At 51.9% G+C, this 57,671-nt stretch carries 60 protein-coding genes (2 of these 60 only partly in view); 7 read left to right on the top strand and 53 right to left on the bottom strand.

The genetic code is table 11. The features are described from left to right. The 8 genes from LA360_RS21445 to LA360_RS21410 all read right to left on the bottom strand — a co-directional run. Nucleotides 1–1,421 carry the 5' portion of a hypothetical protein gene (locus tag LA360_RS21445; protein WP_022201499.1) on the bottom strand. Its footprint begins 919 nt before the window's first position, so the window shows 1,421 of its 2,340 coding nt (coding positions 1–1,421); the start codon lies at nt 1,419–1,421; the stop codon falls past the left edge of the window. Nucleotides 1,422–1,490: 69 nt separating this feature from the next. Next, nucleotides 1,491–2,276, bottom strand: a complete 786-nt coding sequence (locus LA360_RS21440) for a glycosyltransferase family A protein (protein WP_022201498.1) — start codon at nt 2,274–2,276, stop codon at nt 1,491–1,493. Beyond that, nucleotides 2,266–2,907, bottom strand: a complete 642-nt coding sequence (locus LA360_RS21435) for a D-sedoheptulose-7-phosphate isomerase (protein WP_089776575.1) — start codon at nt 2,905–2,907, stop codon at nt 2,266–2,268. Before LA360_RS21435 ends, LA360_RS21440 begins: the two co-directional genes overlap by 11 nt. Nucleotides 2,908–2,909: 2 nt before the next feature. Beyond that, entirely contained in the window at nt 2,910–3,491 is a 582-nt protein-coding gene (gene gmhB / locus LA360_RS21430; RefSeq protein ID WP_057571526.1) for a D-glycero-beta-D-manno-heptose 1,7-bisphosphate 7-phosphatase, read from the bottom strand. A gap of 58 nt (nt 3,492–3,549) precedes the next feature. Beyond that, entirely contained in the window at nt 3,550–4,620 is a 1,071-nt protein-coding gene (locus LA360_RS21425; RefSeq protein WP_022201495.1) for a GHMP family kinase ATP-binding protein, read from the bottom strand. 34 nt (nt 4,621–4,654) lie between these two features. Then, nucleotides 4,655–5,362: a nucleotidyltransferase family protein gene (locus LA360_RS21420; protein ID WP_022201494.1), complete on the bottom strand. Its 708-nt coding sequence runs from the start codon at nt 5,360–5,362 to the stop codon at nt 4,655–4,657. 136 nt (nt 5,363–5,498) lie between these two features. After that, a complete protein-coding gene (locus tag LA360_RS21415; RefSeq protein ID WP_022201493.1) occupies nt 5,499–9,446 on the bottom strand; it encodes a glycosyltransferase in 3,948 nt (1,315 codons plus the stop codon). Nucleotides 9,447–9,452: 6 nt separating this feature from the next. Then, nucleotides 9,453–10,991, bottom strand: a complete 1,539-nt coding sequence (locus tag LA360_RS21410; RefSeq protein ID WP_022201492.1) for an ABC transporter ATP-binding protein — start codon at nt 10,989–10,991, stop codon at nt 9,453–9,455. Nucleotides 10,992–11,470: 479 nt separating this feature from the next. Between LA360_RS21410 and trxA the strand changes: the two genes are divergently transcribed. Next, entirely contained in the window at nt 11,471–11,803 is a 333-nt protein-coding gene (gene trxA / locus LA360_RS21405) for a thioredoxin (RefSeq protein ID WP_270269637.1), read from the top strand. Between the two features lie 67 nt (nt 11,804–11,870). On the opposite strand, the gene LA360_RS21400 is transcribed toward trxA, so the two are convergent. From LA360_RS21400 to LA360_RS21330, 15 genes are all read right to left on the bottom strand, one after another. Then, nucleotides 11,871–12,086 carry a hypothetical protein gene (locus tag LA360_RS21400; RefSeq protein ID WP_003524187.1) on the bottom strand — a complete coding sequence of 72 codons (216 nt, stop codon included), beginning with the start codon at nt 12,084–12,086 and terminating at the stop codon, nt 11,871–11,873. A gap of 38 nt (nt 12,087–12,124) precedes the next feature. Next, entirely contained in the window at nt 12,125–12,445 is a 321-nt protein-coding gene (locus LA360_RS21395) for a TIM barrel protein (RefSeq protein ID WP_225537643.1), read from the bottom strand. Continuing rightward, nucleotides 12,436–12,630 (bottom strand): apurinic/apyrimidinic endonuclease family protein, encoded by a 195-nt coding sequence (locus LA360_RS21390; RefSeq protein WP_038259221.1) that lies wholly within the window; start codon nt 12,628–12,630, stop codon nt 12,436–12,438. The genes LA360_RS21395 and LA360_RS21390 overlap by 10 nt, the downstream gene beginning before the upstream one ends. Nucleotides 12,631–12,862: 232 nt before the next feature. Next, entirely contained in the window at nt 12,863–13,450 is a 588-nt protein-coding gene (locus tag LA360_RS21385) for a hypothetical protein (RefSeq protein ID WP_002585788.1), read from the bottom strand. A gap of 62 nt (nt 13,451–13,512) precedes the next feature. Next, complete coding sequence (locus LA360_RS21380; RefSeq protein WP_038259223.1) at nt 13,513–14,655, bottom strand: mandelate racemase/muconate lactonizing enzyme family protein; 1,143 nt, start codon at nt 14,653–14,655, stop codon at nt 13,513–13,515. Nucleotides 14,656–14,675: 20 nt separating this feature from the next. Continuing rightward, on the bottom strand, nt 14,676–15,950 hold the full coding sequence (locus LA360_RS21375) for an SLC13 family permease (protein WP_002585786.1): 1,275 nt from the start codon (nt 15,948–15,950) through the stop codon (nt 14,676–14,678). 200 nt (nt 15,951–16,150) lie between these two features. Further along, nucleotides 16,151–17,059 (bottom strand): LysR family transcriptional regulator, encoded by a 909-nt coding sequence (locus LA360_RS21370; protein WP_002585785.1) that lies wholly within the window; start codon nt 17,057–17,059, stop codon nt 16,151–16,153. 29 nt (nt 17,060–17,088) lie between these two features. Beyond that, nucleotides 17,089–17,952 (bottom strand): NAD(P)-dependent oxidoreductase, encoded by an 864-nt coding sequence (locus tag LA360_RS21365; protein ID WP_112481551.1) that lies wholly within the window; start codon nt 17,950–17,952, stop codon nt 17,089–17,091. A gap of 238 nt (nt 17,953–18,190) precedes the next feature. Next, nucleotides 18,191–18,361, bottom strand: coding sequence for a hypothetical protein (locus LA360_RS21360; protein WP_160116312.1), 171 nt, complete (start codon nt 18,359–18,361; stop codon nt 18,191–18,193). Beyond that, on the bottom strand, nt 18,345–18,812 hold the full coding sequence (locus LA360_RS21355) for a carbohydrate ABC transporter permease (protein ID WP_225537642.1): 468 nt from the start codon (nt 18,810–18,812) through the stop codon (nt 18,345–18,347). The genes LA360_RS21360 and LA360_RS21355 overlap by 17 nt, the downstream gene beginning before the upstream one ends. Nucleotides 18,813–18,896: 84 nt before the next feature. Next, nucleotides 18,897–19,064, bottom strand: coding sequence for a hypothetical protein (locus tag LA360_RS21350; RefSeq protein WP_002585782.1), 168 nt, complete (start codon nt 19,062–19,064; stop codon nt 18,897–18,899). A 14-nt stretch (nt 19,065–19,078) separates the two neighbouring features. Further along, nucleotides 19,079–19,483, bottom strand: coding sequence for a PTS sugar transporter subunit IIA (locus LA360_RS21345; RefSeq protein WP_112481591.1), 405 nt, complete (start codon nt 19,481–19,483; stop codon nt 19,079–19,081). Nucleotides 19,484–19,494: 11 nt separating this feature from the next. After that, entirely contained in the window at nt 19,495–19,899 is a 405-nt protein-coding gene (locus LA360_RS21340; RefSeq protein WP_022201487.1) for a hypothetical protein, read from the bottom strand. Between the two features lie 42 nt (nt 19,900–19,941). Then, nucleotides 19,942–20,250 carry a PTS fructose transporter subunit IIB gene (locus LA360_RS21335; protein WP_002585778.1) on the bottom strand — a complete coding sequence of 103 codons (309 nt, stop codon included), beginning with the start codon at nt 20,248–20,250 and terminating at the stop codon, nt 19,942–19,944. A 331-nt stretch (nt 20,251–20,581) separates the two neighbouring features. Then, on the bottom strand, nt 20,582–21,475 hold the full coding sequence (locus LA360_RS21330) for a LysR family transcriptional regulator (protein WP_022201486.1): 894 nt from the start codon (nt 21,473–21,475) through the stop codon (nt 20,582–20,584). Between the two features lie 203 nt (nt 21,476–21,678). Here LA360_RS21330 and LA360_RS21325 point away from each other — a divergent pair, with 203 nt between their 5' ends. The 3 genes from LA360_RS21325 to LA360_RS21315 all read left to right on the top strand — a co-directional run bounded on the left by LA360_RS21325 (nt 21,679) and on the right by LA360_RS21315 (nt 23,482). Beyond that, a complete protein-coding gene (locus LA360_RS21325) occupies nt 21,679–22,317 on the top strand; it encodes a chromate transporter (protein WP_112481590.1) in 639 nt (212 codons plus the stop codon). Next, nucleotides 22,314–22,886 (top strand): chromate transporter, encoded by a 573-nt coding sequence (locus LA360_RS21320; protein WP_027641900.1) that lies wholly within the window; start codon nt 22,314–22,316, stop codon nt 22,884–22,886. The genes LA360_RS21325 and LA360_RS21320 overlap by 4 nt, the downstream gene beginning before the upstream one ends. A 146-nt stretch (nt 22,887–23,032) precedes the next feature. Further along, on the top strand, nt 23,033–23,482 hold the full coding sequence (locus LA360_RS21315) for a GNAT family N-acetyltransferase (RefSeq protein WP_027641901.1): 450 nt from the start codon (nt 23,033–23,035) through the stop codon (nt 23,480–23,482). A gap of 76 nt (nt 23,483–23,558) precedes the next feature. On the opposite strand, the gene LA360_RS21310 is transcribed toward LA360_RS21315, so the two are convergent. The 11 genes from LA360_RS21310 to LA360_RS21260 all read right to left on the bottom strand — a co-directional run bounded on the left by LA360_RS21310 (nt 23,559) and on the right by LA360_RS21260 (nt 34,141). Beyond that, nucleotides 23,559–24,158, bottom strand: coding sequence for a M48 family metallopeptidase (locus LA360_RS21310; RefSeq protein ID WP_112481550.1), 600 nt, complete (start codon nt 24,156–24,158; stop codon nt 23,559–23,561). A gap of 18 nt (nt 24,159–24,176) precedes the next feature. After that, nucleotides 24,177–24,989, bottom strand: a complete 813-nt coding sequence (locus LA360_RS21305; protein WP_002585772.1) for an ABC transporter permease — start codon at nt 24,987–24,989, stop codon at nt 24,177–24,179. A gap of 19 nt (nt 24,990–25,008) precedes the next feature. After that, complete coding sequence (gene rfbC / locus LA360_RS21300; RefSeq protein ID WP_022201481.1) at nt 25,009–25,563, bottom strand: dTDP-4-dehydrorhamnose 3,5-epimerase; 555 nt, start codon at nt 25,561–25,563, stop codon at nt 25,009–25,011. Between the two features lie 286 nt (nt 25,564–25,849). After that, the gene (locus LA360_RS21295) at nt 25,850–27,532 is read right to left on the bottom strand and encodes a DUF2142 domain-containing protein (protein WP_112481549.1); all 1,683 of its coding nucleotides are present in this window, start codon (nt 27,530–27,532) and stop codon (nt 25,850–25,852) included. Continuing rightward, nucleotides 27,522–27,971 (bottom strand): DUF2304 domain-containing protein, encoded by a 450-nt coding sequence (locus LA360_RS21290; protein ID WP_022201479.1) that lies wholly within the window; start codon nt 27,969–27,971, stop codon nt 27,522–27,524. Before LA360_RS21290 ends, LA360_RS21295 begins: the two co-directional genes overlap by 11 nt. Before the next feature lie 24 nt (nt 27,972–27,995). Next, the gene (locus LA360_RS21285; protein ID WP_022201478.1) at nt 27,996–28,979 is read right to left on the bottom strand and encodes a glycosyltransferase family 2 protein; all 984 of its coding nucleotides are present in this window, start codon (nt 28,977–28,979) and stop codon (nt 27,996–27,998) included. Beyond that, the gene (locus LA360_RS21280; RefSeq protein ID WP_022201477.1) at nt 28,960–30,282 is read right to left on the bottom strand and encodes a lipopolysaccharide biosynthesis protein; all 1,323 of its coding nucleotides are present in this window, start codon (nt 30,280–30,282) and stop codon (nt 28,960–28,962) included. The genes LA360_RS21285 and LA360_RS21280 overlap by 20 nt, the downstream gene beginning before the upstream one ends. Before the next feature lie 36 nt (nt 30,283–30,318). After that, a complete protein-coding gene (locus LA360_RS21275; protein WP_022201476.1) occupies nt 30,319–31,005 on the bottom strand; it encodes a glycosyltransferase family 2 protein in 687 nt (228 codons plus the stop codon). Between the two features lie 9 nt (nt 31,006–31,014). After that, nucleotides 31,015–32,130: a DegT/DnrJ/EryC1/StrS family aminotransferase gene (locus LA360_RS21270; protein WP_057571518.1), complete on the bottom strand. Its 1,116-nt coding sequence runs from the start codon at nt 32,128–32,130 to the stop codon at nt 31,015–31,017. Nucleotides 32,131–32,223: 93 nt separating this feature from the next. Further along, entirely contained in the window at nt 32,224–33,120 is an 897-nt protein-coding gene (locus LA360_RS21265) for a glycosyltransferase family 2 protein (RefSeq protein WP_022201473.1), read from the bottom strand. 1 nt (nt 33,121) lies between these two features. Beyond that, nucleotides 33,122–34,141 (bottom strand): glycosyltransferase family 8 protein, encoded by a 1,020-nt coding sequence (locus LA360_RS21260; RefSeq protein WP_057571517.1) that lies wholly within the window; start codon nt 34,139–34,141, stop codon nt 33,122–33,124. Between the two features lie 165 nt (nt 34,142–34,306). Between LA360_RS21260 and LA360_RS21255 the strand changes: the two genes are divergently transcribed. Further along, nucleotides 34,307–35,863 (top strand): L,D-transpeptidase, encoded by a 1,557-nt coding sequence (locus LA360_RS21255; RefSeq protein WP_057571516.1) that lies wholly within the window; start codon nt 34,307–34,309, stop codon nt 35,861–35,863. A gap of 44 nt (nt 35,864–35,907) precedes the next feature. On the opposite strand, the gene LA360_RS21250 is transcribed toward LA360_RS21255, so the two are convergent. The 11 genes from LA360_RS21250 to LA360_RS21200 form a co-directional block, all read right to left on the bottom strand. Further along, a complete protein-coding gene (locus LA360_RS21250; protein WP_057571515.1) occupies nt 35,908–36,915 on the bottom strand; it encodes a glycosyltransferase family 2 protein in 1,008 nt (335 codons plus the stop codon). 16 nt (nt 36,916–36,931) lie between these two features. Next, the gene (locus LA360_RS21245; RefSeq protein WP_057571514.1) at nt 36,932–37,900 is read right to left on the bottom strand and encodes an ATP-grasp domain-containing protein; all 969 of its coding nucleotides are present in this window, start codon (nt 37,898–37,900) and stop codon (nt 36,932–36,934) included. Between the two features lie 16 nt (nt 37,901–37,916). Next, entirely contained in the window at nt 37,917–39,368 is a 1,452-nt protein-coding gene (locus tag LA360_RS21240) for a lipopolysaccharide biosynthesis protein (protein WP_022201561.1), read from the bottom strand. 77 nt (nt 39,369–39,445) lie between these two features. Further along, nucleotides 39,446–40,519 (bottom strand): glycosyltransferase family 2 protein, encoded by a 1,074-nt coding sequence (locus LA360_RS21235; RefSeq protein ID WP_022201560.1) that lies wholly within the window; start codon nt 40,517–40,519, stop codon nt 39,446–39,448. After that, nucleotides 40,516–41,613, bottom strand: a complete 1,098-nt coding sequence (locus LA360_RS21230; protein ID WP_022201559.1) for an acyltransferase family protein — start codon at nt 41,611–41,613, stop codon at nt 40,516–40,518. The genes LA360_RS21235 and LA360_RS21230 overlap by 4 nt, the downstream gene beginning before the upstream one ends. A 33-nt stretch (nt 41,614–41,646) precedes the next feature. After that, nucleotides 41,647–42,747 (bottom strand): UDP-galactopyranose mutase, encoded by a 1,101-nt coding sequence (gene glf / locus LA360_RS21225; protein ID WP_022201558.1) that lies wholly within the window; start codon nt 42,745–42,747, stop codon nt 41,647–41,649. Between the two features lie 180 nt (nt 42,748–42,927). After that, nucleotides 42,928–43,119 carry a hypothetical protein gene (locus tag LA360_RS21220; protein ID WP_022201557.1) on the bottom strand — a complete coding sequence of 64 codons (192 nt, stop codon included), beginning with the start codon at nt 43,117–43,119 and terminating at the stop codon, nt 42,928–42,930. A 166-nt stretch (nt 43,120–43,285) separates the two neighbouring features. Continuing rightward, complete coding sequence (gene treC, locus LA360_RS21215) at nt 43,286–44,932, bottom strand: alpha,alpha-phosphotrehalase (protein WP_057571536.1); 1,647 nt, start codon at nt 44,930–44,932, stop codon at nt 43,286–43,288. A gap of 194 nt (nt 44,933–45,126) precedes the next feature. Beyond that, nucleotides 45,127–46,176: a PTS transporter subunit EIIC gene (locus tag LA360_RS21210; protein ID WP_022201555.1), complete on the bottom strand. Its 1,050-nt coding sequence runs from the start codon at nt 46,174–46,176 to the stop codon at nt 45,127–45,129. A gap of 195 nt (nt 46,177–46,371) precedes the next feature. After that, entirely contained in the window at nt 46,372–47,097 is a 726-nt protein-coding gene (gene treR / locus LA360_RS21205; RefSeq protein WP_002585752.1) for a trehalose operon repressor, read from the bottom strand. 98 nt (nt 47,098–47,195) lie between these two features. Further along, a complete protein-coding gene (locus tag LA360_RS21200) occupies nt 47,196–47,984 on the bottom strand; it encodes a TraX family protein (protein ID WP_022201554.1) in 789 nt (262 codons plus the stop codon). Nucleotides 47,985–48,169: 185 nt separating this feature from the next. On the opposite strand from LA360_RS21200, the gene LA360_RS21195 reads away from it, so the two are divergent. Next, nucleotides 48,170–49,822, top strand: coding sequence for a hypothetical protein (locus tag LA360_RS21195; protein ID WP_022201553.1), 1,653 nt, complete (start codon nt 48,170–48,172; stop codon nt 49,820–49,822). A gap of 312 nt (nt 49,823–50,134) precedes the next feature. Here LA360_RS21195 and leuA read toward each other — a convergent pair whose 3' ends face one another. Continuing rightward, nucleotides 50,135–51,802: a 2-isopropylmalate synthase gene (gene leuA, locus LA360_RS21190; protein ID WP_022201552.1), complete on the bottom strand. Its 1,668-nt coding sequence runs from the start codon at nt 51,800–51,802 to the stop codon at nt 50,135–50,137. Between the two features lie 164 nt (nt 51,803–51,966). Here leuA and LA360_RS21185 point away from each other — a divergent pair, with 164 nt between their 5' ends. Next, nucleotides 51,967–52,203 (top strand): hypothetical protein, encoded by a 237-nt coding sequence (locus tag LA360_RS21185; protein ID WP_146774922.1) that lies wholly within the window; start codon nt 51,967–51,969, stop codon nt 52,201–52,203. Nucleotides 52,204–52,294: 91 nt separating this feature from the next. Here LA360_RS21185 and glmM read toward each other — a convergent pair whose 3' ends face one another. The 7 genes from glmM to LA360_RS21150 all read right to left on the bottom strand — a co-directional run. Then, nucleotides 52,295–53,647, bottom strand: coding sequence for a phosphoglucosamine mutase (gene glmM / locus LA360_RS21180; protein WP_022201551.1), 1,353 nt, complete (start codon nt 53,645–53,647; stop codon nt 52,295–52,297). Nucleotides 53,648–53,815: 168 nt separating this feature from the next. Next, nucleotides 53,816–54,676, bottom strand: a complete 861-nt coding sequence (gene rfbD / locus LA360_RS21175; protein ID WP_057571535.1) for a dTDP-4-dehydrorhamnose reductase — start codon at nt 54,674–54,676, stop codon at nt 53,816–53,818. A gap of 115 nt (nt 54,677–54,791) precedes the next feature. Further along, nucleotides 54,792–55,814: a dTDP-glucose 4,6-dehydratase gene (gene rfbB / locus LA360_RS21170; protein ID WP_002585746.1), complete on the bottom strand. Its 1,023-nt coding sequence runs from the start codon at nt 55,812–55,814 to the stop codon at nt 54,792–54,794. A 15-nt stretch (nt 55,815–55,829) separates the two neighbouring features. Further along, nucleotides 55,830–56,729 (bottom strand): glucose-1-phosphate thymidylyltransferase RfbA, encoded by a 900-nt coding sequence (gene rfbA, locus LA360_RS21165; RefSeq protein WP_002585745.1) that lies wholly within the window; start codon nt 56,727–56,729, stop codon nt 55,830–55,832. A 151-nt stretch (nt 56,730–56,880) separates the two neighbouring features. Next, nucleotides 56,881–57,117, bottom strand: a complete 237-nt coding sequence (locus tag LA360_RS21160) for a leucine-rich repeat domain-containing protein (RefSeq protein ID WP_022201549.1) — start codon at nt 57,115–57,117, stop codon at nt 56,881–56,883. A 70-nt stretch (nt 57,118–57,187) separates the two neighbouring features. Continuing rightward, complete coding sequence (locus LA360_RS21155; protein ID WP_089776562.1) at nt 57,188–57,475, bottom strand: hypothetical protein; 288 nt, start codon at nt 57,473–57,475, stop codon at nt 57,188–57,190. A gap of 159 nt (nt 57,476–57,634) precedes the next feature. Next, a protein-coding gene (locus LA360_RS21150) for an N-acetylmannosamine-6-phosphate 2-epimerase (protein ID WP_022201548.1) crosses the window boundary here: on the bottom strand, nt 57,635–57,671 show its end. Its footprint extends 668 nt past the window's final position; the window shows 37 of its 705 coding nt (coding positions 669–705); the start codon falls outside the window, past its right edge; it ends in the stop codon at nt 57,635–57,637.

The raw sequence follows: 57,671 nt of genomic DNA, 5'->3' as shown, positions 1-57,671 counted from the left end.
CCAATCACATGGTTAAAGTTATAGGGGTATTTCACCCGGCATCCTGCCTTCTCAAAAAATCCGGCAAATATGGATGTCATGGGCACGCCGGTGAGAAGCCATGTGCGGTACCACAATCCGGCCACGGCTGCCCCCGGTATCAGGAGGATCCGCCGTCCTCCTCGGCAGCCAAGGCTTAAGCGTCGGGTAAGAATCAGACACAGAAGCGCCACTGTGCCCAGAGCCGTTGAGAACACCAGGGCCGTGGGCTTATACACCAGGGTCAGCAGATAGGTGCCGACCGCCATGAGAAGCCATGGCGTGTTTCCGGCGGGACCGCACCCTTTTCCCTGTCTCCCTTCACACAGCGCGAAGCAGATAAAGTCATATATGATAAGCTGGTGCAGCAGCGTGATGTTATCGCTTTTGGCCGTTGCGGCCATGTTCATAATTCCCGGAATGGCCGCAAGGACGGCGGCTGCCCAGATTCCCTTTTCCCGGCCGCAGTATCTTCCCACTATATTGGCTGCCAGAAGCAGGATTCCCATGGTGCACCACAGAGAAAACGCCAGGACAAATCCGTAAGTAGGAGTCCCGCTCAGAGGGAGCACCAGGACTTCCAGGCCTTTGCTGTAAGTATAAACCAGGTTAATCATGCCCAGATTCTCGTAAATTCCCTTTCCGTTATCCAGAACATAGGCGGAACGCAGGCCATAGTGGAGCGAATCGTAGTCCAGTTCAATGTTCATGCGGCCTGCCTGAATCAGAACCATGGTGATGATAAAGGCAATTAAGGCGGCCTGCGCTTTGCTGCGCCTTCCGCCCCCATCCGCGCTTTCCTTTACACCATTCAGCCACGCTCCGGGCGAAACCTGATTATTTCCGTGTCCCCAAAGGATTTCCAGGACCACAGCCGCCAGGGCCATGACTGCCGCCAATCCTCTCCACAGCATCAGCCCTCCGTGTCCCGTAAGGGATACAAGACACACCAGAACCATCCACAATGCGCTTCCCAGCACAAGGGACACGGACGTCCTCTGCCAAAAAGGGATTGGCGCGGACAGCCGGCTTTCTTTTAAGAACAGCCGGAGAAGCTGTCTCCCCGCCAGTACCAGAACCGCCATATATATGCCGGATACCGCCAGGGGCAGGAAAATACGGTGGCACCATGTAAACAGAATGACGCCCGCTGCCAGCCCCAGGGCTCTGAACCTCATGCCGGCCCCCTGTCCTGACTTCCCGCCCCGCCCCGCCGCCAGACAGAACAGGCTCCATAAAAACACAAGGACCACCTCTGCCATCATAAGAAGGGTCCGCGTATTTTGAAGCACCGGCCCCAGCGGCTCCCGGAGCAGCACCCCGAACACCGTCACGGCCAGGACAGCCATCCCTGCCGCCCCCGCGATGATTGCAAGTATCGTATCGTTTTTACCAGTTTCCATGCAACAAATCCTTATCCCTGCATTTTTCAGTCTTATTCGTAACAGTCCTGACATCCGGTGCGGACACTGCTACTCATATTCTCCATAAGCCTTTTTATAAAACCCCATGATAATGTCCGCCACCGGCTCCGGCCAGAAACGGCAGAACATTTCCCGTTCCTCCTCAAACCGGCGGTTATCCCTGATACATGCCTTTGTGGTGGCATCCTCATGGACCCGGTAATAGAGAAGAGGCCGCTCATCGCAGATAAAACGTCCCGGTTCCTCTGCCAGCCTCACAAGGTTGTCCCAGTCCAGGGCAAAGCTGTATTCCGAGCGCACAAAGGGTTCACCCAGCGCCGCCTTGTGATAGGTGGTGGCGGGGCAGCATATGGGATTGCCCAGGACAAAGGCCAGCTTCTTTAACCAGGCCCTGTCGTTCATCTGCGGGAACCGGAGGGGCATCCTCAGAATCCTCTTAATCCAGAGCATGGCATCCCCGGATATGAGCTTTCCCTGTTTCACAATCACATAATCCGTTGTAAAAACCGTCATGTCCGGATATCTCTTATGAGCAGCCAGGAGCCCTGCGCTGTAATCACGGTGGTACATGTCATCCTGGTGCGCAATGGTAACCAGCTCGCCTTCCGCCATGGAATATGCAAAATTCCAGTCATCCTTTATATTGCTCTCCCCCTGACGCACGTATACCTGCAGACCGTATTTCCAGGCCAGCCGGTCAATATAGCTGCTGGGAGTGGACGTACAGATGATGATATGGGACGGGACTGTCTGGGCCTTAAGAGAGCGGATGCACTGCTCCAGATAAGGCGAGTCCTTATAGGCGCATATGGCAAATACATGCTTATACCTCATAAAAATGTTCCTCCAGCATCAGGCACAGGGCATGATAAATGGGAAGGTGCAGCTCCTGGATTTTAAATGTCTCATCAGAAGGCACCACAATGGAGCAGTCGCAGGCTCCCGCCATCTTCCCGCCGTTCTTGCCGGTAAGTCCAATGGTTTTAATGCCGGACGCCTTTGCCACGGCCACGGCATACATCACATTCTCAGCATTGCCCGAGGTGGAAATGCCCATAAATACATCACCCTTTTTTCCATAGCCGTACAGCTGCTGCGCATAAATCATTTCCCCGTTTACATCATTAAGGAACGCGGTGGACAATCCCGCGTGACCGGTAAGGGCAATTGCGGGAAGGCCTCCCTGTAAGCAGGATGCCAGCTCTTCCCCCCGCTTTTCGTCTGCTTTCTTAAGCGCAGCCGCAAAATCGCCGGACACCGGGCGGCGTTTTACAAATCCCTTCATCAGTTCTCCCACAATGTGTTCGCTGTCCGCACAGCTTCCGCCGTTTCCCGCTATCATTACCTTGCCTCCGCCTGCGTAACAATCCCGCAGTATTTCATACGCGGCCAGCACATCGCCCTTCACTGCCTCCAGAACCGGATACCGGCTGGTCAGTTCCTCCAGATATTCCATCTCTCTCATCCTTAGTCTGCCTGTCCTTTCTCAATAATCCACTGAGCTGCTTTTACAAGGTCCTCCGCGTAGTAATCATATACCGGAGAGGTCCCTTCCTTCTCCTCCTGGCCGCGTATCCCGCTACCATAACCGGTTCCCACCAAAATGGTGGTGAGACCGTAGTTATTGCCGGCTTCCACATCCAGCAGTTTATCTCCTATCATAAAGGAATGGGGCTTATCTACCTCAAACCGCTGTGCGGCCGCCTCAAACATGCCGGTACCCGGCTTGCGGCATCTGCACTCCTTCTTATATGGGCCGGTTCCGTGCTCCGGATGATGGGGACAGTAGTAAAATGCGTCAATGGACGCCCCCTGGCCCTCCAGGATATGGTTCATATAAACATGAAGGTTCCTCACGTCCTCCTCGCCATAATACCCTCTGGCCACTCCCGCCTGATTGGTAACCACCACCAGACGGTACCCGGCCTCCCTAAGCATCCGCAGCGCCTCCGGCACTCCCGGAAGGATCTTCAGATCCGAAGTCCTGTGCAGATAGTGTACTTCCTCATTCAGAGTCCCATCCCGGTCCAAAAAAACAACTCGCTCCATTGCACATCCATCCTGTATGTTATATTCCTTGTTTCAATCCGTGCCCGGTCATTTAACATTAAATGTTAAACCTGTACTCGCCATTGGGCATATGGACCTTCACCTGGTCATACTTCCATCTCGATTCATCCGCCACCCAGCTCTGGGCGCCGCGCAGTTCAAAATTCCAGTCCGCCAGCTGTCCTCCTGCCTGCTCCATGCGGGCAGCCACCTTGTGGAGCACATTGTAAGGGCAGTACATGAGAAGGTAACCGCCTCCGCCTGCTCCCAGAAGTTTGCCTCCCAGGGCGCCTGCCTTCAGAGCCTCTTCATACAGCTGGTCAATCTGCGGATTTGTTATCTTGCTGCTCATGCGCTTCTTGCTCTGCCAGCCATAGTCCAGAAGCTTGCCGAAGCTGTGGAGATTTCCCTTTAGCAGCTCATCCTTCAGGGCATAGGCCAGGGCCTTTACCTCACACATGGCCTCAAAGGCATCCTTTTTCTCATAGTTTTGCACCTGGTCCTTGATGATATTGGCAGAGACATGGATTTTTCCGGTATAGCAGAGAAGGAGATTATACTGGAGCTCGTGTATGATGTCCTTTTTAATGCGCAGAGGATTTACCACCACATTGTTGCGTCCGTGGAATTCAATAAAATTGAAACCTCCAAAGGCAGCCGCATACTGGTCCTGGTATCCTCCGTCAATCTTTAAATCCAGGCGTTCCACCTGATAAGCAAGGTCCGCCAGGGCATATGCATCCATCATCACACCCTTCCAGCGGGCCATGGCAGTGAGCATGGCCACCATGACGGTGGACGAGGTTCCAAGGCCGGAGCCGGGAGGCGCGTCGCACTGAAGGTACACTTCGCAGCCCTGGTCAATGCCCATGGCATTAAGGGCCGCCGTCACCAAATCCAGTTTTCCGTCATACACATAATTTTCGCTTGTATTATATTTCACTGTCATGTCAAAGTCCAGGGAATGAACCACAATCTGGTCGTCCTCCCTGGGCACAATGGAACAGTAGGCATATTTATTGATGGTGCTGCCGATGATGGCCCCTCCCTGCTCCTCGCAGAATGGTGCCACATCCGTACCGCCGCCTCCAAAGCTGACCCTTAAAGGCGCCCTTCCTCTGATAACCATATGTGTCTCCTCTCTCTGTCTTTCGTTTAGGCTGTCAAATGACCGCCTTATTCTTTACATCCTTCTGAAACTGGAAATACGCCTCCGGAATGCCAATGTCAATAAAATACCCGTCATTGACAAAGCCTCCCAGACGCCTTCCCTCTGACAGCCACCTGGGTATCATGTCATTTTCCAGCGACACCTTTCCCTCCGGTATTTCATCCAGCAGCCGCTGTTTCATAAGGTAAATGCCTCCGTTGATCGTCCCTTCCCTGGCATCCTCTGTCTTTTCATTAAACCCGGTCAGGAATCCATCCCGGTCCAAAACCGCCTGGCCGTACCGCGAAACGTCGGGCACCCTGCGCAGTACCAGAGCCATATCCAAATTCTGGCTGTCCTGCTGTCTCAGGAGCCGTGTATAGTCAATCTGGTAAAATGTATCCCCATTCAGCACATAAAAACAATCCTCTGTGATAAACCTGCCCGCATTCTTTATGGCCCCTGCCGTACCCAGAAGCGTCTCCTCATAGGCATAATCAGCATGAAACCCAAAAGCAGCCCCATCACCGAAATGCTCCTCCACCATAGTCCCCTTATATCCCACGGCAAAAACAATATCCGTAACCCCATGGCGGACCAGCTCACGGGTCACATATTCCATAAAAGGCTTCCCTTCAATCAACGCCATTGGCTTGGGCCGGTCGCTCACCACACTGCGAAGCCTGGTCCCCAGACCGCCTGCCAACAAAATAGCCTGCATTCAACATTTCCTCCTATACTATTTCTCCCCCGGCGGACATCGTTATACCTTAATTTTGCCAGCACAGACTGAGCGGGAGCGCGGTTGCATTGTCCGGGCATGCTGGCTTTGCGGCGCCCCACGCGCCTCTGAGGAATCAACGAAAGTCCCCCTCCACCGCCTTCCAGGCTCCATCCAGGCTATAGTGCTTCTTTATATAATCCTGGGTCCTGTGGCAAAGCTGGTTTAAACGTTCCTTGTCCTGATATAATTCCACGGTCTTTCTGGCAAAGGATTCTGCCTGGTCCTCTATCTCCAGCACTGTGTCCGCAAAGGGAATTCCCTCTGCCCCTGTGGATGTGGTCACAATGGGGGCTCCGTTGTAAATGGCTTCCACTACCTTTCCCTTCACGCCGGCCCCGTATCTCAGCGGCACCACCACCACTCTGCACTGGCCGTAGAGCTGCGCCAGCTCCTCCTCGCTCACAAAACCTTTGATGATGATTCCGCTTTCCGTCTCCTCCAAGGCCTTGATTTCATCTGTCACCTTGGAGCCTGCCACATAGAATTTCACATCCGGCAGTTCCCTGCGTATAAGAGGGAATATTTCTCTGGCAAACCACAGCACCGCATCCGCATTGGGCGGATGGGCGAACCCGCCTACAAACAGCAGTCCTTCTCTCTCCCCAAAGTCATCCTGTATGTTATCCAGGAAGGTGTCATAGACATACGCCGTAATGGCCTTTGCGGGAATGCTTCCGTCGATGGCGTGAATGGCGTTGATCTCCACATAAGAAGGATAATAAGAAACAGCCGCCTTGTGCATCATGGTCAGCTCCACGGATTTCCAGTAATCCGCCTCCCTCTTAATGTTGATATCGCCGGTAAGCTCATATTCCCTTCCCAGACGAAGGAAGTGCAGGTCGTGTCCATAATAAATCACCTTCATATTGGTGTAATCTTTTATAAAATCCACATACTTGGCGGCAATATGGGGACGGTTCAGGTATGCAAATGATATCTCGTCTCCATTTGTCTTTAACCAGTCCCAGATACCTGCCGCGTATGTGTCTCCGTAGAGAACCTCGATTCCCATTTGCAGAAGGGTAGTGGTATAGGGCTCCTCATGAAGGAAATTATCTCCCAGGAACTTCACCACATAACCCTTTTTCAGAAACATTTTCAAGTACTGGTAGGTTGTCTTGGAGCCCGCGTCCCTGTCAAAGGTGGGTACATAGTGGTCCACCACCAGGATGATTTTCTTTCCCTGGCTGCGCTCCCTGGCCCTGAATGGATTGGGATTTCCGGTGTTGACACACTGCTTTTTAAATTCCTCCGCCCATTTTTCCTTCAGCTTTTTACTGTTCTCCACTTGGTAGCGTTTCAGACCTGTTCCGTTTACATCCGTACCGTTGGAAACACCCTCAAAGTGGATCACCTTGGAGAGAGGCTGGTAGACAACCCTGTATCCGGCCTTTCTCACCTCAAAAGCCAGATCCGAATCCTCGCAGTAAGCCGGGGCAAACCGCTCGTCAAATCCGCCAATCCGCTTCCACAGAGCCGTGCTCAGCAGGATGGCAGCCCCCGATATATAGTCCACATCCTTTACATAATTGTATTCTGCCTTGTCCGGATCATCCAGACGGCCGTAGTTCCAGCCGGAACCGTCACTCCAGATAATGCCTCCTGCTTCCTGGAGGCGTCCGTCCGGGTACACCAGCTTGGATCCGACCATGCCGATGGAAGTATCGGACTCAATCAGGTTCACCAGGGAGGAAAGCCAGCCTTCTGTCACCTTGGTGTCATTATTGAGGAACATGATGTATTTTCCCCTGGCAGCCTTTGCCGCCTGGTTGCAGTTGCGCAGGAAACCCTGGTTTGTCTCATTTCTGCGGATTACAAGTCCATCCACATACCGGTTCAGCTCTGCCGTCGCATCGGCTGACACGTCGTCGGCAATGATGACCTCATAGGTGACATCCTTTGTAAACTCTAGGATGGACTGGAGGCACGCATAGGTATAGTGGACCTGGTTATAACAGGGAATCACGATAGAAACCATCGGACCGTCCCATGTTTCCGCGCCGCTGCCCGCGTCTGTATATCCACCCCTGCCCGGCACTTGGGGAAATACCAGTCTGCCGTATTTGAGATATTCCTCACCAATCTTAAAATCGCCGTCTATCTGGTTGCGTCCCTCTTTGGTGGCGTACAGCCTGCCGTAACGCACCGGATGCTTCACTGTATTAAAACAATAGTTGAGTATCTTGCGTTTGCGCGTGCCCCTTGGAAATGCCTTGTTGACCTGGGCTCCCAGCCTGCGCCGGGCTTTGAACACAAGGGCTTCATGCCCGTTGAGATAGGTTGCCAGCTTGCCCAGCTCGTCGATTTCATGGCGCAGGTCCTTAATCATCACTTCCAAATTTGCCACATGGTTATTGGTAAGGCGCTGTACCTCCTGCTCTTTACGGATTTGAAGGTTCTTTTCCTCCACCTCTGCCTGAAGCTGGCTGATACGGTCCTTTGCCTGCGACAGGGCCCGGTCTGTCTCCTTAAGTTCAGCCAGGGTCGTGACTTTCTGCCGGTAATTCACCAGGTATCCCTGGACAGCGTCCCCATGGACATAGGACTGGAAGGAATCCTCCATGGACGCGTACACAGATGCCATCTCACTTCCTATGCCAAACTCCTGTAAAAATTCCTCCAGGTCAGTATATGACATCAAGCCCCGGTATTTATAATAGAAATAAGCCAGATTGCGGTACTGTACAAAACGGGCAGGAACCGGGAAATCAAAGACCCACTCGTAATCCAGACAGTACAGCTGCTCATCCCCGTCCGTTTCTGTAATCATCAGATTCTCAAAGAGCCCGTCAATGTTGCTTACTTTATAAGAAAAATCATCAAAATCCGGAACCGGCCCAAAGGTCCGGGTAAACTCCGGCGTCACGGAAAACGGAACAATCTGGTCCTCCGTCACATCATAGAGAAACTGAAGCGCTGCCTTAATGTCCTCCACAGGCGCCCTGCCGTCTCTGATGCCCTGGCCCAGACGTTCTGCCAGGGTGATACCTTTCAGGAAACAGAACTCCACCTTGCTGCCGTCCCCGGATATCTCCGGCTCCAGGATTCTGACCCTGGGATTCAGCTGCCTTAACTGCCGGCATTTTTTTCTCAGGGAAAGGATGTGGAAGCTTCCCGCCCCGTCCAGAGCAGCCTTCTCCACCCGGCGCTCTCCGTTCAGTTCCCGTATGCTGGTACGAATCCGGAATTCCTCTTTTCTGGTACGGTTATACTTCGCGAAAATGGTTTTCTCCTGTCCGCCGCCCTTAGAGGCAATAATCAGGAAGGAATTGGCAAACCGGCCAAAGTCATTTTCCTCAATCAGACGGTCATACACTTCCCCTTCATTGAGGCAGGCATACCGCGGACTTTCATAGGACACAGACGGGCTGGTGATTTCTCCCTTTCCCGGCAGATACCGGTCTGAGTAAAGTGATATGGGCATTCTGTGGTCGGGCACCGGATAATAGAAATCCGCCCGGGTGAGTCCTGCCCCCTGGCAGGCTTCCTCCGCCTGTTTTCTGGTACAAAAGCCTTCCTCATGGTTTCCCCCTGCCAGGTACCTGAGTCCCAATGCATTTTCACACGCAATTACCAGACGGCCTTCCTGTTTCAGAAAGGAGGCGCCGAAGGTAACTGCATCCCGTATTTCCTGCCCTTCCCTGAGTCCGCCGATAACCACAAGGTCAAATGACGGCTCCGGCTGTCCTGCCTGCGTCCCCGTCTTAAAGCCATATGTGATATTGCTGTAAGCCTTGTTGCGCTCCTGATTTACGGCCAGGTTTTCATCCGCTTCGTCCATGACCGTCACATGAGCGCACCTGGAGGCCAGCAGTCCTGTCAGAACGCCATAGCCTGAGCCAATCTGAAGCACTTCCCCGCAGCCCGTATAATCAAGCCACTCCAGAAGATTTTCCCTTATGTCAGACAGCGCGTGGAGCACCTCCGGCCTGGACTGATTGTCCAGGGCCTTCCTGATACCCTCAGGACCGCTTCCATATTGTCTGAATAAATCTAATATTTCATAACTGATATCCTTCATGGAAAGTTATAATCCTCCGTTCACAGTTGGGCGCGCATTACCGACCTGGGTATTCCCGGCCTCCACCTTCTCGGCCTTTACCTGGGACTCCATATCATACACCCCAACCGTATTTTTATTGGAAATAACCGTAATATTGGTCACGTTGTACAGGCGGTGGTACACCACATGCTCACCCTGCTCAAATCCGGTACAGCTCATGCTCAGCAGATACTCCCCGCCCTGGAGTGTCATTTTCTGGGTGAATTCCACCACATACTCATCCCCGCGCTTCACAGGCTGGATGTCGGCGCCTTCAAACATGGTGTTGGTGCCAGTAAGCTCCGTACCCTTTTTATCCTTTATAGTATAGGTAAAAATAGGGGACTGTATCTCTGTATTGAAATGAATCCGTTCTTTTATGGTAAACATCTCACCTTTTAACAAAAGGTTGGTGATATTTCCCCTCTCGTCAAAAAGACCCAGGTCCACAATCTCAGCCCGGCCGTCCCCGTATTCTGTACGGTCATAATTAATGGTCAGCTGGTCCTTCATGAGACGGCTTCTCTCTAATCCCATACCACCGGAAAAATCAGACATCTCCACATCGCCGGATTTTGTTCCTGCTCCTGCCTGGCTCCGGGCAGTTTCCTTTCCTTCCGCTCCTGCTCCGGTATGTTGCCCATTACCGGTATATTCCGGAGCATTACCGGTATGTTCCGGACCATTACCGGTATCTTCCTGCCCGCTTCCCCCTGACAAGCTCTCCTTCTGCTGTCTTTCCCGCTCTAATTCCGCCTTTAAGGAGTCCAGCTGTCCGGCCAGAATCTTCTTATACATATCCACCACGCGGCCGGCAGGGCCTTCTGCGATGAATTCTCCCTTGTTCAGCAGCACCACCCGGTCACAGTATTTAATAATGCTTCCCATATCATGGGTCACCATGAGGATGGTGGTCCCCTTCTGGCGGATTTCCTCCATCCTGCGGTAACATTTTGACTGGAAAAACACATCGCCAACGGAAAGAGCCTCGTCTACAATGAGGATTTCCGGGTCTACATTGATGGCCAACGCAAAAGCCAGCCGTACAAACATACCGCTGGAATAAGTCTTTACCGGCTGATACACGAAATCCCCGATTTCCGCAAATTCCAGAATGTCCTGAAGCTTGGCGTCCATCTCCTTTTTCGTGTAGCCCATCATGGTGCCGTTCATATATATATTTTCAATACCTGTATAATCCATATTGAATCCGGCCCCCAGCTCTAAAAGAGCCGATATCTTGCCGTCCACCTTTACCTCCCCGGTGGTGGGGGTAAGGACCCCGGTAATGATTTTTAATATGGTGGATTTGCCGGAACCGTTGGTGCCGATGATTCCCACCGTCTCCCCCTTCCTTACCCTGAAGGAAAGCTGGTTCAGCGCGTAAAAATCCCGGTGGTAATTCTTATGGGAAATACTCATGGATTCCTTCAGACGGTCAATGGGTTTCTCATATAATCTATATACCTTGGTCACGTCCGCAACGTCTATGGCATATTTATTGTCCTGTTCTTTCACTGACATAGCATTCTCCATCTCTATGCATACTTCTCCACTTTAGGCATAAGTATAGCATAGAATGCAGGATTTTTATACCTTAAACCAAATTTTTCAAAAAAAGTTAAGAATCCCCTTGACATATATAACTGTATATACTATAGTTACAGTATTAACTGTTCAATCTTTGGTTACAGAAAAGGAAGCCCGAGGAACTTCCTGACACAGAAGCAGTCCTTTTGGTCCACTGCCGCACCGGCATCCGCAACAAGCGTGCTTCAGACCAGCTGGTGGAATTGGGAATACAAACATTTCTATGATTTTGGCAAAATTGTGGACTGGCCCTATGAAACAGTAAAGGAAAATTAATTTATATTAGAGCAGCTTAACATTACAAGCTTATATATAAGATTAAAGAATGAATGTTCGGTGATTTTTATCACATAACACAAGTACAAAATGTGGTATCCTATAATCAATAGAGCAAATCACAAAAAAGAGAAAACCTGGAGGTAATAACTATGGAATTGAAACATTTGAACAAGGATGAATTTGAGCAGGCTGTAAACGCTGATGACGAGCTGGTGGTTGTGGATTTCTTTGCAACCTGGTGCGGCCCCTGTAAGATGCTGGGTCCTGTCATAGAACGGGCGGCGGACAAATTTTCAGACGTACATTTTTATAAAGTAGATATTGATGAGGAGATGGACCTGGCAGCCCGCTTCCAGGTAATGAGTGTTCCCACCCTTATCTACTTCAAGCGCGGCGAGGTATTATCCAAATCAATCGGTCTGGTTTCACCATCAGATATTGATAAGGAAATCAGCAAGTTAAAATAATAAGCCACCGCACATTTTTGCATTCCTTTTTGGCAGGCCGGTTCCTCAATTGGATCCGGCCTGTGTTTTATCCCTGTTCCTTTAACTTCCCATTGAGCTTGGCATAAATCCGTTGGCGTATCCACGGCTCGGAGGATGCCCTAAGCGAGTCCTCCAGGCCGAACCAGGCTGCCCCGCTGTTACTTTTTCCGTAGCTTTTCACCGGTTTAGGTCTGTATTCCTTATTCTGCAAATCCTCTTGAATATCCAACAAGTATTCTTCTACTCCGTATTCCTCAATCATCTCAAAGGTAATGCCATCTATTCCAGCACTTCCCTTGTTTACTCGTACTTCTTTCCATGCCCGCCACAAAATATCCAGGCGAAAGATACGGTCATCGAATCCCACATGTGGCAGGCATCCATGCAAACCCCGATTTGATCCTTTTGGACCACCCGGTCCAATATCTCCTTCAGTTCTTCAAACCTTCTCCCCACCTCGCTTCCCTTCCCGGACATGGTTTCTAACAGCACCGTTGTCTTCATGTCCGGGAACATCACATGGTTCAGCCCCTGGGTGATCTGTTCAATGGCGCTGTCCAGAGGCTGGTCCAGACGGCTGCCCGGATGAAGATTGTACAGGTTTCCCGGCATCAGCTCCATCCGTGCTTTTGCAAAATGTCCAGGAATGTCTCGATCTCCCCCGGTTTTAACTCCTTTGCCCTGGCTCTCCGGGGATTGCGGATGAACAGCTGGAATGTATTGGCACCGATTTGGACCGCGTCCTTTGCCAGAGCGGCGTATCCTTTGGCAACTGAAAGATGGGTTCCGATTGATAATTCTTTCATGTTTCGTTGGCCGGCGTTTCTTTGGTCAATGTTTCATGTCCCTTACAATGTTTTTTGCAAATATTATATTTCTTCATAATGATATTATCTGTCTTAGCAGCTCAATTATGTATGGCTGGAAACAGCACGAGAGCGGTTCAAAAACCGCTCCCACAGATAATCATTTGCCAAGAAAAGAAAAACATTCCCGGCCAGAAGGAATCCTTACCGGGAATGAATATTTAAACCACTTTTAAATCAGTTGAATCCTATACGCGGTCGTCTGCGGGGGAATACTTGCCGTCATAAAGTTGGCATGGGTGATCCTGACCATCTGGCCGGGACGGAGAGAATGGATACTGATAGGTCTCCCTGCGCGGTCTGTGATCGGCGTGGTGTTGGGAACACTGAATCTGATCTGGCTGTTTATATCACCGCGGTTTCCGGTGTAAATAAAGCCATTGCATGCATCCACATCCGCAATACGGTCTGTTGTCACAGAAGTCTCCTGGATCCTGCTCCGCACAACAATCATAAACGCATTGGATTGAGGCGGGATACTTCTTGTCATGCGGGAAGAAAAAATGGCATTGATCCACATTCCTGGCTGGATCCGGCACAGACCCACACTCTGTCCAAAAGAATTTATAATAACTGTATTTCTGTTTATATTCAGCTGTAAGGTCTGGATGGAAACCATCTGTCCGGCTTCCGGCATGGAGTAAGAGATCAATATGGTTCCGTTCGAATTGTTGATACAGGAGCTGTCCTCCACAAATGCATTATCAATACGCAGGGCATTTCCCTGCCGGACGATGGTTCCTCTGGGGTCGTTGTTCATAGCTATCCTTAACTAATATGTTGTTTGATATTATAGTATGAGGATTTTGGGAACCTGTTCCATTATACGTCATACACCCCGCCATCATAGGCAGTTTGTGCGGAAATGCTTCTCTGTCTGGGCGGGAACTTCTCCGTAAGGTTCTCCGCCAGTTCAATTCCGATTCCCGGTGCATCCGGGATCACAATGTATCCATCTTCCTCCCGGAAAGGTTCGGTGGTCATCTCCGCCTCATTTCCCTGGTGATAGAAGGATGGGAACTCCTGGATGGCAAAATTGGGGATGGCCGCGTCCAGCTGCAGGCAGGCCGCAGTGGAAACCGGACCCAATGGATTGTGAGGCACGATTTTGGCATAGTTCGCCTCCGCCATGGCCGCCACCTTTTTGGAGGGAGTCAGGCCGCCCAGGGCGCAGACATCCGGCCGGAGGTATCTGGCAGCCCGCTTCTGGAGAATTGTTTCAAACTCCTGGATATTGATAAAGCGCTCTCCTGTTGCCACCGGAATACTTGTGCCCTTGGCAACATCCGCCATGGCCTCCGGGCTGTCCGGGGGGATCGGGTCCTCCAGAAACAGGGGCCTGTAAACCTCCACCCCTTTTGCAAATGCAATGGCCTCACAGGGATCCATACTGCGGTGGCATTCCAGGATCAGGTCAAAATCCCTCCCCACCGCTTCCCGGCAGGCCCTCACCCGCTCTATGTAACCTTCCACCTTGCTGTTATAAATACTGGATGACCGGTCCGCCTGGGTTCTGGTGATATCACCTGTGATCATCAGACGGGCCGCGTCATATCCCTTCTGTTTTAAGTTCACGCAAAATTCAGCCATCTCCTCCGGCGTATAGCAGAAAACCGCCTCGTAGCTTCTGACTTTATCCCGGCATTTTCCTCCCAGCAGTTCGTAAACCGGCACGCCCAACGCCTTACCCTTGATATCCCAGAACGCAATATCAATGGCGGACAGGGCGCTCATGATCACCGATCCCCTGAAATACATGCTGCGGTACAGATAATTCCAGTGGTGCTCGATCTGAAATGGATTTTTGCCCAGAAGATAGCTCTCAAAACGTCTCAGCACTCCCTCCACTCCGTCTAAAAAGCCCCAGGCCCCGGCCTCGCCCGTACCGTGGATCCCCTCATCCGTGTTGATCCTGATAAATAAATATTTGCTTGCCGGAATGATCTCCAAACCAGTAATCTTCATAATGGTCACCTCATTCTTCATTAATAAAACGGAAACATGATAGGCAGTGTAAAAATGCAGACAATGGTGATCATAACCGCCAAAGGTGTTCCGCATTTCAGATAATCCTTTAGTGAATACCCGCCCGGCCCCATGATCATGATCTGGCAGGGAGCCGCCATGGGGGTCAGGATAGAGGTAGAGCTGGCAATGAGCACGCCCATCACAGCCGCCCTTGGGTCCACCCCAATCTTTACACAGGCAGCTGCTACCAATGGAATGAAAATAGTCACGGTTGCCAGATTGGACATCACCTGAGTCAGAATGAATGGAATAATGAAGAACACTGCCATGATGACATAGGGGTTAGTGGTATTGCCCAGCAGGGAGATCATCCAGTCCGCCACCACATCCCCGGCCCCTGTTATCTTGATGGCGTCCGAGAGGGCCAGAACACCGGCAAACAGGAACACGGTGGGCTGATGAATAGAACCCAGGGCCTCGCGCTCCGACAGCACACCGCACAGGACCAGGAGGCATGCCCCAATGGAGGCGGTAAGGTACATCTTAATGCCGATCACAGATTCCAACAGCATACAGGCAATGGTGCCCAGGATAAGGATGACAGCCACCTTTTCCTTGGAAGGTGTCAGCTGGCTAACCGTGTCCTTCTTCTGAATGTTATCCGAAAATTGGGAATTATCGATGTCGGGCATGAGACGGTAACCGATAAATACCATGTAGGCCAGTGAAATCAGCAGAATGGGGATCCTGGCAATGGTAAAATCCCAGATTGAAAACGGGGTGGAAGCGCCCGCCTTGATCATAACATCGCTCCAGGTCATATTGCTGGCGCCCTGTCCCAGGAATGTCATGGCGGTAGCTATGTTGGCAATGGCCATGGCGGGAAACAGCATCTTACTGCGGCTGGTGCCGATCTCATTGGCAATCCCCACCAGAAGGGGAATCATGATGGCAGCTGTGGCTGTGGCGCTGGTCAGACAGGCCAGGAATCCAGCCACTAAGGATGAGATCAAAATTAGCATTTTGGGATTATTTTTGTAGCGGACCACCAGTTTTTGGGCCCTGTCCAGCAGACTGGTCTTGGTCAGTGCAGCGCCGATCACAAACATGGCAACAAACATGACCACATTGGTGTTGATGAAACCGCTTAAGGCTTCGGCCGGCTTCATCACACCGGTAAGAATAAGGGCGAGAATGATTCCCGCTGAAATGATGGAAAATGGGATTTTTCCCGATAAAAACGCTATGATAGTACACAGCAATATAATGAGCGTAATCTGTAAAGGTGTCATGGTATCCTCCGTATGGTTAGAGTGTCCCGGATCCTTTTGGTGTCCGGGAGTACTCGTTCTTCAATGACCGCGCCGTCCTTTGATATACTTATCATAATGCAGTCAAATGTAGATGTACAGCTCAATATTTTCAATATTTATCAACTTTAACTCAACATTTTACGTAATAGTTCAGACGGAGGAACTGAACGGTTACTATTTTACCGGATATGCTTTTTGCAGATCCGGTGAAACACATTGCTCTCCTCAGTCAGCATGGATTCCTCCAGATGTGCGGTGACCAGATTCCTGGATAAGGGTTTCTCACCCACGGACAGAGGGACAATCTCCTCATGGAACAGATTATTAAATATCATGTGGTCCAGCGTGATCATCAGGGCATGGGTGTACGCCACACAGGCCAGACCGCTGCGGGAGGAGCCAAGCTCATAGGCGATATCCGGCTTCAGCTGGTAATAACCGTACAGATTATCAGCATAGGTACGGTACGGGGAACCGGGCATCAGCATCACATTGGGTTGATCACAGCAGTACGAAAGGTCAATCCAGGGATATCGAAATCCCGGTTTTGGAACAGCCTTCTGTACCACCGGGTGCGTACCGACCGCTGCCATCACCAGCTCACACTGGTGGACAGTCTCATAGCAGAAGCCATGCTCCTGCTTATCGATCACGGCCAGCAGCACGTCCAACTGGCGCCCCTTTACCATCTGGACCAGCTCCCCCACGGTGCGCTCGTGCATCAGGATCCGGATCCCCGGAAATGCCTCCTTAAGCTCCGGCAGTATAAAGCGGAACATGACCTCCGTAAAGGTAGCCTGGACACCGATGCGTATCACACCCCTGCTCATACTGGAAAAACTGCTCATCTGCGTGTCCAGCTCCCGCTGGATCCGCTCGATCTCCCCTATCTTCTGAACATAATACTCCCCTGCCTGGGTCAGCACAAACCGCTTGCCCACACGGTGGAACAGCTTCACCTGAAGCTCAGCCTCCCTGGCCTGGACAAATTTACTTAAGGCAGACGGGGTAATGAACAGGTTCTCCGCTGCTTTCGTGATGCCGCCGCAGCGGGCCACCTCCAAAATGTATTCAATTCCTTTGTCCATGTCTCCACCTGTCCTTTACAGCTACAAGTTTACCAATTATAATATTTGATCAGTGCCTGCGTTCCCAGTTCTCCCATGCCTTCCTGCTCCAATTCCTTATACATGGAAAGGACGTCCTCCAGCACCTTTAACTCCGTATCCGCTGCCCTGGCCTCTTCATCTGCCAGGTTCATATCCTTGATAAAATGCTTGATGAAGAATCCAGGCCGATAGTCGTCCTGCAACGCCCTTGAAGCCACATTGTTCATCTGCACACTGCTGGCGGCTCCTGTGGAAATGGACTTTAGCATTGTGTCCACATCCAGCCCCACATTCTTGGCATAGACCATTGCCTCACATGCCCCTGCCAGGGCTCCCGCAACGGCAATCTGGTTACACATCTTGGTGTGCTGTCCGTTTCCTGCCTTACCTTCATAATCGATATTTTTACCCATGGCCTGAAGGATGCTTAGACAGGCGTGAAAATCTTCCCTGTCACCGCCGGCAAGAATGGTCAATGTTCCATCCTTTGCCCCCTTGTCACCTCCTGTCACCGGAGCGTCCAGGGCGTGAAGACCTGCTTTTTTTGCCTCCTCATAAATCCGCACAGCCAGCCTGGGGCTGGTGGTTGTCATATCGATCAAATATGTGCCGGGATCTGCATTGGCAATGATACCGCCTTCACCAAAATAGATGTCCTCCACATCCTTTGGATACCCCACAATACTGATCACAGCCTGTCGCCCCTTGGCGCATTCCCCCGCGCTGCCGCACCAGATTGCTCCTTCACCAATGATATCCTCCACCTTTGATCTTGTTCTGGTATAAATAGCAACCTCATAGCCCGCCTTCATCAAATTGCGCACCATGGATTTGCCCATGATCCCCACGCCAATAAAACCTATTTTTTTCATTTACCATTACCTCCTACAGATATTGGGAAAAGCCCCCGTTTTTTCCAGGTATATCTCCCAATATATCACTTTTTCCCAAAATATCAAGCCATACTCCCAAGGCAGTTCCAGCTCATGGTGGTGGAGACAATCTCTGATGCCGATGACTATAAAACAAAAAATTGACGGCAAAATGGCTGGCCCATTTGTGGTATCATACCATTAGGCCAGCCATTTTTATTGTGAATCGCCATATTTCTTACCCCTTGATCCCATCCACCAGATACCTCTGTAATATGATGAAGAAAATAATGACCGGAAGCAGTGAGATCACCGACATTACAAACAATCCGCCATAGTTGTTGTATGAGTTGGGGTCCAGGTACATGTTGAGAGCCAGGGGGATAGTAAATTTACTGCCACTGTTCATAAAGATCAGGGGCTGGAAAAAGTCCTGCCAGGTCCAGTAAAACGCAAAGAGAGGAGGTGACAATGGCCGGCTTCACGATAGGGATCATGATCCGGAACAGGATCGCCAGCTTGCCGCACCCATCGTTCTCCGCCGCCTCATCCAATTCCCTGGGGATCCCCCGGAAGAACTGGACCATAAGGAAAATAAAGAACGCGCCGCCAAAAAACCAGGACAGGACCAGGGCGGTCCTGGTGTCAATGAGGTGCAGCTTTTTCAGTATGATATACTGGGGCACCACCATAACCTGTTGTGGGATCATCATGGTCAGCATCACGCATCCGAACCAGAATCCCGAGAATCTGAACTTAATTCTGGAAAGTGCATAGGTTGCAAACAGGGATGTGATCACGCACCCGGCTGTTCCGGCCACGGTGACGATCAGGGAATCTCCGACTCGTAGTAAACCCAATTTTTCCGGGTCTTGAAGATAATGACGGTAAATACCGCGATAATGGCCACCAGGATCCATGCCAGGGCACAGCTGTATCCCATATCAAAATAGATAAATGCCCTGCGGTACAGATAAAGCACATAGATTCTTCATGACATCGTCCGTCACCACCAGGGCCTTTTTCCCCATCTTTGCCATGGTATCCGCTGCCATGTCCAGGGTCCGGCTGCCGCTTATGATCTGTCCGGGCGCAATAAACGTATTTGCCATATTCCTTATCTCCTTTATGAAAATGCCTCCAGCAGGTCATCATAGGAAGCGGCGGTCTGCAGTCTCCTCATGGTATTGTCATTTCCCAGTTTCCCGGCCAGCTCCGCAATGAGGCGCAGATGGTCCTTGGCGCCGTCACTGTGGGCTGGGACAGCAAAGAGGAAAAACAAACGGGATGGCTCCCCATCGTAAGATTCCCAGTCGATCATATCCCTGGTGCGGCCCACTGCGATACCCACATGGTCCACATGGTCCGACTTTCCATGGGGAATGGCCACATGTCCGCCGATTCCCGTGATCCCTTCGCTTTCCCTAACATACACATCCCTCACATACCCCTCCAGATCCTCAATATATCCGGCATTCTTCAGGAGTCCGGCCAAATGCCTGATCACCTCATCCTTATTCTTTGCATCCATGTTCAGGTCGATCACCCGATCATCCAGAATCTCCAGTTCACAAAGTTGCCGATGATGAATGCCATAAGAAGGCCGCCTAAGAATCCTGCTTTCGACTGGGCCGAGCAGTAGCCGATGATCAGACCGGGCACAATTCCTGGCCGTCCTGCCATGGAATAGGCCGCACCGGCTGTCATCACCGCAACCGCAAAGTCCATTGCATAGGAACTTAATTTGTTCACTCCCCACCAGAACCCCACCCATGTAAATGGATTCAGGTTTGAAAATGGTGTTGCGCCCGCTGCAACGGCGCTTCCGATATCCCATCCGCCAAATGCCTTTGCCAGCGCCCCAAGGATACCGCCTGCCACAACGATAGGAATCATATAGGAGATGCCTGTCATAATGTGTTTCATGAATTTTTGCTTCTTTGCCATTTAAAAGTCCCCCATCTTTCAGTATTTACCGATCTGCCGGCCTCACTTGCCAAGCTTTTCGTGGATCTTGTTGATAACGCCCTTTGGAGATTTCATAACCGTGCTGATAGGAATCTCCACCACCGGTTTGCCTTTGAACCGCTCCTTATTCACGCGGATATCAGCGGAGATCAGGATCACATCCGCATCTCTGACCTCCTCCGGTGTAAGTTCATTTTCAACGCCAATGGAACCCTGGGTTTCAACTTTGATCGAATCACCTAATTCCTTTGCTGCGTTTTCCAGCTTTTCCTTTGCTATGTAGGTGTGGGCGATGCCAGCCGTACAGGCAGTGATTGCTAAAATTTTCATATGCAGCCTCCTCTGATTTGATTTACCTAGAATGTATCATTTTTCTTTGAGCTGTGGGAAATTTATTGCGGCATATTAAAACGGTAATTTTTTAACTGCATTCGGTAATTTTGCTGAAATACGGTAATTTTCTAATATTTAGGAGATTTTACCGGGCGTTGTTATATTTTTCTCTTTCAGGTACAGGAGCAGCAAAAGCATGTCCCCGCTCTGTGAAAAATCAAGGCCGGTCAGGTTCATCAGCTTTCAGCTGCCTTAAGAAGCTTTTCCCTGGCCGGGCGCCCCACCATAAGCTTTAACTTAAGATCCGGAAAACAGCTAGGGGCTTTTTTCACAGCCCCCTATCTGTCCCGTTCTCCTCTTTGCACAGCTCCATCAAAGTTCTGGCGCTGCGGGGCAGGAACTTATTCTTGTGGTAAATCACAGAGTACTTCCGGTTCAGAGCCAGGCCCTTTATCCTGAACTCGGCCAGTTCCCCTTCCCGAATGCCCTGGCGCACCAGGAAATAGGGCAGAATGGAAATACCCAGCCCTGCCTTTACACCCTGCAGGATGACCTGGTTGCTGGCGCTCTGCCATATGGGGCGGACATTCAGCTCCTGTGCGGCCAGTATACCGTCAAATATCTCCCTGCCGGCGCTTCCCTTTTCCCGCAAAATAAAATCCTGATTCCTTACCTCTGCCAGCTCCTCCAGGGTCCTTCCGGCAAATTCATGACCGGCCGGACATATGAAGGCCAGCCGGTCCCCTGCAAAGCTCTCGCTCAGGATAAAGGGGCTGTGGGCTACCCCCTCTATGATTCCCACATCGATTTCATTGTCCAGTATCTGCTGTTCAATGGTTCCTGAATTGGCAATGGATGCCTCCACCTTCAGGGCCGGATACTGCTGTTTCAGCCTCTTGATGTATCCGGGCAGCAGATAGGTCCCTATGGTGATGCTGGTCCCCACCTTGAGCCGTCCCATGGCGTCCACGTCCCGCACTCCCTGCTCCATCTCATCCAGCAGTTCTATGATATGCCTGGCATACTGGAGGGCCCTGCGGCCGTTCTCCGTCAGATACAGCTTGCGGGATATGCGGTCAAACAGCTTTACCCCGTAGTATTCTTCCATTTCTGAGATGGCCAGGCTGATGGACGGCTGGGCAATGAACAGCTGGGATGCGGCGGCCGTCATGCTCCCTGTCTCACATACAGTAACAAATATTTTCAGATGGCGAAGTGTCATGTTCCTCTTTTCCTGAACCGCATATGGCAGACTGAGGGTGCATCCCTGTAATCTGACATAGGGTCCATATATAATATATTTATTATAATCATTATTTAATTATAGTATTTTACATATGGATTTTCAAGCTGTATAGTAATAGCAGAAAAAACAAATACATGATTGTAAATTAAATGTATTACTGTAATAAGGGGAATACCATCATGGTAGTTAACATAAAATCCAATAAACATGCCTCCTCCGGGGTTTCGGGACACGCGGGCAGCCGCAGCTCCCTTCTGGCAAAGCTCTTTCTTTCAACCTTGTACCTGAGCGCTTTTACCTTCGGAGGCGGATATGTCATCGTCACACTGATGAAGAAAAAATTTGTGGATGAATACCACTGGATTGATGAACAGGAGATGTTGGATCTGGTGGCCATTGCCCAGTCCTCGCCGGGCCCCATCGCTGTCAACGGAGCCATCGTGGCAGGCTATAAGCTGGCCGGCATGGCAGGCGTACTGACCACGGTCATTGCCACTATCCTCCCGCCATTTACCATCCTGACTCTGATTTCCTTCTGCTACGCCGCCTTCCGTTCCAACCTTTTTGTGGGTTGGATGTTAAACGGAATGCAGGCCGGCGTGGGCGCTGTCATTGCCCAGGTGGTCTGGGAGATGGGCAGCGGCATCGTAAAAGACAGGCAGTGGATATCCGTCCTAATCATGGCCGCTGCCTTTATCGCCAATTATGTATACAATGTCAACGCAGTCCTGATAATCCTTTTGTGCGCCGCCATAGGTGCGGTCCGGACCCTTACTTCTGAGCACAATAAAAAAGGAACGGAAGGAGGCGCGCTATGATTTACTTCCGGCTATTTTTAAGCTTTCTGCAGATCGGCGCATTCAGTTTCGGAGGCGGATATGCCGCCATGCCTCTGATCCAGAACCAGGTGGTAACCCTTCACGGCTGGCTGAACCTGGCTGAGTTTACAGACCTTGTCACCATTTCCCAGATGACCCCCGGTCCCATTGCCATCAATGCCGCCACCTTCGTGGGCACCCGAATCGCAGGAACGCCCGGGGCTCTGGCAGCGACCATTGGATGCGTGCTGCCGTCCTGCATCCTGGTTACCCTTCTTGCGAAAATCTATCTCAAATACAGGAACTTAAGCCTGATTCAGGGCGTCCTCAAATCCCTGCGGCCTGCCGTGGTAGCCATGATTGGGGCAGCAGGCGTCAGCATACTGGTCACTGCCTTCTGGGGACTGGAGGGCTTTTCCCCTGATCTGAGCGCCATGAACCCGCGTTCCGTATGTATCTTCATCGGTGCCATGATACTGCTCATACGTTTTAAGATGAATCCCATCCTGGTGATGGTGCTGTCAGGACTGGCTGAGACCGCCTGCCAGCTGGCCATGCGCGTGATATAGCGTTTTCTAATCATTGACTTCCCGGTCCTCTCCTGTGAGGTCAGCTGCAACCAGAGCCTGGCCACCTTCAGACGCGCTGTACTCACACTCCCAAAAATGATATAATAAGCTTATCGCAGTACAAAAAAAGAATGGGGGAATCAATCATGGAAATCATTCAAGTAAAAAAAGACAAAAAGAAATATCTGGACCTGCTCCTGCTGGCAGACGAGCAGGAGGATATGGTGGACCGCTACCTGGAGCGGGGCGATATGTTTGTGCTGACGGACGGTACTGTCCGGGCGGAATGCGTGGTGACAAAAGAAGGTCCCGGCATATATGAGCTTAAAAATATAGCGACAGCCCCCCAGTTCCATAGACAGGGATACGGCCGCCGCCTGATTGAATATATCTTTACCTATTATCCGGATTTGAAGACACTTTATGTGGGCACCGGGGACAGTCCCCTCTCCCTGGGCTTTTACCATGCCTGCGGTTTCAAAGATTCCCACCGGGTGGAGCACTTCTTTACCGACAATTACGACCATCCCATCATTGAGGACGGAATCCAGCTGGTGGACATGGTCTATCTGAAACGGGAACGCGGCATGGACTGACTGCCGCAGCAGGGCCGGAACCAGGCCACTCTGTCTCCCGGCTAAACCTGGGAAACTGGCCATTTATGTCTCCCGGCTAAACCCGGCTTCCAAATTCCTTCAGCCACTTTCTACGGGCCCTGTAATCCGGCAGGATTCGTTCCACCTCAGCCCAGAACCGCTCAGAATGGTTCATCTCTTTTCTGTGGGCCAGCTCATGCACCACCACATAATCCAGTATCTCCGGCGGCATGAGCACCAGCTTCCAGTGAAAATTCAGATTACCCTGGGCGCTGCAGCTGCCCCAGCGGGTCTTGGCGGCCCGCACGGCAATGCGGTTGTAATCCACTGCCATGCGCTCCGCGAAATAGGCGCATCGATTCTCCAGCTGCTTCTTGGCCTTCTTTCGGTAAAGCTTCTCCAGCTCAGAGTCCTTCTCATAGTCTTTGACCGGCCTGGCTTCCTCCTGCCTGCGCCGCTCCACCATCATGAACCATTTCTGCACAATCCATTCCTGGCGCTCCTTTATAAAGTCCATCACGTACTGGTTGGGAATGCGCACAGGCACCCTGGCATACACATGGCCGTCTGCCTTGATTTCCAGTCCTATGGTACGCCGTTTGGAGTAGACCACCTCTACCGGAATGGCTCCCTCCTGGTCCCCATGGCGCCAGCTAATCTCCACTTTCTGTATCATGAAACGCTCCTTGCTATCCTACAAAACATCGGAAAAATGGGGACGGAGACGCTTGAACATCTTAAGTCCCAGCAAAAGCACCACCGCGGTGAAGCCCCAGTAATAAAGGGTCAGCGTAGGCCGTTCCCAGAACCAGTTTCCTGTGAGCATGGTATCCCTGTACCCGGCCACCACATAATAAAAAGGATTCAGCTTGAACAGCACCTCCACCCATTTTCCCGCTCCGGTAAACATGGCTTCGTGGTACATGATGGGGGTCATCCAGATACCGAACTGGAGGCAGATACTCACAATCTGCGCCATATCCTTAAAGAACACATTGACCGCGCTGGTAAAGAATCCGATACCCAGGGCCAGCAGGGACGCAGCCAGGGAATAATACACCAGCTGGAACCATATGACGGAGGGCATCCTGCCTATAATCAGATACATCCCAAACATGATGACCACGAAAAAGGCATGGACCAGCAGACAGGATATGAGCTTGATAATCGGCAGTATTTCCACCTTGAACACCACCTTCTTCACCAGATAGTTATACTCCTGGAGACAGTTGGTAATGCTGTTGACGGATTCACTGAAAAAAAACCAGGGCACAATGCCCGGCACCAGCCACTCCACATAAGTGAACCCTTCAATGGGAGGCGGGGATTTAAAGCCCATTCCGAATACAACTGCATAGATGCTGACTGTCACGATGGGCTGTATGAACATCCACACCACCCCAAAGTAAGAGCCCACAAAACGTTTCCGGAAATCAGCCTTGCCCAAATCCCATATAAGCTTCCGTTTTCCTATAATCTCTTTCATCAGAGAAAGCACATAATTCATATAAGTAAATTCCTTTTCATCAGAACTTGAAGGTATCCTTAAGGCCGCTCCACTTTCTGTCCTTATCCGATATAATCAGCTGCATGTCCGGTTCTATGGGCCAGTCCACCCCGATTTCAGGGTCGCTCCACAGCAGGCCGCCCTCGTCTCCCGGATGGTAGAAGTCCGTGCACTTGTAGGCGAATTCCGCTTCATCGGACAGTACCAGGAATCCATGGGCAAAACCTTCGGGTATATAAAACTGCTTCTTATTCTCTGCGGAAAGGATGACGCCAAACCATTTTCCGTAGGTTTCGGAATCGGAACGCAGGTCCACCGCCACATCGTAGACAGTACCGCGCACCACCCTTACCAGCTTGCCCTGGGGATACTGCTTCTGGAAATGCAGTCCTCTCAGTACGCCCTTGACGGACATGGACTGGTTGTCCTGTACGAACACCATGTCGAGACCTGCTTCCCTAAAATCATTCTGATTGTAGGTCTCCATAAAATATCCTCTCTCATCCTTAAAAACCGCAGGTTCAATCACACACAGCCCCTTGATGTCACAGGGGGTCACTTTAATCTTTCCCATAACTCCATTCGCTCCTTTTTTATTGTCAAACACGCCTGACCGGCCGTCAGCCCTCTGGCAGACGTTATCCACATCCATCTGGCAATTCTATCACTTTATCCACAGACTGGCAAGTCCTTATGCACCTGTGAACCGCCTAAATCCATTTCCCATGTCCATATATCCGCAGCGTGATCTACAGGAAAACCAGGCCGTGCCGCGGCTCCGGACAGCTCTGCGCCGCAATTCCAAACAACTCTGTGCCGCAATTCCAAACAGCTCTGTGCCACGGCCCCAGGCAATTCCGTCACACCCTCAGGCATACCAGGCTGAACAAACGCAGCACCACATAGATATCCATGGCGGCCATGGCAAACAGCAGTCCCCTGTCATCCCAGTCCGTCCGCACCACCTTGTCATTTTTGAGGCTGAGAAGGAAAATGGGGAGCAGCGGAAGCAGATATCTTCCCTGGACTCCGTTTATGACATTGGAGCTCACCGGCGTCCAGGCTAACAGCATGGAGAACATCAGCGCTCCCAGACACACCAGGCAGAGAAACCATATCCACAGACGCCCCTTCCATTGGATGAAAATGCTCTCTCCGGGTTTTCTGAGCGCCAGCATCACCAGTATGGCTGTCAGCCCCAGTATAACCGCATAGGGGGTGTTGAGCACTGCATCCATGTTTCCCAGCGCTCCTCCAATCATGCCGGAGTATAGCTGTTCCCCCTGCCAGGCCAGGGTATTGTAACACATCTTAAGCACCAGCATGGGACTGTGAAGCAGCTGTCCGAAGGTGTACCCTGTTTCCCCGGCCCAGGCTACATACCCCTGGTCAGCCTGGGTGTAAAGGGACACGGTCCTGTGGTTCACCACTGCCATGGCCGCTGCAAATGCTCCCAGTACGGAAGCAGCCGACAGGCTCCATTTTCCCCAGCCTCCGAACTTTCTCACCGGTATCAGGAGACAGAAACCGGCTATGACGCCGTACACCATCTTGCAGGGTCCCATGACAGCCATCACAAGAGCCAGGGCAGCTACATCCCTCACCCGTACACGCTCTGCCTTGTAAGCCAAATAAAGGCATACCGCAGTAAAGTATCCGCTGAGGGCTATAATCATCACATCATAGGAAAAGGACGCCGCCAGATGGAGCGTCATGGGAAGCAGGGCCGCTCCTGCCGCCACCTCCCTGCCAAAGGGCATCCTGCGTATGGTAAGACATCCCATGGCAGTGAAAAACATAAGGTTGAACAGCCGTCCCAGGAATAACAGTCCCAGGCCGCCCAGCCCCAGCATCCTTCCCAGGGCAATCCCCATGGCCTGGGGAACATAGGCCAGGGGCGTGGTCCGCACCGGCATCTGGTATGACATGACGGTCCCGTCCTCACCAGTGCTTCCAAGGCCCCGCTCCTTTATGGTCCGGTATGTGCCCTCCTCCAGCTTCTGTCCCAGTACCACAGCCGTTTTTCCGCCGTCCTCCGCAGCTTCATAATCCATGACTCCTGTCAGGTCCTCAATGAATACGTCCTGGGCTCTTATAAACACCCGCTCGTCCTCCGCCCTGGCGGTCCTGCCCATCAGGCGGCTAGAAAGCTGGTAAGCGCTGATATAATGGCTCACCTCGTCCGGGGCAGACAGGGGAGGGAGGACCACCATATACATCAGGCCGATTCCCATGGCGGCTGCGGGAAATATCCGCGCCAGGCCATAGTCCCGCCTTACCAGGAACAGGTATCCCACTGCCGCCAGTACCAGAACCGCAAATACCATCAGCCCGCCGTACCAGCCGTAGAGGAAACGATCCCCTGTTTCCAGGACACCGGCCCTGACATCCGTCAGATGCCACAGTCCAAGGGCAAGAACGCCGCAGGAGCCTCCCAGCCAGACACAGCGGGAATGGCCGCGCGGCATCCTTCCTGCCCCGGCATCATGCCCGATTCCCGGTCTGCTGCTTTCCTGTTTCCTCCCCGCTTTCTTACCTGCCATCTGTTTCCTCCCCGCCCATTTTCTCTGTACTCATGCCCTCCTTGGCGTCCGCTCCGGCTGACTCCTCCTTTTCCAGGAATCTCTGTATCTTAAGCTCCAGTTCCTCCCTGTCCTTCTGGTCCAGCGCAATGCGCTGCACCAGCTCCTTTTGCCTGCTTTCCATCTGGGACATCTGGAGTGTCATCCCAAACACCTTCACAATCAGCAGGAAAATCATGAACAGAAAGAGAAAATTAGGGGTGGAGTAGATTCCCAGCAAATGGGCGCAGGCATCCGCCACAGCCGGGAACAGTGAGAACACCACCAAAATCAGGGCCATGATAACCCAGAACAGCGCTGCCTCAATCTGTACCTTAGCCTGCCGAATCTTCCGCATCATAAAAGCCATAGTCAATATAGAGACTAAAACCAGAATCACTCTGAATATCACTGTCATCATAGGATGAATCCCTGCCTTCTTTTGTTATTTCCAATACTCCTTATTCATGCTGCACGCTGCCGCCAGCTTCACAGGCAGGAAACGGTAACACCTGCCCAGGCGGTAGCCTGCGTATTTGAATCCGCTCTTTACAATCAGTCCGGGCACCAGCCATGGACGGCGGTGGGTCACAAGATAACGGGCTGTCTGCCTGACCAGACGGATTCCCTCGCCCTCCGGGCGGATGCCCCCGAATACCTCCGGATGGTCTGCCTGGGACACAGCCAGGTCGAAATTGCGGTGGAACTGGGCCGCGCACCCATAATTGTGGGAATGAATGACTCTGGCCTCCGCCACATACGCGACGGCGTAATCGTCCTGCAGCACTGCCTTCCCTGCAAATATCATATCCTCGTTGAATATGGTCTTATGAATGAAACCGCCCTGGAACCAGAACTTCTCCCTGTCATAGGCGCAGCATACATTGGAGGCAAAAAAGGTCTTGATGCCCATTCTTCCCAGGTCCTCCTTGGTCTTTATGCAGCTGTCCTCCGGATAATTAAAGGAACGGGTAAAGCGCTCCGCCATGGCGCAGTCCTTATCCGGCAGCTGCCTGGCATAGGCCATGATGACCGACTCCCCGCCGGGCCCCCTCTTGTCAAAGGCAGCCGTCAGATGCTCAATCAGCCTTTCATCGGCCGGAACCGCGTCGTCTGTCATAAATACCATGATATCCGCCCTGCTGTAGCGGGCCCCCCTGTTTCTGGTGGCTCCATGGTCAAATTCCTCCTTGGACAGATGGTGCACTTCCAGATTGCCGATTCCCTCAAAGCCCTTTTCATTCCAGTAGGCCTTCTCTGTATTCATGACAATGATTTTGCCTATGGGATAGGTCTGCATGGAAAGCATCTTTAAAAGCCTGGAAAACTTCTTTCCGGGCTTGTAGGTGGGTATGATTACATCCACCCGCAGCACGCGCTTTCTCTCCCGGCCATCCGTTATCTCTGTGTTACGTGTTACTTCCTCCATTACCGGTATTCTCCTTTTTCTCACTCTGACAGGCGCCCGCCGTATGCAGGCCGAAGCCCGTCACTAATCCCATCATGAGCAGCAGATAGCAGCCCGCCGCACCATTAATCCCAAATTTTGATACCAGAAAGCCGGATAATACCGCTGCTGCAGCCGCGGCTGCCAGATATACGGCAAATATGGCCTTCTGTCTGCGCATGATTACAAGAGCATAATACATCAGATTGGCCAGGGCATAGAACCCTCCTCCCAGCACAATGATGATGAAAGCCCCGTAATAGCTGACCAGCCTTCCTTCATAACCTCTTCCAAGAATCATCTCCATCACGGACAGCACCCATTTTCCCAAAACAGCAGCAGCCCCCACTGCCAGCACCGTAAGTCCCAGGATGATGGCGCCGATGTTCCTGAGCTCCTTCTTAAAGCAGTCATAGTCCTTTCCGGTCCACAAGTTTGTAAGCCTGGTCAGAAAGGGCCTGATTACAAAATTGGCTACCATATAAATAACAGAGGTGGGCATAAAAATCAAGTTAAAGTATCCCGACGCAGCATCGTTCATCCTGGCGTCAATGGCATATTTGGCAGCGGAGAACACATAAAAGTCCAGAAAGGCCGATATAAACAGGAATAAGGTGCTTTTAAACAGCCTTCCCGTCTTCCTCTCCCCCTTGTTCCAGTCCACCGACGGCAGGGCGTGGATAACATCCAGGTTAAACAGCGCGATTCCCGCTGCCTGGGCAGCCACCGCGGCCAGACAGGAGAACAAAAGGTGTTCAAATGCCGCCAGCGTCACCAGAAATACGCTGACCGAAAAAAGAGTTCGGAAAAAATTGGATTTTCCCGTAAGATACAGGCTTCCCTGGCGCTGAAATTCCGACTCATATACATCAGCATACCCATCTATTACCTTGTATATGACAAGCAAAATGAGAATCATGCATTTGTCCGCCGTGTAACGCCCCATGCCGTGCATGAAGGTGAGGAACACGGCCCCTGCCGCCAGAGCCATAATACATGTTATGTTCCTGTGCTCCAGATAATCCCCAAAGGAATACTCGCCTGTTCCGTCCGTAATCTGGAAGGGACGGATACCAAAATAAGCTACAATGAACATCTGCTGTCCCAGAGTGGAAAATCCGAAGGAAAAGATACCTCCCTGGTCGTCTCCCACCACCCGTATGACCAGAAAAGACAGAACCATGCTGGCCAATGCATAGACAAAACTCCCTGCAATATTCCAGACCACGTTCTGCCGTCCGATATCCGTTCCTTTATATAATAAATGTTTCGTCAGATTCTTCATAACGTTCTCCAAGCTCCGGAGGATAGCCGGAAAATACTAGCGTTTCCTGAAATTCTGAATCATAAGTATGGAAATCAGCATCCTGGCCATATAGTGGACGGCTGTCAGCGGTTTTAAATAGCTCTCCCCCTCCAGCCTTTCGTCAATGGTCACCTGCAGCTCCGCTACCCTGGCTCCCTGTTTGATCAGGAAGGAAACCGTGTCCGGCTCCGGTCCGTAATTCAGGTTAAGGGCGAATTCCTCTATCATCCTCCGGTTAAACATGCGCATGCCCGAAGTGGGATCCGTCACCCTTGTTCCGGTGGTAAGCCGGATGGCGCTGCCTATGATTCTGCTTCCAATCATCCTGACCGACCATCCCTTTTTCTCCGTTACAAACCGGGAGCCTATGACAATGTCATACCCTTCCTCCATCTTCTGTCTCATGGCCTCAATGTACTCTGGCCTGTGCTGTCCGTCTCCGTCAAACTGGACGGCGTAGCGGTACCCCTTCCTGTAGGCGTATTTCATACCGGCCTGGAAGCATCCGGCCAATCCCAGATTCACCGGCAGGTCCAGAAGATTATATCCCTTATCCCTGCAGATTTTGGCTGTGCTGTCCCTGGAACCGTCATTTACCACCACATAATCCAGATACGGAAAGCCCCGGACCAGGTCCTCCACCACCCTCTCTATATTTTTTTCCTCATTAAAAGCCGGTATCACCAGCAGTACCTTATCCATGTTCGTCTCCTACATCCCCCTGATAATGCCGCAGATACGGTCCACATCCTCCAGCTCCAGGTCTGCATAGCATGGCAGCGTCAGCACACGGTCCGCCACATAGGCTGCCACCGGCGTATCCTTGGAGGAAAATCTGCCCTCATAACACTGGAAATCATTAATCAGGGGATAAAAATATTTTCTCGGGTATATTCTGTGCCCTGCCAGGCAGTCGTATACCTGGTCCCGGTCAGCCTTAAAGCCTTCAAAGAGCACAGGAAAATAGGCATAATTGGGCGTAAGCCCTTCTTTGAAGGATGGCAGCTTAATACCCGGCACGCCCGCCAGGCCGGACAGATAACGTTCCACCACCTTCTTGCGCTTCCCTATCTCCCGGTCCAGATGATGCAGGTTGCACAGTCCCATGGCTGCCTGGAATTCATTCATCTTGGCGTTCCCGCCAACCCATACCACATGGTCCTGGTCCACAATCCCAAAATTCTTAAGGCAGTTCAGACGGTGCTCCATCCAGTCCTCCTTAAAGGTTACCGCTCCCCCTTCAATGGAGTTAAACACCTTGGTGGCATGAAAGCTGAAAATACTGGCATCCCCAAACTCGGCCACGCTTTTTCCTTTATACCGCTCCCCAAAGGTGTGGGCCGCATCGTATATCACCTTCAGCCCGTGTTTCCTGGCTATTGCCTCAATGCGCTCCACATCGCACAGGTTTCCATACACATGGACCGGCATAATAGCCGAGGTCTTATCCGTGATAAGTGCCTCGATTTTTTCCGGGTCCATGGTGAAATCCTCCGGATTGATGTCGCAGAATACCGGGGTCAGGTTATTGCGCACAATGGCATGGGTGGTGGACGCAAAGCTGAAGGGGGTGGTAATCACCTCGCCGGTCAGCTCCAGGGCCTGGATGGCCATTTCCAGGGCCATGTGCCCGTTTACAAACAGCACCATGTTCCGGATTCCCATGTACTCCTTAAGCTCCTTTTCCAGCTGTTTGTGGAAATCCCCCATATTAGTCAGCCATGCGCTGTCCCATATGGGTTTTATCATCTCTATATATTCTTCGTAAGAAGGAAGGGAGGACCGGGTAACCAGTATCTCCTTCTCTTTATCTTCCTGTCCGTTCATACGTCATTTTGTCCTTTCTGCAGGCCGCTATGCATCTCAAGGCCTGCCTCAGCGCGCCGTCCTGCGTCTCAAATCCCGCCTCCCCGCACCGCCCTACCACCGCATCCTGCACACCACGGTCAGAAACCACACCTCTGCCAGGACGAGTCCCAAAACAGCCCTGGCTGCCGCCATGCCTGCCGGGCCGGTTCCCAGATACTCCTTATAGTAATACAGCTTGCTCCTGTGAAGCAGCCTCTGCTTATCCACGATCCGTTTAAAGCTTTTGTCAATGCTGACAGAATGGGCATGGACATAGGACTCATCCGTTACCAGCACGGTCTTCAGACCCATTTTCCTGAACTTCTGTCCCAGCACCTTTTCTTCATAATACAAAAAGATGTGTTTGTCAAATACTTCTTTTATTTCCCCCGGCGTGAGAAGGCCTGTCTTTAACATAAAAAAGGACCCGGGAACCGCATCCACCAGGCGGCAGTCCTCATCCCCCGCATACGCAAGCCTGTAGGAAGGCGTATTCAGCATGGCCTTAAACAGACGTCTGGTAACCAAACCCGTATCCAGCAGGTCCTTCCACAGAGGAAGGAGGGTCCAGTAGGAAAACAGTTCTCCCCCCTGCGGGTCCTTCACCCTGGCTGAGGCAGCCACCGCGCCCTGGGTCTTGTCCAGTGCATCCTTTACCCGCCGGATGCAGCGCGGCGTCACATGAATGTCCGGGTTGGCAATGATTACATAGTCTGCCTCCAGACAGCTTACGGCGTAATTGATTCCCTCCTGGTTTCCCATGCCGTAGCCGCCGTTTTGCTCCAGCCGAAGCGCGTGGACCTTTCCGCTGCCATTCAGTGTCCGGAGGAGCTTCCATGAATCATCGGATGAGTGGTTGTCCACCACCACCACGCAGTCCAGGCACTCATAATCCCTGACCTCATCTACCAGTGACAGGGTGGTGCGGCAGTCATTATAGTTCAATATAATCATGCTTATCTTATCCATATCATTTCCCGCTTCCAAAAGCCTTCTGCTTCCTTCGGCTGTCCACCAGCCTCATCCCCAGCCTGCGGCTGATCCACAGCCGGAAGGCAGGGCAGATAAGGCTCACATGGTTAAACACCCACCACATGTGCATGTACAGCCTCTTTCCCTCCTGTTTTGGGGTTCCCTTCCAGGGAGTCTTATCCAGATAATACTCATAGAGCCTTCTGAAATGGTTGTGGCTGCCGGCTATCCAGGGCCTCTCGTCTCCCAGATAATGAATGATGACAGGGGCCTTTCCCGCCTGCCTGTACTCGTCCTCCCCCACTGCCCGGTATGCCCCGCACATGTTCACCAGGGTCCTGTACCTGAAATACCGGTAGTTGGTAAAATAATTATACCGGACCGGCAGCGTGATGATTCTGCCTCTCAGCGCGCCGTTAATGGTATCCTGGTCACAGGCAAATAGGCTGCCCTGATGGCTTCTGTAAAATTCCAGCAGCTGCCCCAGCACATCCTGGTTTCTCCACGCCTCCAGGTCCATGAGCAGGACTCCGGAATTATAGTAAGGCTCATCCTTTTCCATGCCGATGGATTCCTTCATCTCCCTGTAAACCGTGGGCTCCATCACCATACCCACCAGATGGCTTCCAAGCTCTGTCTCATACAGGGGACGGATGCTTCCGTTCACAATGGTATCGCAGTCCAGATACAGAGCCTTTCTTACGCAGTCCGGCAGCACCCTGGGGGCAAAGAGGCGCCCCATGGCGCTTATATCAAATCCCCTGGTATCCACCTCATAGTCAAACCGATCCCTCAGTTTTCCCAGCTCCGCCACATGAAGGCTGCGGCTGAATTTTCCCGCAACAGAGGCCAGGCGTTCAAGGTAAGCCTCACTCATTCCCACGGACAGGATATATACGTCCATCCGGGGGATGTTCCTGCTGTGGTCCAGCAGGGAATAAAGGGAGGCCGCCAGATGTCCGGCATACCCGTCATTAGACGCATAAATGATATTAACAGTTTCTGTATTCCAATCCATATTATGGCACCTATTTCTTACATTCTCTAGTCTTTCTAAGGTCATTTTGTTTACAATTTTACATTATAGCGGGTAAAAAGTAAATCACATCTGGAATTTTCCTGCCAAATATGATAGATTAAGACATGTATGGTAATCTATATAAAATTCAGGAGGATGTTACGAATGAATGAGTTAACGAAGCGTGCTGTCGCAGCCCTTCTGTCCGGACTTCTGGTCTTAGGTCAGGCCGGACCCGCATTGGCCGCGCAGGATGATTCTATTTATGGTCCGGCTTTTTCCACAAAAGTCGAACAAACCTCCCCTGGTTCTTCAGAAAGCCAGAGTGGGGGCGTGCAGAGTTCCGGCCCGCAGTCAGTGGCTCCTGCCAACGCAGCCCCGGCAGAACAGGCCGATGGGGGCAGCGCTGCTGCAGCCGGCAGCACTGAGGCAGCCGCTAAAGCCGGCACAGACAGCGTGTCTTCCTCTGCCACGGACCAGAACGCGGCACAGGCAGCAGACGACTCGGCGCAGGCCGATGCAGAGGCAGCCGCAGCAGCCCAGTTTGCAGCAGAGGAAGCTGCCAGACAGGCATCAGCCAATACGCCTTTTGTCCAGATTCAGGTGCTCCGTCCGGATACCACATGGACCGATCCTGTAATAGGCGATACACCGGTGGTGTCGGAGCAGGGATTCCGTTCCATGTCCGTCTATCTGAACAACATAGTGGGCGACATCCTTTACAGGACGTATACAAGCGCGCATGGCTGGAGCGACTGGGCTATGAACGGCGGCCACACCACTGTCTGGGAGGACGGCGCCCTGGTGGAGGCCATCCAGATGCGTTTCAACGGCTTTGTGGGCAACACATTTGATATTTACTACTGCACAACCCTGAACGATGGGACAGAGTTAAACTGGGCGCGCAACAGCGCAACAGCAGGAACCATGGGTACAGGAAAGGTGCTGAGCGGCTTCAGGGTCTCCCTCTGGGGTAAAGGCGTGGAAGGCGCTGCCTACAACATGGAGAAACCATTGGAAGCAGCGTTCCCGGACGGAATCCAGGTTGTGGACGGGGCAGTGGCATACAGTAACGGCACCGGCGTTCCATTTACCGGATGGGCCTGGAATGACAGGGACCGCTACTACTTTGTGAACAATGCGCCTGTAACAGGCTGGCAGTACATAGACGGTTTCAAGTATTACTTTGACGAGACCGGCAAGCTGCTGACCGACTTAGAGCCCATTGTGGGCAACAGCGGTCCGTTCCTCATCAGCATCAACAAGCAGATGAACTGCATGACCATCTTCGCACAGGACGGAGCCAACGGCTTCATCATCCCGGTAAAGACCTATCTTACCTCTACCGGACCGGATACCCCGATTGGAACCTTCCAGACACCGGCCAAGTACCGTTGGCGTGACATGAACCACGGAATCTTCACCCAGTACGCGACGCGTATCTACAAGGGCTTCCTGATTCACTCCATCCTGTACAGCCGTCCGGACCCCATGACATTAGATCCGCTGACCTATAATTATCTGGGTATCGCAGAGTCAGCCGGCTGTGTCCGTCTCCTTTCCGGAGACGCCAAATGGGTATATGACAACTGTGCACTGGGCACCACGGTGACCATCTACAACTCGCCAAAGGCAGGCCCTTATGACCGGCCGGCCATTGAGTGGGTTATTCCGGGAGACCAGCACTGGGATCCCACGGATCCTCTCTTTGCCCAGCAGTAATATTAGAGTATACATCCAAAATGGCGGGGAACCGTTCATTGGAATCACTTTCCAATGAACGTCTTCCTCGCCATTTCATATACTGCCGGCATGGTATGCTCAAATCTCAGAAAAAACCGCATCCTGGGCGTAAGCTCTTTATAATACCTGCGGTATTGGGGATTGAATATCTCCTCAAACTGCTTGGTGTTTACCATTGTCTGGTAATAGGTCCTGCGGGCAGCGCTCTCTGCCGCTTCCTTAAACCTGCCCCCTGTGGCCCTGTCAAACTGCTCATAGGTGCGCTTCATGCGGTCACAGTAAGCCCTCTGCTTCCCCTGGTAATCCCCGCTCTTTCCCTCCACGGTCCAGGAACCTGCCACGCCTACCCGGTAGGCGCTCATGGCCTCGTCAAAGTAATAGCCGTATCCGTTTGCAGCCGCAATCAGCTGGATGGGCGTATCCCCCACGGGACAGTCCACATAGTAATCAGGCAGATCCCCCACCAGACGGGCCGGAAATGCCATGGAAGACATGGCGTAGCCCGAAGGCTTGTCAATGATTTCCTCCGGGGTCAGGACGCGGCTCTTTCTGTACGGCCTCATCTGGCCCTCTGTCAGCGCCTTTCCCACCAAATCTATGCTGGCGCTGTGAATACACAGGGTACAGTCCGGGTGGGTTTCCATGTAATCCACCTGCTTCTGAAGCTTATCCGGGGACAGGAAATAGTCGTCCCCGTCACACATGAAAATGTACTTTCCCCTGGCCCTGGGGAAATTAAAGGCCCCGCTGATATTGTCGATCCCCTGTGAATACTGGTTTTCTGTCTGTATCAGCGGCTTCACCTTTTCCGGATACCTGGCCGCATATTCCCGTATAATATCGCTGGTACCGTCCGTGGATGCATCGTCGTGGACCAGTATCTCAAACGCAAAATCTGTTTTCTGCATCAGAAAGCTGTCCAGGGCTGTTCTGATGTAATTCACATGATTAAATGTAACACAGCTGATGCTGGCCATTATAGTTGTATCTGCGGTTTGCGGCCCGGCGCCGCCTCGCACTTTGTCGCTCATATCCTGTCACACCTCCCTACCGCTCCACCTTGGTAATATATTCCTCATATTTCCTGGCAATATACATGCCTGTGACACTGCCGTCCTGCTCTATTTCCTTTCCCTCAAAACAACGCAGATGGTTTGTCACACAGTCATATCCCGCCAGACAGGAAAACTCCACGCCGCCGGAAAATCTGGGATTGCACTCCAGCATGTGGTAAACGCCGTCCCGGTCCTCTATAAATTCCATGTTCACGCATCCCCTGATTCCCAACAGCCCGGCAATGGTCCGGCACCGTTCCTCCAGCTGGCGGTTTCTGAATACCAGCACAGAGGTTCCCGCTCCGTTTGGAGTCCGCAAAAGCTCCCTGCGGCAGATAGCTGCGCATGTGCCCTGCTCAGGGCTTCGCACCACATCCACCGTGACCACGTTTCCCTTTATCATGGGCTGGACGATATAATCTGCCGGATCTGTTTCCCCCAGAAACCCCTCCATCTCGCGGCGGGATCCCACCATCTTAAGGCCCTGGCTGCTTCTTCCATTATAGGGCTTACACACAGCCGGATACCTGATTTCATCCGGGTCCGCGTCCCCCAGGCGCAGAGTGGGAATCACGGTTCCCTCCATATGCTCCTCCAGATAGCGGTACAGCTCCATCTTGTCACGGCACAGGCCGATGCAGGCCTTGTCCGACATGCATAAGGTTACATTTATTTCACTGAATTCGTCCCGGTGAAGATTGAACACATCAATCTCCGCGTCCGTCAGGGGAATGACGGCCTCCGCCCCTTCCTTCCGGCAAAGGAACATCATGGTCCCTATATAATGGTCTGTATCCGTTGCATAGGGAACCTGATAAAACACCTCCACGTTCCCCGCGTCCGCAATCCATTCCCTGGGATACACATCGCAGCCTATGACCCGGATTCCATTCTCCCTGCATTTCTTAATGACGATATCAGCCGAAAAAGACCCTATGGCTGTCACAATCACTGTCCTCATTTTACGTTCCTCCTGTTTACTTTCTTCCGGGCAGCCTGTCCATTGCCAGGCCCCTGATATACCGGAACACTTCCAGCCCCAAAACCCAGGATGCCAGCATATACACAACCGCGCCAAAGAGAATCTGCATTCCCAGGCCCAGCCATCCCACGGGAACATATCTTCCCGCAGCCATGACAGCCGCGGCCATGAGGATTGAGACTGCCACTGACGGAATGATATCCTTCCACTGCTCCAATATGCTGTAGTTAAGCAGGCGTTTATTGGGCCATGCGTTGATGAAGGTGCACAGGAAATCCGCGGCCGCCTTAAGTGCCACCAGCACCAGAGGATTATAGCGTATGCCCGCCACCAGCACCGCCAGGCCCACCATCTTTTTCACAATTTCCAATTTAAGGAATATATCGCTGCGCCCCATTGCATTCAGCGCCTGAAGGTTGGCAATGTGAATGGGCCAGAAAGAATAGGCAATGCACATGATTTGCAGAAACGGAACACAGGGCAGCCATTTTTCTCCCAGCAGCAGCAGTACCATGGGCCGGGCCACGGCTATGAGACCTGCCATCATGGGCAGCACCAGATAGGAGCTGACGGTGATGGCCCTTCGCAGCATGGACTTTACACGCTCCGGCTCGTCCTGGCTGGCTGACAGCACAGGCAGCATAACGGACTGGATGGCGGCTCCCAGGTTGCTGACAATCAGCTTGGGAAACTGCTCTCCGCGGTTGTAGTTTCCCAGCATGGATTCATTGTAAATTCTTCCTATCACCAATCCGTATATATTGTTATAAACCGTATCCAGAAGGGAGGCGCACAGCAGCTTCCATCCAAAGGCGAACATGGTCTTAATCCGCAGAATACTGAACAAAAGGCGGGGTTTCCAGCTGATGCTCATAAACAGAATCAGCATGTAGAAAAAGTAGTATGCAATCTGCTGCCATACCAGGGCCCATACCCCCAGTCCCCTGTAGGCCAGGAAAATGCTGATTGCACCCGATATCATGGATGCCGCAAAGGAGGATATGAACAGGCCCTTAAACTCCATATTCCTGGACACATAGGCATTCTGTATGGAGATTACCCCTCCCGGAAACAGGACCACGGCCAGCACCCGCACCAGGGCCGTCATCTCCTGGTTATTATAAAAGTATGCGATGCCGGGCGCTGACAGATACAATACCAGGTAGATGACTGCGGATACAGCCATGTTAAAGAAGAAAACCGAAGAAAAATCCGTGTCATCCACCTTCCGCTTCTGAATCAATGCGGTGCTGAAGCCATTTTGCACCAGTACATTGGCAATGGTGACAAATATGAGAATCACGCCTACCACACCGTATTCTTCCGGCGAGAGCAGACGCGCCAGTATGATGGAAACCAGGAACTGGACGCCCTGGGCGCCTCCATTTTCCATTAACTTCCAAAACAGGCCGTTTAAGACCTTTGCCGTTGTCTGTTTTTCATTCAATGCCTGTTTTCCTTCCTTTCTTCATGGAACCGCGGACAGACCGATGCCTCAAGATACACCCTGAAACAGGCTTTTGGTCAGTCCCCAATGAACAGCATCTGCCCCAGTGTACGCACAAGGGTGTTCTTGGTAAAGCCGTACTTCACCATAAGTCCCATTTTTCCAAGCCGGCCGCAGCGCGGCAGTCTTATGAAAGCCTCCAGCGTTTCCTGCTGTTCCCGGTTCAGACAGCTGCGAAACATATGGTAAAAGCACTCCGCCTGACCAAACATCTTCCTGTAATTCTCCCTGGCGCTGCCTCCGTCCTTTACCCGGGCCCTGACAGAATCCAGGTTGTCTCCCTTCTCAGCTCCCAGGGTGTTGCCGCCATGCTGCCTGTAATAGTACAGGGGCCGGTCCACCCATCCTATCTCTCCAAAGCAGGACGCGATAAGGGCCAGCCATGCATCGTGCATAAGGCAAACCCCGGGAATTTCCTGTAGATAAGGCAGCATACTGCGGCTGAGCATTACGGCGCCTCCGGTCACATTGTTCTGTACCAGAAGCTGGGGCAGGCGGGTGCGTTCCGGGGAAATTTTCTGATATCGGAAGAAGCTGTCCGCTATGGGCCGCAGCTCCTCATCCGTCACGGTCAGGTCTGAATGCACCAAAAGGGGCAGCCTGCTATGGCCTGGTTCTCCTTCCATCTCTTTCATCTTATCTGACAGCATCCGCGCCTTTTGAGGCAGCCAGACATCGTCCTGGTCGCTCAGCATAAAATAATCCGCCCTGGCCAGAGGCCCCAGACGCGCCAGCTGGTTTTCCGTCACCTCATACTCTGACAGCAGGCTCAAAGGCCCGGGCAGCGCCTCCGTATCATGGTCTGCATCCGTACTATGGTCTGCATCCGGATTATGGTCTGCATCCGCCATCAGCTTAAGGAGCTTCAGGAAATGGGCAGCCGCTCCCCCGGAAGGCTTTCTCCTGAAAAGCACCAGTATCCTGTCCCGGTGTCTTTCCTCATATTCCTTCAGCAATTCCCCGGAGCCGTCCGCGGAACAGTCATCCGACACCAGGATATGGATGTCCTTCTCATCCTGTGCCAGTATGGAATCCAGCTGCTGCTTTATATATCTGCTTCCGTTATATGAAGCCACCAGTACCGTAATCATTTTGAACGTTTCTTCCTTCCATTCATCCATGGCAGCCGTGTCTCAATCAGCCGCACCACGCCCGGCTCCACCGCCAGCACCAGGGCAAGAAGCAGGATATCCCAGGGCGTACTGCCTAAAACTCCCGGATACATCATTCTGCCTGCCGTCACCTTAAAAAATGCAATGACAGGAACCAGATGGGTACACATGACGGTCAGGGAATGTGTTCCGTAATATGTAAAGAAGGGCACAAGAACCCGGCTGAAAACCGGCCATTCCTTCCAGCTGCCGCCGCAGGCGGACACCCGCTCCCCAAACATCAGGATGGTGACTGAGGAAAACCAGGCTGTCAGAATCCAGGACACCGGATTTTCCATAGTCAGGAAATTAAAGTCGCACCCCGGAATCAAAACCGTAAGGGCGATGCCGGAACACATGAGCAGAAACGCAGCCGCCAAACCGGCCCGGCCCTTTAAGTACATGGACGCCTTCTGCCACGCATCACAGGCAAACACTCCCCCCAGGGCCAGCAGGAAGCCTGCCAGGCCCTTGATATACACCATGATCGGCAGATGTATGACGCGCCACAACGTGGTGTCCTGCCTGGAACCATTGATATAGAGGATGAGGAACACACTGGCCGCTCCGGCCAGACAGGCCCCAATTCCCATTTTCCTGCGGCTGCCGTATATCATATTCAGCAGCAGCTCCGCTATGAAGATGCTGGGCAGAAACCACAGTGTCTCTAACCCCACCAGTGTGCCTGTATAATAGATGTCGGACATGAGTACCAGGAAGGTATACTGCTGAGGCCACACCAGGAATATCCGCGAGAAAATAAACAGCACGCTGTAGCACACATATGGAATTCCCAGGGATATAAGTCTTTTTCCTGCCATCTCCCGGCTGGATATGCCTGTCCTTCCCTTCCCGTAACGGAGCGCATACCGCCACCCTGTATAGACATAAAAAACAGCCAGCATAAAGAAGCCGTACCAGTCAGAGAGAATGCCAAGGCTGGTCTCCACCAGACAATGGCTGGCTACCACTCCCAGCATTCCCATGCCCTTTGCCACATCCAGATAGACCTGGCGGTCCTGTGTCTTAGTCATCTGCCGTATATCCTTCCTGTCCTTTATCCTGTCTTATCCGAAAATCTCCTCTGCCTTGTTCATGGCTGACTCGATTACCTTGTCCATATCGTAGTACTTATATTCTCCCAGACGGCCGCCAAACAATACATGGGATTCGGCCCCTGCCAGTTCCTCATACTTCTGGTACAGCTCCTGGTTCTTCTGGTCATTCACCGGATAGTAGGGTTCCATGCCCTCCTGCCAGCTCACCGGATACTCCCTGGTAATCACTGTCTTTGGCTGTGTGCCGAACTCAAAATGCTTGTGCTCAATTACCCTGGTATAGGGCGTCTCCCGGTCCGTATAATTCACCACCGCCACTCCCTGGTGGTTCTCCTGGTCCAGCACCTGGGACTCAAAGCGCAGGCTGCGGTACTCCAGCTTGCCGAACCGGCAGCCGTAGAAAGCGTCAATGGTGCCCGTGTATACCACGGTCTCCCCCAGGCTGTTATAGTGTTCCCTGTGTTCCAGGTAATCCACTGAAGTCTCTATATCACAGCCCTCAAACAGCTTCTCCACTATGGCATTATATCCCCCTATGGGAATCCCCTGATAGGGGTCATTGAAATAATTGTTGTCATAGATATACCGCACAGGTATGCGTTTGATGATAAAGGCCGGAAGCTCCCTGCAATCCCTGCCCCACTGCTTTTCCGTATACCCTTTTATTAATTTTTCGTACAATTCCCTTCCCACCAGACGGATGGCTTGTTCCTCCAGGTTCTTTGGCTCACCTGTAATCTCCGCCCTCTGCTTCTCGATGATGGCCTTGGCCTCATCCGGTGTGGATATGCCCCACATGCGGCTGAAGGTATTCATATTAAAGGGCATGTTGTACATCTGGCCCTTATAATTAGCCACCGGGCTGTTGGTGTAGCGGTTGAACTCCGCCAGGGAATTCACGAATTCCCACACCTTCCTGTTGCCCGTATGGAAGATATGGGCGCCGTACTTGTGCACATGAATGCCCTCCACGTCCTCGCAGTACACGTTTCCGCCTATGTGGTTCCTCTTCTCCACCACCAGACAGCGCTTTTTGTTCTTTCTGGCGTACCAGGCAAACACACCTGCATACAGACCGCTTCCCACCAATATATAATCGTATTTTTTCATATCCGGATATGCTCCTTTGCTTATCGCTCTCTTTGCTTTCACAATTGTACTATGTTTCACCGGAAATGTAAATGGATTATGTCCCCTGCCGTCCCCGTAAAGCCCGGGACAGACAGGGGAGCGTGGATGGCATAAACGCACATAAAAACACGAGACTGAAGACAATGGCATCCCTCTATCCTAGATTCTTTCGTACCATGCCCGGCAGCACTCCTCCGGCGCCGGCGCTGTGTCCAGCCCCAGAAGTTCCAGCATGACACTGTCCGCATGCATGACAGGCTCCCTGTCCTGGCGGAGTATGATTTCCCACAGTCCCGTGCGGGGGCTGCGCAGAATGTCTGTCTTTCCTTTATCCGTAAAGTAATCCTGCATAGAGGCCTTTCCTTTCCCAGGCCAGAATTTTCTTCCGCCCTCAGCGCGTCCTATTTCGCCGCTTTGCCTCTATTATACACAAATATACACAAAATCACCCTGCCGTAACAAGTAAATAACAAAACCCTGCCTCTGCAATAACACACCTCAGCCTCTGTCTCTTATCTCACCTCGTCTTCATGTATACCCTGCATTCATAAGGCTTCAGCCGTTCCAGTGCCTGTCCGCACTCCTCCCCGGTGTAGTTGCCAATCAGCAGCCTGCAGCCGTCAAGCTCCAGTCTTTCTCCCAAATCAGCCTCAGAAGCCTTCATGTTGGCCAAAACCACAAGCTCCTGCCCCCGGTATGTGCGCCTGTACGCCAGCACCTGAGGATGTTCCCTGTATATGAATTCAATCTCCCCTTCTGATATGACTTTATATTCTTTCCTCAGGGCAATCAGCCTTTTGTAATAATTCAATATAGAGCCGGAATCACCTGCCTCTGCCTGCGCGTTGATATAAGAATGGTTCTCCGGTATGTCAATCCACGGCTCCCCCTGTGTAAATCCGGCGTACCGGCTGCCGTCCCACTGCATAGGCGTACGGCCGTTATCCCTGGAACGGGCGGCCAGCACCTTTAAGGCTTCCTCCCCGGTGATTCCCTGCTCTGTCAGGATACGGTAATAGTTAATGCTTTCAACGTCCCGGTACCGGGAAATATCATCGTAATAAGGATTGGTCATGCCCAGCTCCTCCCCCTGGTACACATAAGGCGTCCCGCGGAACATATGGATGACCGTTGCCAGCATTTTAGCGGATTCCTTCCAGTATTGTCCGTCATCCCCAAACCGCGATATGGCTCTGGGCTGGTCGTGGTTGCACCAGAACACGGCATTCCAGCCATTCTCCCGCTCCATCCCCTCCTGCCACTCCATGAACAGCTGTTTAAGCCGGAGCAAGTCAGGCTCCATCAGTTTCCACTTATCCCCGTCCCTGTAATCCACCTTCAGGTGATGGAAGTTAAAGCACATGGACAACTCGCGGTCTTCCGGCCTGCTGTAGCGGATACAGTTATCCAGGGTGGTGGAGGACATTTCTCCCACGGTCACCATGTCCTCTATGCCCGTATCCCGCACCAACTCCCGGAGATACTCATGTACCCTTGGCCCGTCGGTATAAAAGCGGCGCCCATCCCCTTTGTCATCATCCACAAATACATCCGGTTTGGATATCAGGTTCACCACGTCGAACCGGAATCCCTTCACGCCCTTTGCCTTCCAGAACCGGATGACCTCCTTAAGCTCCCCGCGCACCCTGGGATTATCCCAGTTTAAATCGGCCTGGCTTACATCGAACAGGTGAAGGTACCATTTTTTCAGGTGGGGTACATACTCCCAGGCATTTCCCCCGAATTTGGACTGCCAGTTGGTGGGGGGCGCGTCCGGGCTCCCTTCCCTGAAGATATAATAATCCATATACTCCGGATTGCCCTCAAGCGCCTTCTTAAACCAGCGGTGTTCCGTGGATGTATGGTTAAATACCATATCAAACATGCATCCCATTCCCCTCACATCCGCTTCCCGAATCAGTTCCTCCACATCCTCCATGGTGCCGAATACAGGGTCGACAGCCCGATAGTCAGCCACATCGTACCCGTTATCATTGAGAGGGGAGCAAAAAAATGGTGTCAGCCAAATATAGTCAATCCCCAGTTCCTTTAAGTAGTCCAGCCTACTTATGACTCCGCGTATGTCGCCCAGACCGTTTCCCGTTGTATCCTGAAAGGACTTGGTATAAATCTGGTAAATCGTACTGTCCTTAAAATGCCCCATAAATGATTCCTCCTTCATCTCCGCGCCGTTATATGACTCCATCTATCCTGGCCACCGCATCTGCCGAAGCCCTGACTCTTTGTCCGGTCTGCCAGCTTATATCTCCTGAATTTCCGGGATTGGTAAGAACCATGATGACCATGTCACTGTGTCCTGCCCCGGCAATCTTATCCCGGTCAAATGCGATAAGTTTCTCACCGGCCCTGACTCTCCTGCCTGCCGTCCTGGCTGCCGCCTATCCCTTTCTTCCTTCCGAGGGCATAGGTCAGGCAGAAGGGAATCAGGATTGCCAGTCCCATGGCTGCTGCGAAGGGTCCCATGTACTGGGGCTGGATGGACAGGATGCCCGGTATGCCTCCCACACCGATGGCATTGGCCTTGATTCCGCTTACAACAGACAAAACTGCGCCCACCGCCGATCCGGTCATTCCGCAGATAAATGGAAAGCCGTATTTCAGGTTCACACCGAACATGGCTGGTTCTGTTACACCCAGGCAGCAGGAGATGCAGGCGGGTACGGATACTTCCTTTGCCTTGGCGTCATTCTTCTGGAGAAGAATCATGGCCAGTACAGCGGATCCCTGGGCGATATTGGACAGGGCAATCATGGGCCACAGGGTGGTGCCTCCAAAATCAGCTATCAGCTGAAGGTCAATGGCATTGCTCATATGATGAAGTCCCGTGATTACAAGTGGCGCGTAGAAGAATCCAAAGATACCGGCAAACACTCCCTTAAAGGGGGATGTCAGGCCTGCGTTCACACAGTCTGAAATCACGGCGCCAATCTTCCAGCCAATGGGTCCCAGGATACCGTGAGCCACTGCCACTGATATCAGCAGGGAACAGAAGGGAACCACAATCATGGAAATCATGGCAGGACATATTTTTCTGAAGAACCGCTCCAGATACACCAGGGTAAAGCCGGCCAGCATTCTCTGGAGAAGGGTCTGGTTCTGCATGGCAGCCTTCTTCACCGCGTCCTTGGAGACCCCCTCTATGCCTGCCACCTCCGCAAAGTCATTGTAAAAGGTGCTCACCTCATTGCCGATTATGACCTGGAACTGCCCTGCCTGGGTGAATGTGCCCTTGGCGCAAGCCAGGCTTTCGATGGCCTGTGTATCCGCCTTGGACGGATCATTTAACACAAAGCGCATCCTGGTTACACAGTGGGATACGGCCGCAATATTCTCCCTGCCCCCCACATACTCCAACAGTTTCTTCGAATCCCCTGTAAACTTTCCCACGTTCAATACCTCCTGTCAATCTGACCGCGAAACCTCATCTTGTTTAAACAAGTATCTTAATCTGAATTATATCTTGTTTAAACAAGTTTGTCAATATTGATTTTTATTTTTTCCGGTGTTTTTCACATTTCGCATCCAAAAAGCACCGGACGAACATCTGCCTGAAGCTTTCTGTTCTCCGGTGCCTTGATTTACCTATTTTGTCCGATGGGCCAGATCGTAAAATACGAACCGGTCCGGTCTGTGCCTGGACTGGGTGAACTCAAACATGACTCCCTCCTTATTATAGGTCATGCTGCTCACCACTGCCATACAGTTATAATCCTTTAAATCCAGATACTTTTCATCAATCTGGTTAACTCGCTCCACGGTCATCTTTCTCTTGGTGGTCACAATGCTTTCGCCCAGGTCATTTTCCATATATTCATAAATGGAACGCTCCGCAATCTCCGGCGTCAGGTCCCGCACCACATCCTTTAGGAAATAGTTATGGTCAATGATTAAGGCTTCCCCCTCAATGCAGCGCACACGCTGTATATAATAAATCTGGGCCCCCACAGGGAATGTGGTCCGCCTGCGTATGGTCTCATCCACGGTCAGCTCCGCGAAGCAGACCACCTTGGTGGTATAATTTTTCCTGTTTCTGGCCACTGCCTCCTTCAGGCTCTCTATGCCTCCCAGTATGAACTCCGACTGCTGCTGTCCGGGCTGGTAAATGATTCTCACTCCCTTGCCGTGGATGCTCTGCACATATCCTTCCGACGCCAGCTGCCCGATGGCCCGGCGGATGGTATTCCTTGAACAGCCGAACTCCTTCACCAGGGTATTTTCCGAGGGCAGCAGCTCCTGAAAAGCGTATGTCCCATCCTCCATCTTTTCCCTGAGCGCCGTATAAATCTCATTATATTTTGTCTTAGCCATATAAACCTCATACATCTCTTTATTTTAATACGTTTACAGCACAAGTCCCCGCGCAAACCAGAACGGTTTTGTCCGTTCCAGACCCGGGCGCCCCGGAATTATCCGAGAGGAATTCCTATGACACACAGCCGTATGAGAAACAGCGCCATTAAATGCAGCGGGTAAAACCAATAGAATGCGTACTTCCATCGGGCCTGTCCTTTTCTCCCGTTGTAAAAAAGCAGGGGCACCGCCGAAAGAACCCCCGTCCCATGATACTTGTCCCAGGACCCCAGAAAAGACAGGAGGCTGCCGGACATCACCTGGACAGGGCGTTTATCCCTCAGGAGATAAAACAATGAAATAATAAGAATCCCGTCCATATCGTAATCCGCCTTCAAAAAGACAGCCGCCAGGCATCCGCCCCCAATGGCGGCGGCCATCCCAATGACACGGTACGGCTCCGTTAAACCCTGGCTCTGTTTCAGGCCCCGGAGCACCAGCAGTCCGATTGCCAGCTCAACGTACACATTGCAGCCTCCACCTGCCCACGTATTCCACACAGCCAGGCGGAAGGGAATTTCCGAGATAAGTGCAAACGCAGCCATCCTGAGCCAGTATCTGCGCCAGTCCCTGGTGTGAAGGAATCCCTCCACCAGCAAAAAGCAGTAGATTGGAAATGCAATCCGTCCCGCGGACCTGAGCACCTGGCACAGCCAATAGAGCCTGTCCCCCCATTGGGATGTCATGATCATGGCGACCCGTTCCAGGCTGCCTCTGTAGTACACAATCCGTTCCAACAGCACAACTCCTATGTGGTCCGCAAGCATGGCGGTCATGGCAATATATTTCAGGGCGGTACCGCTTAATCCTCCCTGTGTTTCCGGTTTCTTTCTGCTGGACGGCATGCCTCAATTCCTTCCTTACATCTAATCTATGTATTTATCTTATCACCGGGTCATTGGTTTGCAAAGTGTTTTCTTAATACATTCTTTATGAAGTCACCAGCTTTTTCCCCTTGTATTTATTTCCACATGATATATAATGCTGTATAAGACTTCTGTTAAAAAGATGTTAAGAATCGGAGGAATCTATGAAGAAAAAGACACAATTTTTATTGAACCTGGCGCTAACCGCCATCTTCTTCATTTTGATTATTTTCCAGGGGCCCAATCTAAACCCCCTGTATCCGGATGGGGCATTTTCCTGGTGCTTCATCATCAGCTGCTATGTGGTGCTTAACTTTTTCGTGGCCCTGGGCAGCGTACGGGTAGGCGCCAACGAATACGGCCGCCCGCAGATCAGCATTGACAAAAGTGTAAAGGGATATAAAAGGGGATTCATCCTTCTGGCCATCCTTTGGGTGCTGTATTTCGGCGTTTCCATCCTGTCCATGCCCCTTTTCAATTACAAGGCGTACAGGGACCAGTTAGGCGTCCCGGCGGTGTCAGAATTCACGGATACCGTACAGCCCCTGGCTCTGGACCAGCTTCCCATCGTGGACAAGAGTCTGGCAAGAGAGCTGGCAGATAAGAAAGTAGGAGAAAATCCCGGTCTGGGAAGCCAGGTTATCCTGGGTGCCCCCGTTATCCAGAAGGTAAACGGCAAGCTGGTATGGGTGGTCCCCCTGGAGCACTCCGGTTTCTTCAAATGGCTTAAAAATATGGACGGCTCCGCCGGTTATATCGTGGTGTCAGCCAGTGATGTCAGCGACGTAACCCTGGTAACAGACCATAAAATCAAATACCAGGCCAATGCTTACCTGTTAGACGACTTAAACCGCCATGTGCGCTTCTTTGGCGGCGGACTCTTTAAAGGTCTTACGGATTATTCCTTTGAGCTGGATGATGACGGCGTTCCTTACTGGGTTATTACCTCCTATCAAAACCGCTGGCTCTTTAACCTGCCTGAGGCAGACGGAGTACTGACGGTCAATGCCACCACCGGAGAGACCGCCCATTATACCATCGCCACACTGCCGGATTGGGTAGACCGCGTGCAGCCTGAGAATTTCGTGATGCAGCAGATTCAGAACCAGGGCGTATATGTGCACGGTATTTTCAACTTCTCCAACCAGGACAAATTCCGCCCCAGCCAGGGTGATATCATTATCTATAACGGTACCCGCTGCTACCTGTTCACAGGCCTTACCAGCGTGGGCTCCGATGAATCAGCCATCGGCTTCATACTGGTGGACATGGTGACCAAGGAATCCAATATCTACCAGATGAGCGGCGCAACCGAGATGGCGGCCCAGAGCTCTGCGGAAGGAAAGGTTCAGCAGTTTGGCTACAGGGCATCCTTCCCAATGATTATCAATCTGGACGGACAGCCCGCCTACTTCATGACCTTAAAGGATAACGCGGGCCTGATTAAACAGTACGCCTTTGTGTCCGTCTCCAACTATACCAATGTGGGAACCGGCGAGACCATTGACAGCGCCCTGCGCAATTTCCGCCAGGTCCGCGGAAACGCCGGTGTGAATATCACCACAGGCCAGACCCTTTCCAAGGAGGAGGGCACTGTCCTGCGCATTGCCAGCGAGACCATAGACAATACCGTAACCTATAAGCTGATTCTGGAGGAAAAACAGGACCATATCTTCACCGTGTCCTATGATCTGAGCAACGAGCTGGCCCTGACCCAGCCGGGAGACAAGGTTGCCCTGGAGTATATGGATGATCCGTCCGGAATCTGCTCCGCGTCTTCCTTTGACAACCTGGGATTTGACCAGTCCGGCCAGTGATATGGCGCTTGGCGTCATGATGTCTCCGGTGTCATGATGTCTCCGGCGTCATGGCGACCGGCACTATGGCTCCGTCCAGAATCTCCTTCTGATTCGCCCCGACACCTGTTCTATGGCCAGCACAGAGGCCGCCAGTCCCAGAAGCAGAGCGCCTGCCGGTTTCGGAGGCATTCTGGTTTCATGCGAAGAATCTAAAGCATCAAGAAATCGGCGCACCTCACAAAAGGACCGGCCCCAAAAGGCCGGTCCTTCAATCTTTCATCACTTCAATAACACCACATCAAATATAACACCCAGAATATCAACTGCCTATTAATAGAACAGCCTGTTCACCGCACTGAATATACCGCGGATGGAAGCCCTTGTGATATTGGAGCTGATACCCACGCCGTAAGTGGCCCTGCCCGTCACCTGGTCTACCAGATGGATGTAGGAAGCAGCCTCTGCGCCGGATCCGGATGCCAATGCGTGCTCGCTGTAGTCCAGAACCTTAATCTGGATGCCAAGGGCATCCTCCATGCCTCTCTGTACAGCATCAATAGGTCCGTTTCCAACGCCTTCAAAGGTCTTCTCAATGCCATGATCGGAGTAGGTTACCTTAGCCAGTGTCGCAAACTCGCCGTCTCCTGTCTCCGTATCGGTTATGCGGCACTTTCTAAAGTGCATGGGTTCCTTGCGCTCCAGGTAATTCTTCTTAAATTCATCCATGATCTGCTCAGGCGCGACCTCACCCTGCTGCTCGGAAATCTTCTGGATGACATCCGCGAATTCCTTGTGCATGCCCTTTGGCAGCTTGAAGCCGTAGAAGGTGTCCATGACAAAGGCTACGCCGCCCTTGCCGGACTGGCTGTTGATACGCACGATGGGCTCGTACTCCCTGCCGATATCGCTGGGATCGATGGGAAGGTATGGAACCTCCCAGTACTGTCCGTTCCTCTCGTGAAGGGCCTGCATGCCCTTGTTGATGGCATCCTGATGGGAACCGGAAAATGCGGTGAACACCAGCTTGCCTGCATAGGGATGTCTGGGCGGAATATCCATCTTGGTGCAGCGCTCACAGACCTCTGCAATCTCACGGATATTCTCAATGTTAAGTTCAGGGTTGATACCCTGTGAAAACATATTATATGCAACTGTCAGTATGTCCACATTACCGGTGCGCTCCCCGTTGCCGAAAAGGGTACCCTCCACCCTGTCAGCTCCTGCAAGAAGGGCCAGTTCTGTGGAAGCCACACCCTCACCCCTGTCATTGTGGGGATGGATACTCAGGATAATGCTTTCCCTGTCCTTAAAGTGTGTATTCATCCATTCAATCTGGTCCGCATACACATTGGGGGTAGTCATCTCCACCGTGGACGGGAGATTGATGATAATGGGCTTCTCCTTGGTGGCGCCCCAGGTCTCCTGTACCGCTGTACAGATATCAAGGGCAAAATCCAGCTCTGTGCCGGTAAAGCTCTCAGGGGAATACTCCAGACGAATCTGGGTATCACAGTCAGCCATATACCGCTGTACCATCTTGGTGCCTATGACAGCTATATCCTTTATGTCCTCCCTGTCCTTATGGAACACCACATCCCTCTGTAAGGCGGACGTGGAATTGTAGATATGTACAATGGCCTTCTTAACGCCTTCAAGGGCCTCAAAGGTCCTCTTAATCAGATGCTCGCGGCACTGCACCAGCACCTGAACCTCCACGTCGTCCGGGATGAGCTTGCGCTCCACCAGGGTGCGTAAGAAATCATACTCAATCTGGGATGCGGCAGGAAAACCCACCTCAATCTCCTTAAAGCCCAGCTTCACAAGAAGGTTGAACATCTCCACCTTCTCCTCCACCACCATTGGCTCCACAAGGGCCTGGTTGCCGTCCCTAAGGTCCACGCTGCACCATATAGGAGCCTTCATAATCTCCTTATTCGGCCATGTGCGCTCCGGAAAATCCACCACAGGGACCCTTTTATATCTTTGATAATTTAACATAATTCATTCCTCCATTCTGTTCATCTGATTTCAGGCGCCTGGAAACGCCTGGTTCCGTCCATATTCCATTCTCACTTCATACGGTGTCCTGTCCTTTTATCACTGCGCTTTAATCTTCATTTCTGCCGTCAGCCCATTCCGGGCAGTCGCTCAATGACACCGTAATGACGGATGATGAACAGCACGACTCTTACTGGTTCAGCCCCATTTCACATCATTCCTTTACTCTGAAAATCGCTGGCTGTAAGGACACACCCCCCGGTCAGGGCTGTGCGGTAAATACAGAAATCCCGGAGCACGGCGCTCCGGGATTTCTGTTGTCCTCTTCGCAACGTTATCTAATTATAGCACATTTCAAAATAACTGACAATAAGGAGTCGCCGGTTGACTATTCTCAATAGTTATGGCTTTTATTCCTCTGTTTCATAAAATGTACTCCAAGGCTCCCGTTTTCATTTCCGGGGAATCTTCCGCTAATCCTTACATCCCCGCTTAAATACAATGTCCCCGGTCCTTCATAACCTGGATAACCTGGTCCACATATGTTTCGCAGGTCTGGATATCAGGCGCCTCCACCATGACGCGGACCACCGGTTCGGTTCCTGACTGCCGGAGCAGGATTCTTCCGTCGCTGCCCAGGCTCCGGGTCACCCTGGCAACCTCGGCCTGCACTGCCTCGTCGTCCTGGGCCGTCTTTTTATCCTTTACCCGCACATTCTTAAGTACCTGAGGATAAATCTCCACCTCCGAGGCCAGCTTATCAAGTGGCTGCTTTTTCTCCAGCACCACTTCCATCACCTTTAAGGAGGTGAGGATGCCGTCTCCCGTGGTGGCATGTTTGCTGAATATGATATGACCGGACTGCTCTCCGCCCAGACAGTGGCCTGTGGCAGCCATGTTCTCATACACATATTTATCTCCCACAGCTGTTTTCACATAGGCAATGCCTTCCCGGTCAAATGCCTTATATAATCCGAAATTGGACATGATGGTGGTAACCACCGTATTATTGAACAGGCTTCCCTGCTCCTTCATGTATTTGCCGCAGATGTACATGATGCTGTCGCCATCCACCACACAGCCGTTCTTATCAACCGCGATGCACCGGTCCGCATCACCGTCGTAGGCAAACCCGATGTCGCATTTCTCATCTACCACAAACTTCTGGAGATGTTCAATATGGGTGGAGCCGCAGTTCGTATTGATGTTCAGTCCGTTGGGCTCGTTGTTCATCACATGTGTCTCCGCTCCCAGGGCGTCAAATACGTTTTTGGCAATGGCGGACGCGCTTCCGTTGGAACAGTCCAGGGCCACCTTCATATTCTTGAAGGAACGGGTGGCTATGGATATAAGGTATCCGATATAGCGGTTCCGTCCAGCCGCAAAGTCCACGGTCCGGCCAATATGCTCCCTCTTTGCCAGCGGAATCTCTGCCGCCTCCCCATCCAGGTACTTCTCTATCTCCAGGATGACGGACTCTTCTAACTTTTCGCCTCTCTCGTTGATGACCTTGATGCCGTTGTCATAAAATGGGTTGTGGCTGGCAGATATCATGATTCCGCAGTTAAAGCCCTCGGTGCGCACCACATAGGATACGCTGGGGGTGGTGGTAACATGGAGCAGATATACATCCGCGCCTGAGGCTGTCAGCCCGGCCACCAGGGAATATTCAAACATATAGCTGCTGCGTCTGGTATCCTTTCCGATAACCACCCTGCAGCGCTCATCCGGCATCTTTTGTCCGTAGCACCAGCCCAGGAAACGGCCTACCTTGTAGGCGTGCTCCACTGTCAGGTCCACATTGGCCTCGCCGCGGAAGCCGTCTGTCCCAAAATATTTTCCCATTGTTATTAATTCCTCCCTGTCTTGTTATTTAGGCCCGCATTCCATCTCTGTCCGCCCTCTTGGTCCATGGCGGTTCAGGATGACGCAGCAGTCACGCCGCTGCTAAATGGTCTGCTGTCAATCCAAACTGTCCCCGTTACATGCCCCTGCCGCAGCCGGGCCCCCGTCTTATGCCATCCCGTTTTCCTTAAGAACCTTCAGGTAACGTCCCAGGGCATCCTGCCATGAAGGCAGACGCTCAAAACCGTTCTCAGTCAGCTTTTCCTTACTCATACGGCTGTTGGAGGGCCGCTTTGCCTTGGCAGGGAAACCGTCAGAATCCACCGGAGTCACCTTCACCTCGTCCATGCCGGCCTGGCGGAATATCTCGCATGCAAACTCATACCAGCTGCACAGCCCTTCGTTGGTGGCATGGTAACGCCCGTACTTGTCTGTCTGAATCATATCCACCAAAAGGCGGGCCAGGTCGTACGTATATGTGGGGGAACCAATCTGGTCATTTACCACGGATACAGCCCCCTTCTCCTTCCCCAGACGGAGCATGGTCTTAATGAAGTTCCTGCCGTTGACGCCAAATACCCAGGCGATGCGCACAATAAAATACTTCTGTATATTCTGCTCCACCGCAATCTCGCCCTCATACTTTGTCAGCCCGTATACATTAAGGGGTTCCCTGTGGTCATCCGGCTCCCATGGCCGCTGGCCGCCGCCATTAAACACATAGTCCGTGCTGATGTACATCATCTTGATATCCATGGCCTTGCAGACCCTGGCGATATTGCGCGTCCCCTCAGCATTGATTTTGCGGCACAGTTCCAGGTTATCTTCAGCAGCATCTACTGCAGTATATGCCGCACAGTGGATAACTGCGTCTGGTTTTTCCTGGGAAATCACAGTTTCGCACGCTGTGCGGTCCGTGATATCCATTTCCTCCACGTCCACACCGATTCCCTCAATCCCGCGAAGGGCCAGTTCATTCATCACGTCATGGCCCAGCTGGCCTTTTACACCTGTTACCAGAACTTTCATAATCCATTTACCTCCGTTCTTAATAATGGCCGGCAGAGGACGGGAACCCCCGAAACGGACACGTCTCACAAACGTACTCCGGGGCATTTCCCTCCTCCGCCAGCCACATGTTTACCTACAGGCGGCTGCCGTACATCTTATCGAAATAATTACTGTACTCGCCGCTCAGAATATTCTTCCACCAGTCCTGGTTGTCCAGGTACCACCGGATGGTCTGCTCGATTCCTGTATCAAAATTATACGTTGGCTTCCATCCCAGCTCTGTTTCTATCTTGGCCGGGTCAATGGCGTAGCGCATGTCATGGCCGGGACGGTCTGTCACAAACTTAATCAGGCTCTCAGGCTTATCAAGGGCCTTCAGAATGGTCTTTACCACTTCCAGGTTGGTGCGCTCATTATGCCCTCCGATGTTATACACCTCTCCCTCGCGTCCCTTGTGGATAACCAGGTCAATAGCCTGGCAGTGATCCGCCACATGGAGCCAGTCGCGCACATTCTCTCCCGTGCCGTACACAGGAAGCTCCTCATCTGCCAGGGCGCGGCTGATAATAAGGGGAATCAGCTTCTCCGGGAAATGATAGGGGCCGTAGTTATTGGAACACCTGGACACAGTCACCGGCAGGCCGTATGTCCTGTGATATGCCAGCACGAACAGATCAGCGCTTGCCTTGGAAGATGAATAAGGGCTGGATGTGTGCAGGGGCGTTTCCTCTGTAAAGAAAAGGTCCGGTCTGTCAAGAGGCAGGTCGCCGTACACCTCATCGGTGGAAACCTGATGATAGCGCTTGATGCCATAGGTACGACAGGCGTCAAGGAGGGTTGTGGTTCCCATGACATTGGTCCTCACAAAGGCCTCCGGGTCTGTAATGGAACGGTCCACATGGCTCTCGGCGGCAAAGTTTACCACCACATCCGGCTTTTCCTTCTCAAACAGCTCAAATATAAACTTCCTGTCGGCAATGTCGCCCTTTACAAATTTATAATTGGGCTTGTCCTCAACAGGCTTTAAGTTTTCCAGGTTGCCCGCATAGGTCAGCAGGTCCAGGTTGATGATTTCATAATCCGGGTATTTATTTACCATATGGTGTACAAAGTTGCTTCCGATAAATCCGGCTCCGCCGGTTACAATAATTTTCATGTATATTTTCCTCCGTTAAAAATCCTGTGGGTGTATCTTATCCACATACTTTCCGTCCAGAACGTCCTTTAAATACTTGCCGTACTGGTTCTTTTTAAGAATCTCATAGGTCTCCATAACCTGTTCCCTGGTAATCCAGCCCCTGAGATAGGCAATTTCCTCCAGGCACGCTATCTTGCGGTGCTGGTGTGTCTCCACGGTCTTAACAAAATTCGTGGCCTCCACCAGCGACTCATGGGTTCCTGTATCCAGCCATGTAAATCCCTGTCCCAGGAGAATCACGTCCAGCTCGCCCTTCTCCAGGTAAATGCGGTTTAAATCCGTGATTTCCAGCTCGCCTCTGGCTGAGGGCTTTAAGTTTTTCGCGTACTCCACCACCCGGTTATCATAGAAATAAAGACCGGTGACACAGTAGTTGGACTTTGGCTTCTCCGGCTTCTCCTCAATGGAAATGGCCTTGCCGTCCCCGTCAAACTCCACTATGCCGAAGCGCTCCGGATCATCCACATAGTAACCGAACACCGTGGCGCCCTTTTCCTTGGACGCCGCGGTGCGCAGGCGCTTGGTCAGCCCCTGTCCGTGGAAAATATTATCACCCAGAACCATTGCCACAGAATCCCCGCCAATAAATTCCTCACCGATGATAAAAGCCTGGGCCAGCCCGTCCGGGCTTGGCTGTACCGCATAGCTCAGCTCAATGCCAAACTGGTGGCCGTCGCCCAAAAGAGCCTCAAATCTTGGCGTATCATCCGGAGTGGAGATAATCAGGATGTCCCTGATTCCCGCATTCATAAGGACAGACAGCGGATAATATATCATTGGTTTGTCGTAAATCGGAAGCAGCTGTTTGGAAGTTACCTTGGTTAACGGATAGAGCCGCGTCCCGCTTCCTCCGGCCAGTATAATCCCTTTCATATTTCCTCCTCGGTCCGCTGTAAGCGTGAATAGACCGCTTAGCGGACGTCTTTACCTGATTTTTTCTTTGTCCAATATATCATATTATCTCTATTTTTTCAAATAAACTGATAAATATTTCGTTATTATTAAGAAGATGGCAATATCATGATTACTGAATAATTTCCACTCCGTTACCCACGTCACCCATTTCGCCCACAGGGTTGTCACGGATGTCCAGATACTCCAGGAATTCCGCCTGCTTCAGAGGGCCCAGGTCCGTTATATAGTAGTCCTTAAGGCCGAGTCTTTTAAGGTTCTTTAACCCCGCGGCAAAATTCAGGTCTGCCAGCTCGTTGCCGTCCAGGTACAACTCCTCCAGATTGGAAAAGCGGGACAGGATATTCATATGTTACCCCAGCTTCACGTCATCATACCACACACTGGTCATTCCGCCGTAGGATTCTACATAATAATTCTTATGAAGCTCCATATTTCTGAGTCCCAGCACCCGCAGGCTGGGATTTTCCTTTGAGGAAGTCCAGGTTTCTCAGATTTCCCTGTGAATTCCATACAGAGTAAAATGTAAGCCGCTCCACACCGGTCAGAGATGAGAGGGCATCCGCCCCGTCCACATTACAGCTGTGTATGGAAAGCTCCTTCAGTCCCCTAAGCCCCCTGACAGAGAAAATGGCCATAAAACCCTTGATTTCCAGCTTTTCCAGGCCGGTGAGGGGCGACAGGTCCGGGTCTGGCTGGGACGTCATCTTGTCAATTCTTAATGACGTCAGCCATTGCAGTGTTGCCGCAGTTACCTAAGGCTTATCTGTCCGGGTTCCGGCATCAGGAGCAGCAAGAGAGGGACAGCCCTCTCACCGGGTGCTGTCCCTCTCTCTTTAATTCCCTTAGTTTTCTCTATTTATCTTCTATCCCCGCCTGCCGTTAACCGCCTTCATAAACCGC

The sequence above is a fragment of the Enterocloster clostridioformis genome (genome assembly GCF_020297485.1).
GTDB lineage: Bacteria > Bacillota > Clostridia > Lachnospirales > Lachnospiraceae > Enterocloster > Enterocloster clostridioformis.
The sequence above is the reverse complement of the archived record's forward strand: the minus strand, read 5'-3'. Positions and strand labels throughout refer to the sequence as shown.

Coding starts and splice junctions, on each gene's coding strand:
- leuA (WP_022201552.1), bottom strand. CDS start 51,802: ATGTTAAATTATCAAAGATATAAAAGGGTCCCTGTGGTGGATTTTCCG.
- LA360_RS21255 (WP_057571516.1), top strand. CDS start 34,307: ATGAATGAGTTAACGAAGCGTGCTGTCGCAGCCCTTCTGTCCGGACTT.
- LA360_RS21220 (WP_022201557.1), bottom strand. CDS start 43,119: ATGCAGGATTACTTTACGGATAAAGGAAAGACAGACATTCTGCGCAGC.
- LA360_RS21415 (WP_022201493.1), bottom strand. CDS start 9,446: ATGAAGGATATCAGTTATGAAATATTAGATTTATTCAGACAATATGGA.
- glmM (WP_022201551.1), bottom strand. CDS start 53,647: ATGGGAAAATATTTTGGGACAGACGGCTTCCGCGGCGAGGCCAATGTG.
- LA360_RS21185 (WP_146774922.1), top strand. CDS start 51,967: ATGACGGATGATGAACAGCACGACTCTTACTGGTTCAGCCCCATTTCA.
- LA360_RS21230 (WP_022201559.1), bottom strand. CDS start 41,613: ATGACTAAGACACAGGACCGCCAGGTCTATCTGGATGTGGCAAAGGGC.
- LA360_RS21155 (WP_089776562.1), bottom strand. CDS start 57,475: ATGACGTCCCAGCCAGACCCGGACCTGTCGCCCCTCACCGGCCTGGAA.
- LA360_RS21440 (WP_022201498.1), bottom strand. CDS start 2,276: ATGAGGTATAAGCATGTATTTGCCATATGCGCCTATAAGGACTCGCCT.
- LA360_RS21160 (WP_022201549.1), bottom strand. CDS start 57,117: ATGAATATCCTGTCCCGCTTTTCCAATCTGGAGGAGTTGTACCTGGAC.
- LA360_RS21375 (WP_002585786.1), bottom strand. CDS start 15,950: ATGACACCTTTACAGATTACGCTCATTATATTGCTGTGTACTATCATA.
- gmhB (WP_057571526.1), bottom strand. CDS start 3,491: ATGGAGCGAGTTGTTTTTTTGGACCGGGATGGGACTCTGAATGAGGAA.
- LA360_RS21320 (WP_027641900.1), top strand. CDS start 22,314: ATGATTTACTTCCGGCTATTTTTAAGCTTTCTGCAGATCGGCGCATTC.
- LA360_RS21245 (WP_057571514.1), bottom strand. CDS start 37,900: ATGAGGACAGTGATTGTGACAGCCATAGGGTCTTTTTCGGCTGATATC.
- LA360_RS21340 (WP_022201487.1), bottom strand. CDS start 19,899: ATGGCAAAGAAGCAAAAATTCATGAAACACATTATGACAGGCATCTCC.
- LA360_RS21295 (WP_112481549.1), bottom strand. CDS start 27,532: ATGGCAGGTAAGAAAGCGGGGAGGAAACAGGAAAGCAGCAGACCGGGA.
- LA360_RS21370 (WP_002585785.1), bottom strand. CDS start 17,059: ATGGACAAAGGAATTGAATACATTTTGGAGGTGGCCCGCTGCGGCGGC.
- LA360_RS21420 (WP_022201494.1), bottom strand. CDS start 5,362: ATGCAGGCTATTTTGTTGGCAGGCGGTCTGGGGACCAGGCTTCGCAGT.
- rfbA (WP_002585745.1), bottom strand. CDS start 56,729: ATGAAAGGGATTATACTGGCCGGAGGAAGCGGGACGCGGCTCTATCCG.
- LA360_RS21330 (WP_022201486.1), bottom strand. CDS start 21,475: ATGACACTTCGCCATCTGAAAATATTTGTTACTGTATGTGAGACAGGG.
- LA360_RS21235 (WP_022201560.1), bottom strand. CDS start 40,519: ATGATTACGGTACTGGTGGCTTCATATAACGGAAGCAGATATATAAAG.
- LA360_RS21285 (WP_022201478.1), bottom strand. CDS start 28,979: ATGGAGGAAGTAACACGTAACACAGAGATAACGGATGGCCGGGAGAGA.
- LA360_RS21310 (WP_112481550.1), bottom strand. CDS start 24,158: ATGATACAGAAAGTGGAGATTAGCTGGCGCCATGGGGACCAGGAGGGA.
- LA360_RS21395 (WP_225537643.1), bottom strand. CDS start 12,445: ATGGAGCTGATGCCGGGAAACCTGTACAATCTTCATCCGGGCAGCCGT.
- LA360_RS21290 (WP_022201479.1), bottom strand. CDS start 27,971: ATGATGACAGTGATATTCAGAGTGATTCTGGTTTTAGTCTCTATATTG.
- LA360_RS21335 (WP_002585778.1), bottom strand. CDS start 20,250: ATGAAAATTTTAGCAATCACTGCCTGTACGGCTGGCATCGCCCACACC.
- LA360_RS21435 (WP_089776575.1), bottom strand. CDS start 2,907: ATGAGAGAGATGGAATATCTGGAGGAACTGACCAGCCGGTATCCGGTT.
- LA360_RS21260 (WP_057571517.1), bottom strand. CDS start 34,141: ATGGATTGGAATACAGAAACTGTTAATATCATTTATGCGTCTAATGAC.
- rfbB (WP_002585746.1), bottom strand. CDS start 55,814: ATGAAAATTATTGTAACCGGCGGAGCCGGATTTATCGGAAGCAACTTT.
- LA360_RS21305 (WP_002585772.1), bottom strand. CDS start 24,989: ATGAATTATGTGCTTTCTCTGATGAAAGAGATTATAGGAAAACGGAAG.
- LA360_RS21195 (WP_022201553.1), top strand. CDS start 48,170: ATGAAGAAAAAGACACAATTTTTATTGAACCTGGCGCTAACCGCCATC.
- LA360_RS21265 (WP_022201473.1), bottom strand. CDS start 33,120: ATGGATAAGATAAGCATGATTATATTGAACTATAATGACTGCCGCACC.
- LA360_RS21350 (WP_002585782.1), bottom strand. CDS start 19,064: ATGGCAAATACGTTTATTGCGCCCGGACAGATCATAAGCGGCAGCCGG.
- LA360_RS21380 (WP_038259223.1), bottom strand. CDS start 14,655: ATGAAGATTACTGGTTTGGAGATCATTCCGGCAAGCAAATATTTATTT.
- LA360_RS21345 (WP_112481591.1), bottom strand. CDS start 19,483: ATGGATGCAAAGAATAAGGATGAGGTGATCAGGCATTTGGCCGGACTC.
- glf (WP_022201558.1), bottom strand. CDS start 42,747: ATGAAAAAATACGATTATATATTGGTGGGAAGCGGTCTGTATGCAGGT.
- LA360_RS21325 (WP_112481590.1), top strand. CDS start 21,679: ATGGTAGTTAACATAAAATCCAATAAACATGCCTCCTCCGGGGTTTCG.
- LA360_RS21400 (WP_003524187.1), bottom strand. CDS start 12,086: ATGATTGAGGAATACGGAGTAGAAGAATACTTGTTGGATATTCAAGAG.
- rfbD (WP_057571535.1), bottom strand. CDS start 54,676: ATGAAAGTTCTGGTAACAGGTGTAAAAGGCCAGCTGGGCCATGACGTG.
- LA360_RS21250 (WP_057571515.1), bottom strand. CDS start 36,915: ATGAGCGACAAAGTGCGAGGCGGCGCCGGGCCGCAAACCGCAGATACA.
- LA360_RS21390 (WP_038259221.1), bottom strand. CDS start 12,630: ATGAAAGAATTATCAATCGGAACCCATCTTTCAGTTGCCAAAGGATAC.
- LA360_RS21410 (WP_022201492.1), bottom strand. CDS start 10,991: ATGTCAGTGAAAGAACAGGACAATAAATATGCCATAGACGTTGCGGAC.
- LA360_RS21270 (WP_057571518.1), bottom strand. CDS start 32,130: ATGAACGGACAGGAAGATAAAGAGAAGGAGATACTGGTTACCCGGTCC.
- rfbC (WP_022201481.1), bottom strand. CDS start 25,563: ATGGGAAAGATTAAAGTGACCCCCTGTGACATCAAGGGGCTGTGTGTG.
- LA360_RS21365 (WP_112481551.1), bottom strand. CDS start 17,952: ATGAAAAAAATAGGTTTTATTGGCGTGGGGATCATGGGCAAATCCATG.
- LA360_RS21385 (WP_002585788.1), bottom strand. CDS start 13,450: ATGAACAACGACCCCAGAGGAACCATCGTCCGGCAGGGAAATGCCCTG.
- LA360_RS21315 (WP_027641901.1), top strand. CDS start 23,033: ATGGAAATCATTCAAGTAAAAAAAGACAAAAAGAAATATCTGGACCTG.
- LA360_RS21275 (WP_022201476.1), bottom strand. CDS start 31,005: ATGGATAAGGTACTGCTGGTGATACCGGCTTTTAATGAGGAAAAAAAT.
- treC (WP_057571536.1), bottom strand. CDS start 44,932: ATGGGGCATTTTAAGGACAGTACGATTTACCAGATTTATACCAAGTCC.
- treR (WP_002585752.1), bottom strand. CDS start 47,097: ATGGCTAAGACAAAATATAATGAGATTTATACGGCGCTCAGGGAAAAG.
- LA360_RS21280 (WP_022201477.1), bottom strand. CDS start 30,282: ATGAAGAATCTGACGAAACATTTATTATATAAAGGAACGGATATCGGA.
- LA360_RS21425 (WP_022201495.1), bottom strand. CDS start 4,620: ATGGTTATCAGAGGAAGGGCGCCTTTAAGGGTCAGCTTTGGAGGCGGC.
- LA360_RS21200 (WP_022201554.1), bottom strand. CDS start 47,984: ATGCCGTCCAGCAGAAAGAAACCGGAAACACAGGGAGGATTAAGCGGT.
- LA360_RS21360 (WP_160116312.1), bottom strand. CDS start 18,361: ATGAACAGTGGCAGTAAATTTACTATCCCCCTGGCTCTCAACATGTAC.